This is a genomic window from Pseudomonas sp. 382 (genome assembly GCF_002759075.1).
Classification (GTDB): Bacteria; Pseudomonadota; Gammaproteobacteria; order Pseudomonadales; family Pseudomonadaceae; genus Aquipseudomonas; species Aquipseudomonas vlassakiae.
In genome coordinates, this window is record NZ_PEMX01000013.1 from 54742 (window position 1) to 109678 (window position 54937).

Annotated in this window: 55 protein-coding genes, 1 pseudogene and 1 riboswitch (2 of these 57 running past the window's edge); of the genes and pseudogenes, 30 read left to right on the forward strand and 26 right to left on the reverse strand. The window is 63.6% G+C overall.

Annotation, left to right across the window (positions count from 1 at the left end):
• From CQW31_RS16475 to CQW31_RS16485, 3 genes are all read left to right on the forward strand, one after another.
• Positions 1–664 carry the 3' portion of a TraX family protein gene (locus CQW31_RS16475; protein WP_099814923.1) on the forward strand. 44 nt of this gene lie to the left of the window's left edge, so only the last 664 of its 708 coding nucleotides appear in the window; its start codon lies beyond the left edge, outside the window; it ends in the stop codon at positions 662–664.
• Positions 665–694: 30 nt separating this feature from the next.
• Entirely contained in the window at positions 695–1606 is a 912-nt protein-coding gene (locus CQW31_RS16480) for a LysR family transcriptional regulator (protein WP_099814924.1), read from the forward strand.
• Between the two features lie 99 nt (positions 1607–1705).
• Positions 1706–2686 (forward strand): LLM class flavin-dependent oxidoreductase, encoded by a 981-nt coding sequence (locus CQW31_RS16485; protein ID WP_054884538.1) that lies wholly within the window; start codon positions 1706–1708, stop codon positions 2684–2686.
• Between the two features lie 147 nt (positions 2687–2833).
• Here the strand turns inward: CQW31_RS16485 and CQW31_RS16490 are convergent, their stop codons facing one another.
• The 4 genes from CQW31_RS16490 to CQW31_RS16510 form a co-directional block, all read right to left on the reverse strand.
• Positions 2834–3931 (reverse strand): alkene reductase, encoded by a 1098-nt coding sequence (locus CQW31_RS16490; RefSeq protein ID WP_054884537.1) that lies wholly within the window; start codon positions 3929–3931, stop codon positions 2834–2836.
• A 155-nt stretch (positions 3932–4086) separates the two neighbouring features.
• Positions 4087–5097, reverse strand: coding sequence for an aldo/keto reductase (locus CQW31_RS16495; protein WP_099814925.1), 1011 nt, complete (start codon positions 5095–5097; stop codon positions 4087–4089).
• A gap of 79 nt (positions 5098–5176) precedes the next feature.
• The gene (locus tag CQW31_RS16500; RefSeq protein ID WP_099814926.1) at positions 5177–6697 is read right to left on the reverse strand and encodes an FAD-dependent oxidoreductase; all 1521 of its coding nucleotides are present in this window, start codon (positions 6695–6697) and stop codon (positions 5177–5179) included.
• Positions 6698–7594: 897 nt separating this feature from the next.
• On the reverse strand, positions 7595–8923 hold the full coding sequence (locus CQW31_RS16510; protein ID WP_099814927.1) for an MFS transporter: 1329 nt from the start codon (positions 8921–8923) through the stop codon (positions 7595–7597).
• A 163-nt stretch (positions 8924–9086) separates the two neighbouring features.
• On the opposite strand from CQW31_RS16510, the gene CQW31_RS16515 reads away from it, so the two are divergent.
• Entirely contained in the window at positions 9087–10184 is a 1098-nt protein-coding gene (locus CQW31_RS16515; RefSeq protein ID WP_099814928.1) for a sugar diacid recognition domain-containing protein, read from the forward strand.
• 112 nt (positions 10185–10296) lie between these two features.
• On the forward strand, positions 10297–11436 hold the full coding sequence (locus tag CQW31_RS16520) for a glycerate kinase (protein ID WP_054884533.1): 1140 nt from the start codon (positions 10297–10299) through the stop codon (positions 11434–11436).
• Positions 11437–11580: 144 nt separating this feature from the next.
• On the opposite strand, the gene CQW31_RS16525 is transcribed toward CQW31_RS16520, so the two are convergent.
• The 3 genes from CQW31_RS16525 to CQW31_RS16535 form a co-directional block, all read right to left on the reverse strand.
• Positions 11581–13923 carry a bifunctional diguanylate cyclase/phosphodiesterase gene (locus CQW31_RS16525; RefSeq protein ID WP_099814929.1) on the reverse strand — a complete coding sequence of 781 codons (2343 nt, stop codon included), beginning with the start codon at positions 13921–13923 and terminating at the stop codon, positions 11581–11583.
• Between the two features lie 80 nt (positions 13924–14003).
• Positions 14004–14999 (reverse strand): SCO family protein, encoded by a 996-nt coding sequence (locus CQW31_RS16530; RefSeq protein WP_099814930.1) that lies wholly within the window; start codon positions 14997–14999, stop codon positions 14004–14006.
• A 62-nt stretch (positions 15000–15061) separates the two neighbouring features.
• On the reverse strand, positions 15062–18454 hold the full coding sequence (locus CQW31_RS16535; protein WP_099814931.1) for an Ig-like domain-containing protein: 3393 nt from the start codon (positions 18452–18454) through the stop codon (positions 15062–15064).
• A 250-nt stretch (positions 18455–18704) separates the two neighbouring features.
• Positions 18705–18819: riboswitch (TPP riboswitch) on the forward strand.
• Between the two features lie 30 nt (positions 18820–18849).
• On the opposite strand from CQW31_RS16535, the gene CQW31_RS16540 reads away from it, so the two are divergent.
• From CQW31_RS16540 to CQW31_RS31330, 4 genes are all read left to right on the forward strand, one after another.
• On the forward strand, positions 18850–19497 hold the full coding sequence (locus CQW31_RS16540; RefSeq protein WP_099814966.1) for a TenA family protein: 648 nt from the start codon (positions 18850–18852) through the stop codon (positions 19495–19497).
• Positions 19494–20159, forward strand: a complete 666-nt coding sequence (gene tenA / locus CQW31_RS16545; protein WP_099814932.1) for a thiaminase II — start codon at positions 19494–19496, stop codon at positions 20157–20159. Before CQW31_RS16540 ends, tenA begins: the two co-directional genes overlap by 4 nt.
• 352 nt (positions 20160–20511) lie before the next feature.
• Positions 20512–21492: a DNA-binding protein gene (locus CQW31_RS16550; protein WP_099814933.1), complete on the forward strand. Its 981-nt coding sequence runs from the start codon at positions 20512–20514 to the stop codon at positions 21490–21492.
• A 57-nt stretch (positions 21493–21549) separates the two neighbouring features.
• Entirely contained in the window at positions 21550–21720 is a 171-nt protein-coding gene (locus tag CQW31_RS31330) for a DUF6021 family protein (protein WP_177332359.1), read from the forward strand.
• A 47-nt stretch (positions 21721–21767) separates the two neighbouring features.
• On the opposite strand, the gene CQW31_RS16555 is transcribed toward CQW31_RS31330, so the two are convergent.
• Positions 21768–22019: a hypothetical protein gene (locus CQW31_RS16555; RefSeq protein WP_054884528.1), complete on the reverse strand. Its 252-nt coding sequence runs from the start codon at positions 22017–22019 to the stop codon at positions 21768–21770.
• Positions 22020–22043: 24 nt separating this feature from the next.
• Positions 22044–22544 carry a DUF4142 domain-containing protein gene (locus CQW31_RS16560; protein ID WP_054884527.1) on the reverse strand — a complete coding sequence of 167 codons (501 nt, stop codon included), beginning with the start codon at positions 22542–22544 and terminating at the stop codon, positions 22044–22046.
• A gap of 162 nt (positions 22545–22706) precedes the next feature.
• Here CQW31_RS16560 and CQW31_RS16565 point away from each other — a divergent pair, with 162 nt between their 5' ends.
• Complete coding sequence (locus CQW31_RS16565) at positions 22707–24272, forward strand: sensor domain-containing diguanylate cyclase (RefSeq protein ID WP_099814934.1); 1566 nt, start codon at positions 22707–22709, stop codon at positions 24270–24272.
• A 4-nt stretch (positions 24273–24276) separates the two neighbouring features.
• On the opposite strand, the gene CQW31_RS16570 is transcribed toward CQW31_RS16565, so the two are convergent.
• Positions 24277–24783 carry a GNAT family N-acetyltransferase gene (locus CQW31_RS16570; RefSeq protein WP_099814935.1) on the reverse strand — a complete coding sequence of 169 codons (507 nt, stop codon included), beginning with the start codon at positions 24781–24783 and terminating at the stop codon, positions 24277–24279.
• A 108-nt stretch (positions 24784–24891) separates the two neighbouring features.
• Between CQW31_RS16570 and dksA the strand changes: the two genes are divergently transcribed.
• Positions 24892–25299, forward strand: a complete 408-nt coding sequence (gene dksA / locus CQW31_RS16575) for an RNA polymerase-binding protein DksA (RefSeq protein WP_099814936.1) — start codon at positions 24892–24894, stop codon at positions 25297–25299.
• Here dksA and CQW31_RS16580 read toward each other — a convergent pair.
• Entirely contained in the window at positions 25296–26009 is a 714-nt protein-coding gene (locus tag CQW31_RS16580; protein ID WP_054884524.1) for an MgtC/SapB family protein, read from the reverse strand. The genes dksA and CQW31_RS16580 overlap by 4 nt on opposite strands.
• Before the next feature lie 382 nt (positions 26010–26391).
• Between CQW31_RS16580 and CQW31_RS16585 the strand changes: the two genes are divergently transcribed.
• On the forward strand, positions 26392–26865 hold the full coding sequence (locus CQW31_RS16585; protein ID WP_099814937.1) for a sterol desaturase family protein: 474 nt from the start codon (positions 26392–26394) through the stop codon (positions 26863–26865).
• On the opposite strand, the gene CQW31_RS16590 is transcribed toward CQW31_RS16585, so the two are convergent.
• A complete protein-coding gene (locus CQW31_RS16590) occupies positions 26822–27709 on the reverse strand; it encodes a bile acid:sodium symporter family protein (protein ID WP_099814938.1) in 888 nt (295 codons plus the stop codon). The two genes, CQW31_RS16585 and CQW31_RS16590, sit on opposite strands and share 44 nt — an antisense overlap.
• Before the next feature lie 193 nt (positions 27710–27902).
• Here CQW31_RS16590 and CQW31_RS16595 point away from each other — a divergent pair, with 193 nt between their 5' ends.
• From CQW31_RS16595 to CQW31_RS16640, 11 genes and pseudogenes are all read left to right on the forward strand, one after another.
• Complete coding sequence (locus CQW31_RS16595) at positions 27903–28784, forward strand: Dyp-type peroxidase (protein WP_099814939.1); 882 nt, start codon at positions 27903–27905, stop codon at positions 28782–28784.
• Between the two features lie 89 nt (positions 28785–28873).
• Positions 28874–29782, forward strand: coding sequence for an aldo/keto reductase (locus CQW31_RS16600; RefSeq protein WP_099814940.1), 909 nt, complete (start codon positions 28874–28876; stop codon positions 29780–29782).
• A gap of 4 nt (positions 29783–29786) precedes the next feature.
• Positions 29787–31091: an NTP/NDP exchange transporter gene (locus CQW31_RS16605; RefSeq protein WP_099814941.1), complete on the forward strand. Its 1305-nt coding sequence runs from the start codon at positions 29787–29789 to the stop codon at positions 31089–31091.
• Positions 31092–31248: 157 nt separating this feature from the next.
• A pseudogene (locus CQW31_RS16610) lies at positions 31249–31374 on the forward strand (KGG domain-containing protein); the annotation flags it as partial.
• 59 nt (positions 31375–31433) lie between these two features.
• Entirely contained in the window at positions 31434–31631 is a 198-nt protein-coding gene (locus tag CQW31_RS16615) for a hypothetical protein (protein ID WP_054884517.1), read from the forward strand.
• Between the two features lie 18 nt (positions 31632–31649).
• Positions 31650–32978 (forward strand): iron-containing redox enzyme family protein, encoded by a 1329-nt coding sequence (locus CQW31_RS16620; RefSeq protein WP_099814942.1) that lies wholly within the window; start codon positions 31650–31652, stop codon positions 32976–32978.
• Positions 32978–33931, forward strand: coding sequence for a class I SAM-dependent methyltransferase (locus tag CQW31_RS16625; RefSeq protein ID WP_099814943.1), 954 nt, complete (start codon positions 32978–32980; stop codon positions 33929–33931). The genes CQW31_RS16620 and CQW31_RS16625 overlap by 1 nt, the downstream gene beginning before the upstream one ends.
• A 4-nt stretch (positions 33932–33935) precedes the next feature.
• Complete coding sequence (locus CQW31_RS16630) at positions 33936–35072, forward strand: carboxylate-amine ligase (RefSeq protein ID WP_099814944.1); 1137 nt, start codon at positions 33936–33938, stop codon at positions 35070–35072.
• A 73-nt stretch (positions 35073–35145) separates the two neighbouring features.
• Positions 35146–35736, forward strand: a complete 591-nt coding sequence (locus CQW31_RS16635) for a nucleosidase (RefSeq protein ID WP_054884513.1) — start codon at positions 35146–35148, stop codon at positions 35734–35736.
• An 80-nt stretch (positions 35737–35816) separates the two neighbouring features.
• Entirely contained in the window at positions 35817–35945 is a 129-nt protein-coding gene (locus CQW31_RS31965) for a PSPA7_2676 family Cys-rich small protein (protein ID WP_262108595.1), read from the forward strand.
• A gap of 9 nt (positions 35946–35954) precedes the next feature.
• On the forward strand, positions 35955–36803 hold the full coding sequence (locus CQW31_RS16640) for a Ku protein (protein WP_099814945.1): 849 nt from the start codon (positions 35955–35957) through the stop codon (positions 36801–36803).
• 53 nt (positions 36804–36856) lie between these two features.
• Here CQW31_RS16640 and CQW31_RS16645 read toward each other — a convergent pair whose 3' ends face one another.
• The 5 genes from CQW31_RS16645 to ligD are packed head-to-tail and all read right to left on the reverse strand — an operon-like array spanning position 36857 to position 42384.
• Positions 36857–37504, reverse strand: a complete 648-nt coding sequence (locus tag CQW31_RS16645; RefSeq protein WP_099814946.1) for a glycosyltransferase family 2 protein — start codon at positions 37502–37504, stop codon at positions 36857–36859.
• On the reverse strand, positions 37501–38100 hold the full coding sequence (locus CQW31_RS16650; RefSeq protein ID WP_054884510.1) for a bifunctional 2-polyprenyl-6-hydroxyphenol methylase/3-demethylubiquinol 3-O-methyltransferase UbiG: 600 nt from the start codon (positions 38098–38100) through the stop codon (positions 37501–37503). The genes CQW31_RS16645 and CQW31_RS16650 overlap by 4 nt, the downstream gene beginning before the upstream one ends.
• Positions 38101–38111: 11 nt before the next feature.
• Positions 38112–38867, reverse strand: a complete 756-nt coding sequence (locus CQW31_RS16655) for a PIG-L deacetylase family protein (protein WP_054884509.1) — start codon at positions 38865–38867, stop codon at positions 38112–38114.
• Complete coding sequence (locus tag CQW31_RS16660) at positions 38864–39907, reverse strand: acyl-CoA dehydrogenase family protein (protein ID WP_099814947.1); 1044 nt, start codon at positions 39905–39907, stop codon at positions 38864–38866. The genes CQW31_RS16655 and CQW31_RS16660 overlap by 4 nt, the downstream gene beginning before the upstream one ends.
• Positions 39904–42384: a DNA ligase D gene (gene ligD / locus CQW31_RS16665; protein WP_099814948.1), complete on the reverse strand. Its 2481-nt coding sequence runs from the start codon at positions 42382–42384 to the stop codon at positions 39904–39906. Before ligD ends, CQW31_RS16660 begins: the two co-directional genes overlap by 4 nt.
• Before the next feature lie 128 nt (positions 42385–42512).
• Between ligD and CQW31_RS16670 the strand changes: the two genes are divergently transcribed.
• Together CQW31_RS16670 and CQW31_RS16675 are read left to right on the forward strand one after the other, a co-directional pair.
• Positions 42513–42980, forward strand: a complete 468-nt coding sequence (locus CQW31_RS16670) for a phosphotransferase system, HPr-related protein (RefSeq protein WP_099814949.1) — start codon at positions 42513–42515, stop codon at positions 42978–42980.
• Entirely contained in the window at positions 42977–43207 is a 231-nt protein-coding gene (locus tag CQW31_RS16675) for a metallothionein (RefSeq protein WP_054884505.1), read from the forward strand. Before CQW31_RS16670 ends, CQW31_RS16675 begins: the two co-directional genes overlap by 4 nt.
• An 8-nt stretch (positions 43208–43215) precedes the next feature.
• On the opposite strand, the gene CQW31_RS16680 is transcribed toward CQW31_RS16675, so the two are convergent.
• Genes CQW31_RS16680 through CQW31_RS16700 form a run of 5 tightly spaced genes read right to left on the reverse strand, consistent with a single transcriptional unit; the run spans position 43216 to position 47508 of the window.
• The gene (locus tag CQW31_RS16680; RefSeq protein WP_054884504.1) at positions 43216–43644 is read right to left on the reverse strand and encodes a hypothetical protein; all 429 of its coding nucleotides are present in this window, start codon (positions 43642–43644) and stop codon (positions 43216–43218) included.
• Between the two features lie 18 nt (positions 43645–43662).
• Positions 43663–44610, reverse strand: coding sequence for a lysylphosphatidylglycerol synthase domain-containing protein (locus tag CQW31_RS16685; protein ID WP_099814950.1), 948 nt, complete (start codon positions 44608–44610; stop codon positions 43663–43665).
• Positions 44610–45812 carry a cardiolipin synthase ClsB gene (gene clsB, locus CQW31_RS16690; RefSeq protein WP_054884502.1) on the reverse strand — a complete coding sequence of 401 codons (1203 nt, stop codon included), beginning with the start codon at positions 45810–45812 and terminating at the stop codon, positions 44610–44612. Before clsB ends, CQW31_RS16685 begins: the two co-directional genes overlap by 1 nt.
• A complete protein-coding gene (locus CQW31_RS16695; protein WP_054884501.1) occupies positions 45809–46594 on the reverse strand; it encodes an endonuclease/exonuclease/phosphatase family protein in 786 nt (261 codons plus the stop codon). Before CQW31_RS16695 ends, clsB begins: the two co-directional genes overlap by 4 nt.
• Positions 46591–47508 carry a DUF72 domain-containing protein gene (locus tag CQW31_RS16700; RefSeq protein WP_099814951.1) on the reverse strand — a complete coding sequence of 306 codons (918 nt, stop codon included), beginning with the start codon at positions 47506–47508 and terminating at the stop codon, positions 46591–46593. Before CQW31_RS16700 ends, CQW31_RS16695 begins: the two co-directional genes overlap by 4 nt.
• Positions 47509–47679: 171 nt before the next feature.
• On the opposite strand from CQW31_RS16700, the gene CQW31_RS16705 reads away from it, so the two are divergent.
• The gene (locus CQW31_RS16705; protein ID WP_054884499.1) at positions 47680–48054 is read left to right on the forward strand and encodes a low affinity iron permease family protein; all 375 of its coding nucleotides are present in this window, start codon (positions 47680–47682) and stop codon (positions 48052–48054) included.
• A 22-nt stretch (positions 48055–48076) separates the two neighbouring features.
• Positions 48077–48628, forward strand: a complete 552-nt coding sequence (locus tag CQW31_RS16710; RefSeq protein WP_099814952.1) for an ATP-dependent Clp protease proteolytic subunit — start codon at positions 48077–48079, stop codon at positions 48626–48628.
• Between the two features lie 12 nt (positions 48629–48640).
• On the opposite strand, the gene CQW31_RS16715 is transcribed toward CQW31_RS16710, so the two are convergent.
• Positions 48641–49039 carry an NUDIX hydrolase gene (locus CQW31_RS16715; protein ID WP_099814953.1) on the reverse strand — a complete coding sequence of 133 codons (399 nt, stop codon included), beginning with the start codon at positions 49037–49039 and terminating at the stop codon, positions 48641–48643.
• 82 nt (positions 49040–49121) lie between these two features.
• Positions 49122–52889, reverse strand: a complete 3768-nt coding sequence (locus tag CQW31_RS16720; protein WP_099814954.1) for a CheR family methyltransferase — start codon at positions 52887–52889, stop codon at positions 49122–49124.
• 324 nt (positions 52890–53213) lie between these two features.
• On the opposite strand from CQW31_RS16720, the gene CQW31_RS16725 reads away from it, so the two are divergent.
• Together CQW31_RS16725 and CQW31_RS16730 are read left to right on the forward strand one after the other, a co-directional pair.
• Positions 53214–53426, forward strand: coding sequence for a general stress protein (locus CQW31_RS16725; RefSeq protein ID WP_054884495.1), 213 nt, complete (start codon positions 53214–53216; stop codon positions 53424–53426).
• 147 nt (positions 53427–53573) lie between these two features.
• Entirely contained in the window at positions 53574–53843 is a 270-nt protein-coding gene (locus tag CQW31_RS16730; protein ID WP_054884494.1) for a DUF6555 family protein, read from the forward strand.
• Between the two features lie 4 nt (positions 53844–53847).
• On the opposite strand, the gene CQW31_RS31180 is transcribed toward CQW31_RS16730, so the two are convergent.
• Both CQW31_RS31180 and CQW31_RS16735 read right to left on the reverse strand, forming a co-directional pair.
• On the reverse strand, positions 53848–54018 hold the full coding sequence (locus CQW31_RS31180; RefSeq protein ID WP_156351914.1) for a hypothetical protein: 171 nt from the start codon (positions 54016–54018) through the stop codon (positions 53848–53850).
• Between the two features lie 151 nt (positions 54019–54169).
• Positions 54170–54784, reverse strand: a complete 615-nt coding sequence (locus CQW31_RS16735) for a response regulator transcription factor (RefSeq protein WP_099814955.1) — start codon at positions 54782–54784, stop codon at positions 54170–54172.
• 125 nt (positions 54785–54909) lie between these two features.
• On the opposite strand from CQW31_RS16735, the gene CQW31_RS16740 reads away from it, so the two are divergent.
• On the forward strand, positions 54910–54937 hold the start of the coding sequence (locus CQW31_RS16740; protein ID WP_099814956.1) for a hybrid sensor histidine kinase/response regulator. It continues 1634 nt past the right edge of the window; only the first 28 of its 1662 coding nucleotides appear in the window; it begins with the start codon at positions 54910–54912; its stop codon lies off the right edge, out of view.

Below are 54937 nucleotides of genomic sequence, written 5' to 3' on the forward strand. Positions count from 1 at the left end.
GACCATGGTCGCCGACCATGTGCGGTTCATCTGGCCAGCGGCTGAAGGCTTGTTCATCGTTGGCCGGTTCGCATTTCCCTTGTTCTGCCTGGCCATGGCGGTCAACGTGGCGCGTGCCGGCGACATCAACCTGCGCTACCTCGGCTGGTTGCTGGCGTTCGCCGTATTGTCCGAAGCGCCGTATCGTTGGCTGGATCCTGACTCGCAGACCTTCAGCATCATTCCCACGCTGACCCTGGGGCTGCTGGTTGCATGGGGTGTGCATCATCAGCAGGTTTGGGTCCGGCTGGGCGGGCTTGCTGCCGTTCTGCTCGCCGCGCTCTGCAGCGAGCGTCTGATGTATGGCCTGCCCGGTGTGTTGCTTCCCGCTGGCTGGCTGCTGGCGCGTCGGCAGGGTGGGCTGGCGTGGCTGCTGCCTTGCCTGCTGGCCGTGGCGGGCAACCTGACCAACAGCTGGCTGCGCGGGCACCTCGGGGCCCCGGTGACCTTGATCACCATGGCCGCCGCGGCGCTGGCGATACCCGTCGGCTGCCTGCTGCTGCGGGCCGAGCATTGGCCGGTGCCAGCGGTGCGGCGCTGGGGCTATCTGTTCTACCCTGTGCACCTGTTGCTCATCAAAGCGCTTGTATCAGCCCTTGCAATGGCGCAAATCGCACCCATCTAAGCGGGTCTTTCGTATCCGCAGGAGCCCGCCATGGAACCCAACCGCTTCGGCGATATCGCCGCCTTCGTGAGCGCAGTGAAGGCTGGCAGCTTCACCGCAGCGGCAGCCAGCCTTGGCCTGACCCGCTCGGCGGTGGGCAAGAGCATCGCCCGGCTGGAAGCGCGCATGGCGGTGCGCCTGCTCAACCGCACCACACGCAAGCTGAGCCTGACCGACGAGGGCCAGGTGGCCTTCGAGCGTTGGCGGCAGATTCTCGATGATCTGGACGAGGTCGAGAGCACCATGGCCCTGCGCCGGGGCAGGCCAACGGGTACCTTGCGCCTGACCGCGCCGTTATCGTTCGGCCAGCGTCATGTGCTGCCGATCCTGGATGCCTACCTCAAGCAGTGGCCAGAGCTGCGCGCCGATATTCGATTCACCGACCGTTTTATCGACCTGGTGGAAGAGGGCGTCGACGTTGCCGTGCGTATCGGTGCGCCCAAGGAAGATTCGCAGCTGTTGACCCGCACGGTCGCCTGGCAGCAGTTCGTCACCTGTGCGTCACCCGCGTACCTGCACCAGCACGGTGTGCCGCAGGTGCCGGCAGACCTTTACGGGCATGACAAGATCGCCTTCCTCAGTGGCGAGAAGTCGATGCCGTGGCGCTTTCACACCGACGAAGGGCTGCACCTGTGCGAGGAGCCCGGGCGGTTGAACATCGACAGTTCCGAGGCGATGCTCGATGGTGCCCGGGCCGGTTTCGGCCTGATTCACCTGCCGACCTACATCACTGGCGATGACCTGCGGGCCGGTAGGCTGGTGGAGGTGCTGCACGACTATCGCCCACCGGCTGACCCGATCCGTGTGGTTTATCCGAGCAAGCGGCACCTGTCGCCACGGGTACGCGGGTTCATCGACCTATTGGTGGCGACCTGGGAACGAGGAGTGCCTTGGGAAGACTGATTAGGGACTTCAAGGCCCCTATGTGGGGCCTGAGGCCGGGTTTATCCCTGGCGCCGCAGCGCGGAAACTGGCGTCACTGATAATCCCTCTGGAGACCCCATGACTGCCCTGTCCGTACTGGATCTGGTCATGATCGGCGAAGGCAAGACCTTCGCCGACGCGATCGAAGAATCCCGCCAGCTGGCTCGCCACGTCGAGCAGCATGACTACCGCCGCTACTGGATCGCCGAGCACCACGACATGCCCGGCATCGGTTCGGCTGCCACTTCGCTGGTGATCAACGAAATCGCCAATGCCACCCAGCACATTCGCGTCGGCGCTGGCGGCATCATGCTGCCCAACCATGCGCCGCTGGTGGTCGCCGAGCAGTTCGGCACCCTCGACACGTTGCATCCGGGCCGTATCGACCTGGGCCTGGGGCGTGCGCCCGGTACCTCGGGGCCCACCGTTCGTGCCTTGCGTGGCGCTGCGCCGGAGCGTGATTTCAGCCAGGACATCGCCGAACTGCGCGACTACCTGGCCGACAACGGCAAGCGCCAGGTCCGCGGTGTGCCGGGCGCACACGAAGTGCCGGTGTGGATCCTCGGCTCCAGCCTGTTCGGTGCCGACCTGGCGGCGAAGCTGGGGCTGCCCTATGCCTTTGCCTCGCATTTCGCACCGCGTTACCTGCTGCAGGCGATTGCCCACTACCGGGCCAACTTCCAGCCTTCTGCACAATTGGCCAAGCCGTATGTAATGGTGGGCGTGAACCTGTTCGCCGCCGACAGCGATGCCGAGGCCGATTACCAGGCCAGCTCGCACCGCAAGTGGATGCTGGACCTGCATGTCGGGCGCTTCGGCTTGCTGCCCAAGCCGCAGGAAGGCTATGTGCAGAACTTGCCGGGCCATGAGCGGGCAGTGCTGGAGCAGGTGATGGCCTGCAGCATTGCCGGTGGGCCGGAGCGGGTGCGGGAAGGGCTGCGTTCGCTGATCGAGCAGACCGGAGCGGATGAATTGATGATCGATTGCCGGATCCATGATCCGTTGGCGCGTTTGCGCTCGCATGCCTATGCGGCGCGCGCTTTGGCCGAATTGCGTTAAACCTCATTGGCCTTTTCGCGGGCACGCCCGCTCCCACAGGTTCTGCACAGTGCTTGAAGTCCGTGCAATACCTGTGGGAGCGGGCGTGCCCGCGAAGAGGCCATTACAGGCAATAAAAAAGGGAGCTTTCGGGCTCCCTTTTCAGTATCAGGCCTGCTTGAGGAACGGATAGTCCGTATACCCCTCAGGCCCGTTGGCATAGTCGAACTGCGCCCGATGCTCGTTCAACGGCGCCTGCAGCCGCAGCCGCTCAACCAGGTCCGGGTTGGCAATGTAGCTGCGGCCGAAAGCCACGGCATCGATCAGGCCACGGCCGATCAAGTCTTCGCCTTTCTCGGCGGTATAGGCACCTGCCGCGATGATGACGCCTGGGTACGCGGCACGGATCTGCTCGCGGAACTCATCACGCAGCGGCTTGCCGCCTGCCCAGTCCGGCTCGGAGAGGTGCAGGTAGGCGAGGTTGCGCTTGGCCAGTTCCTTGATCAGGTACAAGCCGGCGGCTTCCTGGTCCTCGCCGTTGTCCACGCCATTGAAACCACCCAGCGGGAAGACACGGATGCCGACGCGCTCGGCGCTCCAGTTGGCGATTGCAGCGTCCACGGCTTCCAGAACGATACGCGCACGGTTTTCCACGCTGCCGCCATAACGGTCTTCGCGCTGGTTCGCGCTCGGGGTGAGGAACTGGTGCAGCAGGTAGCCGTGGGCGGCGTGCAGCTCGATGAAATCGAAGCCGGCCTCACGGGCGTTGACGGCGGCCTGGCCGAAGTCGGCAACGATGGCGGCAATCTCTACTTCGCTCAGGGCACGGGGCGTGGAGGTTTCCACCCGCATCAGGTTGCCTTGCTCATCGCGCAGGGTGGTGCGGGCGTTGGCCGGCAGGGCCGATGGTGCGACCGGTGCTTCACCGTCGGGTTGCAGCGAGGTGTGCGAAACCCGGCCGGTGTGCCAGACCTGCACGGCACTGTGACCGCCATCGGCGTGGATGCCTTGGTTGACGACCTTCCAGGCAGCGATTTGCTCGGCGCTGTGGATGCCTGGCGAACCGGAGTAACCCTTGGCCTGGAAAGAGATCTGCGTGGCTTCGGTGATGATAAGCCCGGCGCTGGCGCGCTGACGGTAATACTCGGCCATCATCGGCGTCGGGACGTCGCCAGGCTCCAGGCTGCGCAGGCGGGTGAGCGGGGCCATGAACACGCGGTTGGGCAGGGTCAGGGGGCCGATCTGCAGGGGTTGCAAGAGTTTCATTGTTGCTCCAGAGGTGGGAAACCAATGGCGCGAACGATACCGGGATGATTGGGGAAAGGGGGGACCGGGACCCCGGCGTAGAGCTCCCCAATGCCATTTTCCTGTGCCGACCTCTTCGCGGGCAAGCCCGCGAAGAGGCCGGGACAGGAGAACACTCAGCGCCGAGCCAACCGCCCACTGACAAAATGCGCCACATCATTGAACCCTGGCGTAGACGCATGCCCCGGCGTCACCAGCGAATCGATGAATGCCTCGTCTTGCGCCGTGATCTTCACCTCCAGCGCCCCGCCATAGGTATCCCACTGAGCCTCAGTGCGCGGTCCGACGATGGCCGAGCTGACCAGCTGGCTGTTGAGCACCCAGGCAATCGCGAACTCGACCAGGCCCACGCCCTTGGCCTGGGCGTAATCCTGCAGCTGCCGGGCAATGGTCAGTGACTCCTGGCGCCATTCCACCTCCATGATGCGCTTGTCCTGGCGCGCAGCACGGCTGCCGGCCTCGGGCTCGGCCCCCGGTGCATACTTGCCGCTGAGCACGCCACGGGCCAGCGGGCTGAAGGGCACCACACCCAGGCCGTGATACGCGGCGGCGGTCATTTGCTCAGGCTCCGCCTGGCGGTTGACGATGTTGTACAGCGGCTGGCTTACCACGGGCTTGGCCACACCCAGGCGCTCGGCGAGGTTGCAGATCTCGGCGATGCGCCAGCCACGGTAGTTGGACACCCCCCAGTAACGGATCTTGCCCTGCTGCAGCAGGTCACCGATGGCCCGCACGGTTTCTTCCAGCGGCACCTTGTGGTCTTCGCGGTGCAGGTAATAGATGTCCAGGTAGTCCAGGTGCATGCGCGTCAGCGTGGCATCGATGCCATTGAAGATGTGCTTGCGCGACAACCCGCTGCGGTTGGGCAGGCCATCGGTGGGCCCCATGCCGACCTTGGAGGCAACGATCCAGTCCTGGCGGTGGCGCGCCACCGCTTCGCCGACGATCTCTTCGGAGCGGCCGGCGTTGTACACGTCGGCGGTGTCGATGAAGTTGATGCCCTGGTCCCAGGCCTTGTCGATGATCCGTAGCGCATCCTCGGTGCCGGTCTGCTCGCCGAACATCATGCTGCCCAGGGTCAGGGCGGAGACTTGCAGGCCGGATTGGCCCAGGGGACGGTAGATCATGCCGAGGATCCTTTGCGGGGAATGATCCGGTTGTTTTACACAGAACCGACGGGGTTTGAAAGCCGCCAGGGCGGTGATTTCAGCCAATCAGCTGGAGGGCCTCAATCAGGCTCAAGGGCCGCTTCATCCGTTGCGACAGCGTCGCCATGGCATCCGAATAGCCCTTGGCTACCACTGCCTGAACCTGGTCTGCGAAACACTGCAGGGCAATGAAATCGCCTTTCTCCGGCTCACCGACGAACTCGATGCGGTCCCAATTCCGGGCATGCCCCAGCACCTCGTAGGTACGCCCGTGCTGGTAGGTCCAGAAGAACGGCACATCGTTGTAGCGGCGTTGCTCACCCAGCATGTTGGCCGCTGCAATCACGCCGTGCTGCTGGGCCAGCCGCCAGTGCTCGATGCGCACCGGCTGCCCTGCATGGGGGAAGGTGGCGATATCGCCCGCGGCCCACAACCCATCGGCGGCATGCAGTTCGGCATCGACCGACACTGACTGGTCCTTGGCCAACTGCACGCCTTGCACGAACGCCGTGGCCGGCTTTACTCCCGTTCCCAGTAGCACCAGCGAGGTGCTCAGCTGCTCGCCATTGGCCAGTTGCACGGCTTCGACCTTGTCTTCGCCCAAGAAGCGCTCGACGTCGGTCGGGCCGTGGAACACCACGCCCTTGCGCTCATGCAGCTCGCGAATGCAGCGCCCGATACGCTCGCCCAGCTGTTTGGCCAACGGTACTTCGTGACGCGTGACCACATGCACCTGCGCGCCATATTTGCGTAGCGCAGCGGCGGCTTCGAGGCCAATGAAGCCGTCACCGACGATCACCACCGGCTGCCCGGGTTCGGCGGCATCGAGCAGGTGCGCGGCATCCTCGCGCGAGCGCAAGGTCATGATGCCGGGCAGGTCGACACCTGGCAGCTGCGGACGCACCGGCTTGCCGCCGGTAGCCAGCAGGGCTGCGTCATAGTCGATGTGCTGGCCGTCAGCGAGGGTGATCTGGCGCTTTTTCGCATCCAGCGCACGGACCTTGCCGAAGCGTCGGTCCAGATGGCCTCTGCGCAGCTGGTCGGGTTCGATCAGGCTTGACACCTCGTCCGGCGCCATCTCGCCGGCAATGACGAATTTACTCAAGGCGGTGCGGTCGTAGGCGGGGTGGCGCTCCTGGTCGAGCCAGATCAGGTGCCCGCCAAAGCCGTGGTCGAGCAGTGTGGCAACGGCCGCCGAGCCGGCGGCACCGGCACCGATCACCACGAAGGTGCGGGCATCGCTGTGACGCGGTGGCTCGCTCTGTGGCAAGGGTTGGTCATCGACCCACACTTCACCGTCTTTGACCCACGCCCGGTAGCGGCGCAGGCCGGTCAAGGCCGGAGGTTCACAGACCGCACCCTCGTCGACGGCAAACGCTGCCTTGTGCCAGGGGCAGATCAGCAGGCCGCCACAGACCACGCCTTCTTCCAGTGGCGCGCCTGCGTGCGGGCAGTTGCCCTGGTAGGCATGGACCTGGTCGCCCTGGCGGACGAGGATCATTTCTTCGTTGCCTGCCTGGACGCGCAATGGGCGCTTGGCATCGAGCTGTTCGAGGCGGGCCACGGCGTGCTGGGTCATGGGGCTTCTCCAAAGGGGGGCTTTTGGAGACATTTGACGCCTGAGGGGCGAAGGGGATGCGTTGAACTGACGATCGGCGTCGTGGTGTTCGCCTTGGGATTTGCAGCGCCTGTGAGATCGAGCGCCGCCCGCGCGGCGCATCGCGGGCAAGCCCGCTCCCACATTTGTTTCGGGCCAGTTACTCCTGTACCGCCAACAGGGACCGCCTTGTTCGTATGGCGATGGATCTCGGTGGAAGCCAGCAGGGGCAAGGCGATGCATCGCGATGGGCACAGCGGCTGCTCCACCTGTCTCTAGCCATACACCAAGGCGATTCTTGTTGGCTTCACAGGAGAGACTGGCCCGAAACAAATGTGGGGCTTGCCCGCGATGCATCGCGATGGGCACAGCGGCTGCTCCACCTGTCTCTAGCCATGCACCAAGGCGATTCTTGTTGGCTTCACAGGAGAGACTGGCCCGAAACAAATGTGGGGCTTGCCCGCGATGCATCGCGATGGGCACAGCGGCTGCTCCACCTGTCTCTAGCCATGCACCAAGGCGATTCTTGTTGGCTTCACAGGAGAGACTGGCCCGAAACAAATGTGGGGCTTGCCCGCGATGCATCGCGATGGGCACAGCGGCTGCTCCACCTGTCTCTAGCCATGCACCAAGGCGATTCTTGTTGGCTTCACAGGAGAGACTGGCCCGAAACAAATGTGGGGCTTGCCCGCGATGCATCGCGATGGGCACAGCGGCTGCTCCACCTGTCTCTAGCCATACACCAAGGCGGTCCCTGTTGGCGGTACAGGAGTAACTGGCCCGAAACAAATGTGGGAGCGGGCTTGCCCGCGATGCGCCGCGCGGGCGGCGCTCGATCTCACAGGCGCTGCAAATCCCAAGGCGAACGCATCAAAAAGCTCAATTGGCCGCTGCAGTCTTCAATGCACCGGCCCGGGTAACCCGCAGGGCCACCAGGCTACCCAGCACGATCAACGCGGCCAGCGAATACAGCGCAGCATCGGTCGAACCAGTCTGGTCCTTGATGAAGCCGACCAGGTACGGGCTGAGGAACCCGGCCATCTGGCCCACCGAGTTGATGATCGCCAGGCCTGCCACTGCGGCACTGGCGCTGAGCAGTGCGGTCGGCATCGGCCAGAACATCGGCAAGCCGGTGAGGGCACCCATGGTGGCGATCGACAGGCCGAGGATGGCAAGGGTCGGGTTACCGGCGAAGTTGACCGCGATCAGCAGGCCGACGGCGCCCATCAGCATCGGTATCACAAGATGCCAGCGCCGCTCGTTGCGCAGGTCAGCCGAGCGCCCGCAAAGGATCATGAACACGCCGGCCAGCAGGTACGGAATGGCGCTCAGCCAGCCGATCAGCAGCGGGTTGTCGAAGCCCATGTTCTTGATGATCGACGGCAGCCAGAAGTTGATCGCGTACACACCGCTCTGGATACAGAAGTAGACGAAGCCGAAGGTCCAGATCAGCGGGTTGGTCAGCACGGCGATCACGCTGTCGCCACGGGTGGCGGGCTTGCTGGCAGCGTCGGCCTCAAGGTCGGCGGCGATCAACTGGCGCTCGGCAGTGCTCAGCCAGGCGGCTTTCTGATAGCCGTCGCTCAGCAGCTTGATGGCCAGCACGCCGAGGAGCACGGTAGGCACCCCCTGGATGAGAAACATCCACTGCCAGCCGGCCAGGCCATGCTGGCCGGCGGCGAAGTGGTCGAGGATCCAGCCCGAGAACGGCCCACCGAGCAGGCCCGACACCGGGATCGCCGACATGAACAGGGCCATGATGCGGCCACGGCGATCAGCCGGGAACCAGCGCGAGAGGTACAGCACCACGCCGGGGAAGAAGCCCGCTTCGGCGGCGCCGGTCAGCAGGCGCAGGGTGTAGAACTCGGTCGGGGTGGTGACGAACAGCAGGCAGGTCGACAGGCTGCCCCAGGCGATCATCATCGCGGCAATCCAGCGCCGCGGGCCGAAGCGGTTGAGCGCCAGGTTGCTCGGCAGGCCGCAGAGCACGTAGCCGATGAAGAAGATGCCGGCGCCCAGGCCGTACACGGTCTCGCTGAACTTCAATGCGTCGAGCATCTGCAGCTTGGCGAAGCCGACGTTGACGCGGTCCAGGTAGTTGAACAGGTAGCAGATGAAAATGAACGGGATCAGCCGCAAAGTGATGCGCCGGTACAGCGCGTTGCGGGTGATGTCTGTGCCTTGGTCAGGGGCAGGGCTGTGTGCCATGATCGTGGTCTCTGTTGTTATGGTTGTCGCCGCGTCGCCTGTGCCGGCGCTCGCCCTGACGAGTCTCGGGGAGTGCGACGCGCCTGTCTTTGTGCGTTTGCACAGCGTATCGTGCATGGCGCTGTGCTGCCGTACAAAAGCTGACACGTTTAAGGATCGCTGAATGTTCGAACTGGACCATGACCTGGCGCAGGATATCGTCGATCGGGCGATGGCCATTCTGCCGTGCAACGTCAACGTCATGGACAGCCAGGGGCTGATCCTCGGCAGTGGCGAGCCGGAACGCATCAACACCCGCCACGAGGGGGCGCAGCTGGTATTGGCCAATGGCCGGGTGGTCGAGCTGGACGTCGACGCGGCCAAGTGCCTGAAGGGCGTGCAGCCGGGGGTCAACCTGCCGTTGATGCTTGACGGGCGCCTGATCGGCGTGCTCGGCCTGACCGGTGAGCCGCAGCAACTGCGCACCTACGGCGAGCTGGTGCGCATGACCGCCGAGATGCTCCTGGCGCAACGCCATCTGCAGGTCGAGCAGCAGTGGCGGCGCCAGCGTTGCGACGACTTGCTGGCGTTGCTGCTCGGGGGCAGTGGCGATTCGCCGCGGCTACTGGATGAGGCGCAGCAGCTGGGCCTGAAACCTCAGTTGCCACGGGTGCCATGCCTGTTCGAGCTGCGCGCCGGCCCACCCGCCGAAACGCTCTCGGCCTGGTTGATGAGCCGTTACCCGGAAAGCTGGTGCGTGAGCCCTTCGCGCGAGTCATTGCTGTGGTGCCGGCCGGCGGGCCTGGTGCTGGATGAAGCACGCCTGATCGACCGCCTGCAGCGCCACGGCTGGGAGGTCGAACGCCTGGCCCTGGGCGGCGCGGCGCACAGCCTGGAGCAGCTGCGCCGCGGTTATCGACGCGTGCGTGACTTGCTGGCCTATGGCCGCGAGGTGCTGCCGCAAGAGCAAGTGCTGAGCCTCAACCGCTACCGCTTGCCGGCGTTGCTCTGGCGCCACCGCAACGAAGACGCGCTGGATGAGCTGCTGCAGCCGCTGCAGCGCCTTCGCGCCCGCGATGCCAGCGGCCAGCTGCTGAACACGCTGCGCGCCTGGTGCGCGCACGATGGCCAAAGCCAGGCTTGTGCCGATGCCCTGGGGATTCACCGCAACAGCCTGCGTTACCGGCTGGAGCGCATCGCCGAACTCGGCGAAGTCGACCCGTTGCGCCTGGAAGGCATGCTGAGCTTGTACCTGGGGCTGCAACTGCTGCCGGTCGACTGAACGCAGGCAAAGGCATTTGCCCAAACAACGCCGCCGGGATTTTGTGCATCCGACCGAGGCCGGCGCGCCAGACAGCTGTCAGCATGCCCGTCATCAGGACAGGAGAATCCCCATGAAAATCGTCATCGCCCCCGACTCGTTCAAGGACAGCCTCGACGCTGCCGGTGTCGCCCGTGCCATCGCCCTGGGCCTGGGCGAGGCGTTGCCCGCCGCCGAACTGGTCGAATGCCCGATGGCCGATGGCGGCGAAGGCACCATGGAGGCGATCGTCGCTGCCAGCCATGGCGAACTGCGCCGCCTGACCGTGCGCGGGCCGCTGGGGCAGCACGTCGACGCCGGCTGGGGCTGGCTGGCAGACAGCCGCACCGCAGTGATCGAGATGGCCCAGGCCAGCGGTATCCAACTGGTGCCCAATGGCCAGCGCGATGCCTGCCGCAGCAGCACCTGGGGCACCGGCGAGCTGATCGCCGCGGCGCTGGCGGCCGGGGCGCAACGTATCGTCCTGGCCATCGGCGGCAGTGCCACCAACGATGGCGGCAGCGGCATGCTGCGCGCCCTGGGCCTGCGCCTGCTGGATGCCGACGGGCAGGCGCTGGAGGAAGGTGGGCTGGCCCTCGCGCGGCTGGCCCGAATCGATGCCAGTGGCCTGGACCCACGCCTGGCCCAGGTGCAGGTTGAAGTGGCAGCCGATGTCGACAACCCGCTGTGTGGCGTCAATGGTGCCTCGGCGATCTTCGGCCCGCAGAAGGGCGCCAGCCCCGAGCAAGTGCAGGCCCTGGACCGGGCCCTTGGCCATTTCGCCGACCATTGTGCGCAGTTGCTGGGCGAAGACGTGCGCGACTTCCCGGGTTGCGGCGCGGCAGGCGGAATGGGCTTTGCCGCCAAGGCATTCATGGGCGCACGCTTTCGTCCCGGCGTGGAAGTGGTCGCCGAACTGGCCGGCCTGGACGCGCTGGTGCAAGGTGCCGACCTGGTGATCACCGGGGAAGGGCGCTTCGACGCCCAGACCCTGCGCGGCAAGACCCCCATGGGTGTGGCGCGGGTGGCCAAGCGTCACGGGGTGCCGGTGGTGGTGCTGGCGGGGACCTTGGGCGAAGGCTATCAACAACTCTATGCCCACGGGATCGACGCCGCGTTCGCCCTGGCCAGTGGGCCCATGACCTTGGAGCAGGCTTGCGCTGACGCCGCACAATTGTTGCAGGCGCGGGCCGGTGACATTGCGCGTGTCTGGCGCTGCGCCACGAACCGCTGAACGCTTCGGTAAAAGCCGTCGGCATGGAGGCATAGGCTGGATGGCGGCCAGGTTTTTGGCAGGGAGGATCCGACCCCTCGCCGACATCCGGGCAGCCAGCCTGATCATGGCAAACAGCCAACGGATGGACGCGCTTGTTAACGCTCATGCCATTGCGCCAGGGGTTGTAAAGCTCAGCGTCTGCAGTTCATTGAAAGGCGGGTAGTCACGCAACTGCGCCAGCGACATCGGCCGGCTGAAGTGATAACCCTGGGCGATATCGCAGCCGGCGAGCTTCAGGCATACCACCTGCTCGCGGGTTTCGACGCCTTCGGCCACCACTTCCAGCCCCAGGCGCTTGGCCAGGATGATAGTCGAGGACACGATCGGGCTGTCGTCGTAGCTGTTGGACAGCGGTGCGATCAGCGAGCGGTCGATCTTGAGTTTGCTCAGCGGTAGCGCCTGCAGGTGCGCGAAGCCGGCGTAGCCGCGGCCGAAGTCGTCCAGGCTGATGCCCAGGCCAGCGGCACGCAGGCGATGCAGGTGGTCGACGGCAGTCCCTTCCGGGTCGAGGATGGTGGTTTCAGTGATCTCCAGTTCCAGGCGCTGCGGGCTGATACCGTGCCGCTGCAGCGTGGCCAGCAGGCGGGTGCTGAAGTCGGCCTGGCGCAACTGCATGGCCGAAACGTTCACGGCCAGGCACGTTTCACGGCCTTGTGTGCCCCAGCAGGCCAGCGCTTCGCAGGCCAGGCGCAGCACTTCCCATCCCAGTTCGATAATGAAACCACTGCGTTCGGCCAGGCTGATGAAGCGGTCTGGGTAAAGCAGCCCGAAATCGGGGTGATCCCACCGCACCAGGGCCTCATAGCCCAGGACCCGGTGGCTATCCAGGCGGATCTGCGGCTGGTAGTGCAACACGAACTGGCGTTCGGTCAAGGCCGTGCCAAAGGCTTGCTCAAGGGTGAACGCCTGGATGTCGGCAAGGTTGAGCGAGGGGTCGAAGAAGCGGTACTGGGCGCGCCCGGCCTGCTTTGCCGAGTACATGGCGGCATCGGCGCTGCGGATCAGGCTGTCGATGTCCTGGCCGTCACGCGGGCAGATGCTGACCCCGACGCTGGGGCTGGTGTTGACCTCCTGACCGTCCAGGGCATAGGTGGCCGAAAGCTTCTGCACCAGCGTACGTACCCAGCTGTTGATCTGCTCCTCGCTACGTTCGCCCGCCAGCAGCACGACGAACTCGTCACCACCAAAGCGCGAGGCCTCGTCGCCGGGTTCGAGCAGGCGCTGGATGCGCCCGGCCACTGCCTGCAGCAGCAGGTCGCCGATCTTGTGCCCGAGCGAGTCGTTGATCGACTTGAAACGGTCCATATCGATGAACAGGATGGCCATCAAGCGGCGCTTGCCACGCTGCCGGGTAAGTGCCTGCCCGGCGATTTCGACGAACTGGCGGCGGTTGTGCAGCCCGCTGAGGTGGTCGGTGGCGGCGGCATGGCTGCTACGCCGGTGTTCGTCTTCCAGGCGGCCGATCAACTGCTGGTTGACTTGCTGCGCGTGCTCCAGGGCGGTGAACGCCTCCTGGCGCTTGCGCAGCAGGCGCAAGGTCCAGGCCAGGCTGGCGAGGATCATCAGGGTCATGCTCAGGTTCAGCCAGAACTGCCGCGAATAGGCCAGCGCGGACGGGGCCAGAATCTCGTCATGACGCTGGCTGACCATCACACTGAAACCACGCTCGGGCACCCGCCGGTAGAGGCTCTGGTAAGGGACCCCGGATGTGTATTGGGTCAACTGCCCAGTGACTTCGCCGGCATCGGGCATGTCCGGTTCGAAGCGGTCGCCTGCCACCACCACGCCGCTGTTGTCGATGCGCAGGCGTTCAGCGCCGTGGTCCTGGATAAGGCGCATCGAGCCACCCTTGCCAAGGTCGATGTGCTGGAACAGGACCGCCAGGTAGCCGATGTCGAGTTGCACCACGAGAATGTTGTCGATCTCCCGCCCCGGCAGGTCGGTCAAGGGCAACAGGAAGGGCAGGCGCCAGTTGGTCAGCGACCCTGGTGAGGCAGCTGGGGCAACACGGGGCAGGAAAGGCTTGAAGCCATAGTGGGCGACATGCACCTTCAACTGCTGCAGCCAGTCTGCTGGCAGCTGTACGGGTTCGTCGCTGTGGCTGGCGGACAGCAACCGACCCTGGCGGTCGTACAGGCTCATGCGCTTGAACACCGGGTCTTCTGCCAGCAGCCTGGCCAGGCTGAGGCTGCCTTCGCGCAGCGTCTTCATGTCCTCCTGGGTTACCCGGCCCACGGCCTGGGCGCGGTCGACGAGCTGGCGCAGGGTCTCGGCAACGATACTGGCCAGGTTAAGATGCTCGGCCGCCTTGGCTGCCAGTGCATCCTGGCGCGAGGCGGCCTTCTGGGTGACGTGCAGCCCCCAGAGGAAGGTCAGGGTGGCGGCACAGAGCATCAGGATCAGCAAGCGCAGCAGGCTTGCCGATGAGTGAGAGCGACGAATCACTGCTGGTTTTCCCGACCCTGGGTGATAGTCGAAAAATACGACAGGTAGATGACAGGCTCATGACGGATGGCTAATTGCCTTCAAGGTTTTCCCCGATCCGCCAGGGGCGCCTGTATGCGCGACGTTTCTTCCTGCAGGTAAGTGATCAGCGCGGTGATCTCGGTATCGCCCAGCCGCATGTTGGGCATGGCCAGGCGGTTGTACTGTTCATAGAGCAGGGTGGCCAGCGGTTCCTTCTCGGCCAGCATCTGGTCCGGTTCCTTCAGCCAGCGTATCAGCCAGCTTGGGTCGCGTTGCTGGGTCACACCGAGCAGGTCAGGGCCGATGCCGGGTTGGCCGGGCTCGGTATTGCCCACGGTGTGGCACGAAGAGCAGCGGGTGCGGAAGATCTGTTCGCCACTGCTGGGCGGGCGGATCTGTGGTGCGCTGGCGTAGTCGTTGGTCGTGGCGCTGGCCTGTTTCCAGTTGTGCAAGCTGTTGCCCAGGCGGTCGGCGAGGATGTAGGGGCTTTCGAAGGGTGAAGCCTTCATCCAGCGGCCAGTTGCCTGGTTGCCGATGATCAGGCTCAGGTTGTGGTCCCTGGAACGCCCGTTCTCAAGGCCTTCGATGTACAGACCCAGGCGCCGGCGCAGCTGTTCGATAGCTTCGGGTTCGCCAGTGAGCAGAGTCCAGCCGGGGCCGATGCCGAATCTCTCGGCATAGCGCTTGAGGGTGGCGGGGGTGTCGTTGTAGGGGTCGATACTGATGGAGTAGAGAAAGATGTCCTTGCCCACCCGGTCACCGAGGATCTTCTGTACCTGGCGCAGGCGTGCGGTTTCCACAGGGCATGAATCGGAACACCCAGTGAAGATGAAGTTGATCGCCACCACCTTGTCCTTGATCAGGTCGTCGAAGAAACGCACCGTCTTGCCGTCCTGGGTGATCAGCGGGGTATTGGGAAAGTAGCTGGAGCCCCACGGTGTCGCAGCCCCGGCCGATGCTGGCGACTGCGCCGATTCAGCTGGCTTGATCGGCCAGTAGTGAGTACCGGCAGCGAACAGGGTGAGGGCAAGCAGAACACGCCATGACAGGGCCATGATGTCATTCCTCCAGTGATGAGGCAGCGGGGGCCGCAAGGCGGCCCCTTTCAATGGAACAGTCACTTGATGCTGATTGGCGCCGTCACGCTTTGCCCCAGTGCCGACTTCACGGTGATCGTCGCCGGTGTCGCCGGGCCGCTGCCGGTAGTGGTCACCGACAACCGCCAGCGGGCTCCGCTGCCTGCCGCCGTCAGCGTCGCCGTGCCCAGGTTCAGCGGGCCACTGGTGGTGGCTGCGGTCACGCTGATGCTGTTGCCGCTGGCCACCGAGGTGGTGCCAGAGATGTCCCAGGTGTAGCGGTTGTTGCTGCGTACCTGCACCACGGCGCTGCTGACCTGGACCTGGTCCGCTGCTACGGCAGGGCTCACCGCGACACTGACCGTGGCCTGGGTCAGCGAATCGGCACCTTTGGCATCACGCGCCGTATAGGCAAAGCTGGCGGTGAATGGCGTGTCGACCGTGGCCGGCGGAGTGTAGGTCACGGTGGTGCCATCGGTGCTGGCCGTACCCTTGCCGGAGTCTGGCTGGTTGAGGTCCCTGATGGTCAGCGGCAGGTTGCCTTCGGGGTCGGTGTCATTGGCCAGCACATTGATAACGATCGGCTTGCCGGCCGTGGTTGCGGCGCTGTCGTTGTTGGCCACTGGTGGCTTGTTGGCGGTGTCGGTGTTGGTATTGCTGACTGTGCGGAAGGTTGGCAGGCCCACCGACGCCATGTACTGCACGCCATCCCAACCAGGCAGCGGGGTCGGCATCACCTGGAACTGGCCCGGGTGCTCGATGTCCCAGCGCAACAGCATCGAGTTGTCTTCGTGCTGGGTGTTGTGGCAGTGCTCCATGTAGGTGCCGGCGAATTCGCGGAAGCGAATGGCCATTTCCACTTCACCCGAGGAGTCGGCGTCCGGGCCGATGCGGTAGACGTCCTTGCGTGCCCATTTTTCCCACTCTGGCGGTGCCTTGCCGTCACGGCTGAGGATCACGCCTTCCTCGAAGTGCACATGCACCGGGTGGCTCCAGCCGTTGCCGCCGTTCTTGATCTTCCACACTTCCAGGGTACCGTCGCCGCTGAAGCCGCCTTGGGTCGCTTCGCTGGCCAGCTGTGGCGCCGCAGAAATGCGCCGAGGGTCCATGCTGTAGCCGAAACCGCCGTCGGTCTTGATGGTCCAGGGGCTAGTATCGGTGCCGTCGGAGCGGCCAAAGATGAACTCGCGGTGGCGGGCCGCCTTGAGCTTGGCCTGATCGGCGGCAGCAGTGCGGTCGATGGTCAGCGGGATCATCTTCAGTCCTTCGGCCTTGCCCGGCTTGGCCGGTTCGTAGGCGCTCGGGTCCATGCTGACGTCCTGGCCGCTGTAGGGCTGTACGACCAGTTGCATGACCTTGCCCACCACCGGGTCACCGTTGTCCCACTGAGGGCCGCTACTGGTCTGCTTGATCACGGCCTTGTACTTCTCGGACAGCACGTCGGCCAGCGGGATGGCCTGCTTCGGACCCTTGCCGGTTTCATGCTCCATGATGTTGACGATGTACAGCTTGTCGCCGGCCTTGATCCCGTTCTTGGCGAAGTTGATGATGATGTCGTAGCGCTCGGCGATGCCTTGCAGCGGCAGGATGGCGTTGTTGTCGTCGGTCTTGCCGTCGCCGTTGAGGTCCATGGTGCCGTCGAACGGCACGGCGTGTTCCATGATGTTGCCGTCGTTGGCGATCATGTGGAACGGCACCCGGGCGTACGACACGTTGGAGCCGGAAGGGCCCTTGAACTCGCCACTGTTGCCGGCGATTTCACGCACCACGGCGAACTTGAAGTAGCGCGACACCGAACCGTTGAGGATACGGAAGCGGTAGCTGCGGGCGCGGACCTTGAGCTTGGGCTGGTACTGCCAGTTGACCAGCACCTGGTCACCGAGGAAGCCATCGGTGTTGAACGGGTTGAACCACAGCTGGCCGTTCTGATCCCAGGCCTTGTCGGCGATCACCAGGTTGACGTCGTAGTCGCGGTTGCCCCAGGGCATCCCCGAACCGCTGGGGAAGCGCAGGTTGACCCCGTCCTGCAGCGCTTCGTTGCCGCGGTCGATGGCGCTGTAGTAGTTCATCATCACAGCGTTGCCTTTGTAGACGTTCTGCGCCGTGAAATCCATCATGTGGTCGTGGAACCAGTGGGTACTCATGGTCTCATGCCAGTCGCCACGAATCTTGATGCTGCCGTTCTCGCAGGTCTTGAGCCCCGGGTTGGCGTCGTTGACGAACAGGGTTTCACCCGGCGAGCAGGGGAACGCGGCGCGCGGGTCTTCGGCACGGGTGTTGATGGTGTCGTAACCGGCCAGCTGGATCGGCCAGCGGTAGTCATAGTACTGGCCAGGGAAGAAGTACGCGTTGGCAAAGCCATCGCTCTCGGCCGGCGAGTGACCGTTGTGCTCGTGGGTGGAAATGGTGTGCAGGCCAAAGCCTGCGTTGGCTGCCGGGTCGATCGGCAGCGCGTTGTAGTGGCGCATCAGCACCGGCTGGCCATAACGAACCATCAGCAGTTTCGGCGGGAAGGTGCCGTCGAAGGTCCACAGCGACTTGTGGTTCTGCAGCGGGAAGTTCGGGTGGAAGCGGGTGTCGATGCCCTTGGTGGTGCCAAGTGTAGTGGGGATGTCCGAGGTCTGGTAATACAGCCCGCCCGGCGCAAATTCCCCCACGGCATAGTTGTGCAATTGCTTGCGGTCACGCAGCCCCTGGTTGATGCGTGCGCCTGCCTGTGCGGTCTTGAACGCAGCCTGGGGGTAGAACTCGTTCCAGCGCTGGTGCGACCAGCCTTTTCCTGGTGGCCGGCCTTCTGCCGGCGAGCCGACCGAATTACGGTTAAGGAACATCTCGATCTGCGCTTTCCACGGGTTGCGGTCCAGGGTGTTGGCGTACTGGGTCGGGTATGGGTACAGGCCCGGTTGCTTGAGGAAGGCTTCCAGGGCATTGCCGTTGGGGCTGCTGCGAGCGACCACGTTCGGGTCTTGCGCAGGTTCCGGGCCGAGTGTGGGAACCGGGAAGGTCAGCGTTGGTGGCGGCAGGTTGGGGTCGAGTTTTTCCGGACCGAATTCTTCGAACAGCAGCAATTGCTGGGTGAAAGGCTGCGCACCGAACAACGGGCTCGGCTTGCCGTTGGTTGGGTAATTGCGCGACGTCTGCAGGGCAGGCGGCAGCACGTTGTCGACGCGATTGCTGGTCCGGTCACCGTAAACCCCGTTTTGCAGTTCCAGCGAACCTTGGTTGGCTTCCGGCAGGTTGGACAGGTTCAGCAGCGCGGGCGCGGGGTCAGCCGGCTGGTCATCGTAGTGCGACGGGTCTGTCGGAGGCGGCTGGCTGACATCGTCCAGCGAAGAGGCCATGGCTGAGATCAGCCCGAAGCTGAGCATCAGCGCGGTCACGGCAGACAGTTTGAAGGCGTGGCTGTTGGGGTGGATCACGGCAGGTGTTTTCATTGCCTGGTGCCTCGCTCACGGCTAAATGGCTATGGGCCATCAATGGCGTATTGCCGGTTTTATGGCCTGAGCAACCGCTGTGCCAACAGATGTTTCGGTAATACTTTGTCAAACAACTCCTTGCGGCGCCTGAGGTGCGCTAAATAATGGGGTGTCAAGGAGCGGGTGTAGGCCCCCGAAATTGGGCATGTTTGGGGCCCAACTGCGGTGACGGAGTGGGTGACAATGGGTGATGGGGCCTGTATACATGTTGCCCACCAAGGGGAGCCCGGCAACGGGCTGAGAAACCGCTGGCAGCTGCAGCGCGGTGACCCTTCGAACCTGATCCGGATAATGCCGGCGAAGGGATGGGACTGCCGACCTGCCTTTTGCCGGCCTCACTGCGAGGCCTCACCATGACCGAACGCTTCAGCGAAACCCTGCAACGCCAGAACCAGCCGACCTGGTCGGCGGCCGTCAGCCATCGCTTCGTCACCGAACTCTGCGCCGGCAGCGTGGCTGATCCGATCATGGTCCGCTACCTGGTCCAGGATCACCGCTTTCTCGACAGCTTCCTGACCTTGCTCGGCGCCGCCATCGCCACCGCCGACACCTATGAAGCCCGCCTGCGTTTCGGCCGCTTCGCGGGGATGATCTCCAGCGACGAGAACACCTATTTCCTGCGAGCGTTCGAAGCCTTGGACGTCAGCCCGGCGCAGCGTACCGAGCCCGCAGACACTGCACCTACCGCTGGTTTCAAGGCCATCATGCGCGAGGCCGCGGCCACCCGTTCCTACGCCGCCGCGCTGGCCGTGCTGAACGTTGCCGAAGGCCTGTATCTGGACTGGGCCCTCAAGGCACCCAAGCCGTTGCCGGCCAACTTCGTCTACGCCGAATGGATCACCCTGCACGACAACCCGGCGTTCTGCGATTTCGTTGCGTTCCTGAAGTCCGAACTGGACCGTGTCGGCCCTCGGGAGGCCGCATTGGCCAGTGATTTCTACGCACGTACCGTTGAACTGGAGCTTGCCTTCTTCGACGCCGTCTACCGCGAGGAGGCATGAGCATGGATATTTTCGAGCGTTTGAAGGCTGCTACGGCCGGGCAGTGGAACAGCTATGTCGACCACGACTTCGTGCGCCAGATGGGCGAGGGCACCTTGTCGGAAGACGCCTTCCGCACCTACCTGATCCAGGACTACCTGTTCCTCATCCAGTTTGCCCGCGCCTGGGCCCTGGCTGCCTACAAGAGCCGTCTGCCGGCGGATATCCGCGCTGCCCAGGCGGGCCTGGCGGCCATTCTCGACGAGACCGAACTGCACGTGCGGCTGTGCGCGCGTTGGGGGTTGTCGCAGGCTGATATCCAGGCTGCGCCTGAGCACCAGGCGACCGTGGCTTACACCCGTTATGTGCTCGACTGCGGCGCGGCCGGTGACCTGCTCGAGCTGCACGCGGCGTTGGCGCCGTGCGTGATTGGTTACGCCGAGATCGGTCGCACGCTGGCGGAGCGCATTGGCGACCTTAGTGAGCACCCGTACCGGGAGTGGATTGGCGAATATGCCGGCGAGGCTTACCAGGGGGTGGCAGTGGCGGCGCGCAAGCATCTGGATGAACTGGCGGCGCGGAGCATGACCGAGCAGCGGTTTGTCGAGCTGGCACAGATCTTTGGCCAGGCTTCGCGGCTCGAAGCTGACTTCTGGCAAATGGGGCTGGATGGCGTGGGCTGAGGCCGGGCTAAGCCTTCAATCGCGCGTTTTGGGCGAGGTTTTGTAAATCGCCGTGCATATGAACCGCACGGCGATCCGGTCACATACCGTATGTCAGGCTCGGCAGGTTCGTTGCTGTAGACCCAGAGGCAGTCTTGCTGGTTGAGAGTGCAATCCCCAGCAGCCGGGCGCCGCCGATCGAATACGTACCCCAGGTAATTCCGCGCCGCAAGAGCGTTCCGCTTGAGCCCGGCAATGCGGTAACTCTCGATTATCGAACCGTAGATTTCACTTGAAATCCTGCCTGGCAAAGAAGAACATTCACGCCTTATTACGTGGTACGTACCATGTTACTTAAGTTCGAGGAGTACACATGGCCCGGGGCGGCATCAACAAGGCGGTAGTGCAGCAGGCGCGGCAAGTGCTGATCGCCCGGGGTGAATACCCCAGCATCGATGCAGTACGTATCGAGCTGGGCAATACCGGGTCGAAGACCACCATTCACCGCTACCTGAAAGAGCTCGAAGGGCCAAAACCTGTGGCGTTGCAGGGGCAGGCAGCCCTGAGCGACTCGTTGACCAGGCTGGTTTCGCAGTTGGCCGCGCAGGTGCAGGAGGAAGGCGACGCCCGTATCGAGCAGGCCGAAGCCGCGTTCAACGAGCAGCGTGATCAGCTTGTGGCGCAGTTGCAGCTGGCGCAGCAGGCACTCGCCGCAGCGCATCAGCAACAGCAGATCCAGGCCGCCGCGCTGGCTGCCGAGTCGGAGCGCCTGGTGACCGCGCAACATTCGCTGCAGGCTGAGCAGTTGCGCAGCGCCAGCCTCGGTCAATCCGTGGGTGAATTGCAATTGCGCCTGGCCGACAAGGAGGAGCAGGTGCGTTCGCTGGAGGACAAGCACCGCCATGCCCGTGAAGCGCTGGAGCATTACCGCAGCGCCAGTCGCGAACAACGCGAACAGGAACAACGCCGCCACGAAGCGCAGACCCAGCAATTGCAGCTGGAGTTGCGCCAGTTGCAACAAGGCATGAACGCCAAACAGGAGGAACTGACCCGCCTGCACCGCGACAACGAACGGATGCTCGGCGAACATCGCCAGGCGGCCAGTGCATGCGAGGCCAAAGACGTCTTGCTCGAGCAGCGCGATGCGCAGATCCAGGGGTTGCGGACCATTCTTGCCCAGGCGCAGGGTGCCAGCGATGAAATGCGGCGGCAATTGCAGGCGCAAACGCAAAGCCTGGAAGACAACCGTGCGCGATGCTCGGAGCAGGGCATGCAGTTGCAGCAGATGCAGGACGAGCTGCGCAAACGCGATGAGGCGCTTGATGCACTCAAGGCGCAGCAAGCCGGCAATTGAATCAAACTTCCTGCTGCGACTGCGTTCTTCCGTAGACATTCCCCGGGAGCGCGCAACATGAAAAAGCCAGAGCAGCATCAGCAGGGCCCGCATTCTTCAGGCCATGCGCAGAAACAGGACGATTTGGGGTTTGACCCGGATTCTCCGGACTTGAGCGATCCGCAAGTGGACCCGCAAGGGCCGGCAAAACCGCCACGGGACGTGGAAAAAAACCACAAGGGCCGGTGATTCGGCCCGCCCCATCGCCGCGCTGCGAGCGATGGGGCGGATGAGCCTCAACCCTCCACTTGCTTGGCCGCTTCGACACCCGCCGCCGACAGCTTGATGGGATAGTGCACGCTGATCTGGTGGTCATCGTCGACCGCCACTGCGCCATCCTGGATCAGGCCGTGCTCCTGCAGGGTCTTGAGCATGCCGGCCACGGCCTTCTCACCGCGATAGTTATCCAGCAACTCCTTGCCCAGCCCTTGCGGGTGGGCGTGCAGCAGGCGGGTGAGAATTTCGCTTCGCAATGCATCGTTAGTCATGTGTGGCCTCGTGTCGTCGGGCGGTCACTTGCCGTGAGTGGCCTGAAGTGCCTTGGCCTGCTCCAGATGGTGTTCAAGCTTTGGCAGGGTTTCGCTGGCGAAGGCTTTCAGCTCGGGCTTGTCGGAAGACGCCGCTTCCTTCTTGAACAGCTCCACGGCTTTTTCGTGGGCATCGACCTGGTTGTTGACATAGGACTTGTCGAACGACTCGTCGCGCCATTCGAGGATCATCTTCTTCACTTTGTCGGTCAGCGCCGCTTCGTCCGGCACGCTGATGTCCAGCTTGCGGGCGATGTCGCCGAGCTTCTGGTTAGCCGCGGTGTGGTCGGTGACCATCTGCTGGGCAAATGTCTTGATTTCGGCGTTCTGGCTCTTTTCCAGGGCCAGCTTCCCGGTGACCACCTCGGCGATGCCGGATTCGGTGGCGGCCTCGACAAAATCGTCGGAAGTGGCGGCCAGTGCCTGCAGCGATGCCATGCCCAGTACCAGCGACAGCCCAGCGCGTTTGATGAACAGATTGCTCATGCCTGACTCCTCATAACCGTTGGCGCGACCTCAGTGTCGCGTACGGTTGAGCAGCGATGACGGGCAAAGGTTTCGTTTTTCTCGGCGCCGGTCGACCATCGAAAGGCACCTGGGCGCTGAACTATAGTCATAACGGGCATACGCTTGAGGACAAGGACTTCCATGGGTGCGGCCAGAAAGCAGGACGAGGACGGGCTGATCACAGCCAGCGGCGAGGGCCGTGCCGTGGCGTTGTTCCGCCTGGTGCTGTCGTTCATGGCGGTGATGATGCTGGCATTCGTGCTGGTCGAGGGCTGGCGTACCTGGCGCGACTATCGTCACGCATTCAGCAATGCCGAGAACATGGTCACCAACCTCGCCAGGGCCACCAGTCAGCATGCCGAGGATGCCATTCGCCAGGTGGATGCGATCACCGCTGTACTGGCCGAGCGCATCGAAGGCGACGGTTTCGCCCACCTGGACCGCCCTCGGCTGCACGCGTTACTGGCTCAGCAAATGGCGATCATGCCGCAGCTGCATGGCTTGTTCGTCTTTGCTCCGGACGGTAGCTGGGTGGTGACCGACCGCGCCGCGATACCGCCCAAGGCGAACAATGGCGACCGCGACTACTTCATCTATCACCGCCTGCATACCGACCGCAGCGTGCAGATCGGCTCGGTTGTGCGCAGCCGTACCACTGGCGACCTGATCATTCCCATCTCGCGCCGGTTGGATAACCCTGACGGCAGCTTCGCCGGGGTATTGCTCGGTACCATCAAGGTGGACTGGTTCGTGCGCTACTACGGAGATTTCAAGATCGATGAACGAGGCGCGCTGGTACTGGCCAAGCGCGATGGCACCATCCTGGTTCGCCGGCCGTTCGTGGAGCAGGTGGTGGGGCGCAGCCTGGCCAACAGTGAAGTGTTCCGCAATTACCTGCCCTATGCCAACGAAGGCCTGGCCGAGGCGGTGGCTGTAATTGACGGCACCCCGCGGCTCTATGCCTACCGGGCATTGTCGAGTTACCCGCTGGTGGTCGAGGCCGGCTTGTCACGGGAGTCGATCATCGCGCCCTGGCGGTACGATGTCATCAAGTCGGTTGCGGTACTGCTGCTATTGCTGGTCGGCCTGGCGGCGTTCGGCTGGGTCGTGCTGCGCCAACTGCGCGAGCGCATTGCCATCGAACGGGCGCTGCACCAGGCGCACCAGACCCTCAAGTCACTGGCACTGACCGACAGCCTGACTGGGCTCGGCAACCGCCGGCGGCTGGATGCGGTGTTCGAGGCCGAGCTCAAGCGGGCTCACCGCCAGGGTTACCCGGTAGCGCTGGTGATGCTCGATCTGGATTACTTCAAATTGTACAACGACCGCTATGGTCACCCCGCTGGCGATCAATGCCTGCGGCGCTTTGCCGAGTTGTTGCAGCAAGCCTTGAAGCGGCCGGCGGACTTGGCGGTGCGCTATGGCGGTGAGGAATTCACCATGTTGCTGCCTGACACCGATGCAGCAGGCGCCGAGCTGGTCGTCGATGAGGTCATGCAGTTGCTGCGCCGCCAGGCAATCCCCCATGCCGGCAGCCCCTTGGGAGTGGTATCGGCCAGTGCCGGGATCGCGGTTGGCCATCCGGCACAAGACGGGTGTACGCCGGAAAGCCTGATGGCGGCGGCCGATGCAGCCTTGTACCAGGCCAAGCGGCAGGGGCGCGATGGTTATACGGTGGCAGCTGCTTTGGCAGAAAGCGGCGGATGACCGCTCAGGCCAGTGCCAGGCGCATTGCACATCGCCCTGACAAGCCATGCGCACGCTCGGTTGCCAGAATGCCCTGCAGCCTTGGTTCCAGGTGCTTTTCGTCGAGCACCTCGAACCCGTATCGCGCATAGAAAGGGCCATTCCAGGCGACTTGCGCAAACGTGGACAAGGTCAGCTCGCGGGCTCCCCGTTGCCGCGCCACGGCACAGGCCTGGTCGAGCAACTGCCTGCCAATACCTTGCCCTTGCGCCTGTAAGCGTACCGAAAGTTCATGTATGTGCAGCGCGTTGCCCTCCAGGCTCAGGCATGCAAAACCCAGGGCGGTGCCCTGATCATCCTCGGCCAACCAACTGCCCTGGTGGTCAATGAAGGCCTTGTGCGTTTCTTCGTCCAGCCCCTCGGCACAGGCCAGCCAGGCCAGCTCGGGCAGCCGCAAGAACGCTTGTGCGGCTGATTGTTCGATGGCGATCAACTGGCGGATGTCTGAGTGCAGGGCAGGGCGTATGTGCATGAAATGTTCTCTATGGGCTGACACTAGTCTGCGATGAGTGACCATGGCTTGCAATGGCGGTGTTATAACGTAACATTGACGCTTTCCCAGCGACCCGAGACTGCCGTGATGACCGAAGAGGAACTGTTGCGCCAGGCGCCCGCAGCCTACATGAACGAAGTCCAACAGCAATTTTTCCGCAACATGCTGCTTGGCCAGCGCGCCGACCTGCAAGCGCGTATCGACGTGGAATTCCAAGCCTTGCGTGAGCAGGAAGTGCTCAGTGACCCGGCCGATATCGGCAGTGCCGAGGAGGAACGGCAATGGCGGCTGCGCTCGCTGGAGCGGGAAAAGAAGCTGCTGGATAAAATCGACCAGGCCCTGGAGCGGCTGGCGCGAGGTGAATATGGCTGGTGCGAGGAAACCGGTGAGCCGATCGGCCTGCGTCGCTTGCTGCTGCGCCCCACGGCAACGCTGTGCATCGAAGCCAAGGAGCGCCAGGAACAGAAGGAGCGTCACCTGCGCGATGAGCGTTAGTCTGTCGCCAGTGCCTGTGGCTGCAATTGCCAGCGCACCGAGCTGACGCCCTTTTCCAGGCTCACCCGACCCACCAGCCGCTCCAGTTGTGCCGGGGCCTGCGGGTTGCCGAGCAGTTCGGCTCGCACTTCAAGGCGGGCTGGGTTGGCCAAGTCTTCACTGTGCAGCGATTGCAGGCGCAACTGTGGGTCGCCCAGGCTGTGCAGCATCAGGCTACGCACCTGGATCTCGTCTTCGGCGCGGCAGACGATGCGCACCTCGAAACGTTGATCGACCTCGTTGGCCGGCAGCACCTCCTGGCGGTCCAGCCGCTGGGCGATATCGCGCAGCAGGATGTTGGCACACAGCACCATCAGGCTGCCAAGCGTTGCTTCAAGCAACAGCCCGAGGCTGCACAACACACCGATCGCGGCGGTGCACCAGAGCGTGGCGGCGGTGTTCAGGCCACGCACATTGAAGCCGTCGCGCATGATGACGCCGCCACCGAGAAACCCGATGCCCGACACCACGTAGGCGGCCACCCGCGAGGCATCGTTGGGGGCCATGCCTGGCACCGCCTGGGTCATCAGCACGAACAGGCAGGCACCGGTGCTGACCAGCGCGTTGGTACGCAGCCCGGTCAGGCGTTGGCGCAGTTGCCGTTCGGCACCGATCAGGGCACCGAGCAGCAGGGCAATGCTGACACGCAGCAGAAAGACTTTCCAATCCATAGCAAACCTCTTCCACGGGCACACGCCCGCACGGTTGAATAACCAGAAAATGCGCAGGACCACGAAAGGGAAGAGGGGAAAGCCGTCAAAGGCTGGAGATTTCCACCGCCTGGCCAATGGCGAGACAGTGGCAGGAAGCTGCCGGACTAGCTCGCCGTGTGGGCCTGTCGCAAGCGACTGGGGCTACTGTCCAAAGCAGGACTCCTGTTCAGGGATGCGAAATTGCGTCGCGGACCTTACGCCGCCGCCAGCACTGGGTCAAGGGTAAAAACATGACAAGAAATCCATTCGGAAATGCCCTACAGCCGGTCACGCCTGCGTGGAAATAAACCTGGGTAATCGGTACCCTAGCGCCATTTTCCGCCATACCCCGGACCGTTACATGCTGTTCAATCTCACCGTGCTGCTCGGCACCCTGGTGGCCATGGAAGGTGTCGGCACGCTGGCTCACAAGTACATCATGCATGGCTGGGGCTGGTGGCTGCACCGTTCGCACCATGAGCCGCAGCTGGGCATGCTGGAAACCAACGACCTGTACCTGGTGGCGCTGGGCCTGATCGCCACGGCGCTGATCGCCCTGGGCAAGGCCGGCCACGCGCCATTGCAGTGGGTGGGCGCTGGCGTGGCCGGGTATGGGGTGCTGTACGTACTGGCCCATGATGGCTTCTTTCACCGCCACTGGCCGCGCAAGCCACGGCCAGTCAACCGCTACCTCAAGCGGCTGCACCGCGCCCATCAGTTGCACCATGCCGTCAAGGGGCGCACGGGCAGCGTTTCGTTCGGTTTTTTCTATGCACCGCCATTGAAGGTGCTCAAGCGCCAGTTGCAGGCGCGGCTGCCACGCGACCGCGGCTGACCCACCAGCCAAACCCCGCTGCGGTAAAGAACATGATCAGGCTGTAGAGCGCGGCTGGCACGGCCATGGTGGCGTTGTTCAGCAACGATGGGCTCAGTGCCAGGGCGATGGCCAGGGTGCCGTTGTGGATGCCGATTTCCATGCCGATGGCAATGGCCTGGCGCTTGGGGATGCTCACCAGCCGTGGTACCCAGTAGCCGAGCGTCAGGCTGATCAAGTTGAACAGCAGGGCCGCCAGGCCCACCACCGGAGCGTAGGCGACGACGGTCTGCCAATCCTTGGCCAATGCCAGCACGATGGTGAATGCCAGGAACAGCGCGGCCACCAGTTTCATCGGTTTTTCCATGGCTGCAGCAAAGCGCGGCGCCCAATGGCGGATCAGCATGCCCAGGGCCACCGGCAGCAGGACAATGGCAAACACCTGCATGACCTTGGCAAATTGCAGCGGGATGGCTTGGTCCGATGCCATGAACCACCCCAGCGACAGGTTCACCAGCAGCGGCATGGTCAGGATCGCGATCAGCGAATTGACCGCTGTCAGGGTGATATTCAGCGCTACGTCGCCGTGGGCCAGGTGGCTGAACAGGTTGGCAGTGGTGCCACCCGGGGAGGCTGCCAGCAGCATCAGGCCGACCGCCAGCGCCGGCTCCAGGGCAAAGCCATTGGCGATCAGGAAGCACACCAGCGGCAACAGCAGGATCTGGCAACACAGGCCAACCACCACCGGTTTAGGGTATTTCACCACGCGGGCGAAATCGGCCAGCGTCAGCGATAAGCCCAGGCCGAGCATGATGATGCCCAGCGCCAGAGGAAGGAATGCAGTCAGCAAGGGAGAGGCGGTCATCGGCGGGCACTCGGGCAAAGGATGCAGGCAGTCTAGGCCGGCCTTGCGGACTGGCTAATCGCAATGCGCCAGTACTTGGTAACCGTTTGTTACCGGATTGCCAGTGAACCTTGCCGCACAGCGTCTGCATGCCGCGTTGCGATGGGCGTTCCAGCGCAGTAGCATTCCGCTTTTTGCCGAGGATTAGCCTGTCATGCCGTTCCAGCAAGGTCTGCTTGCCACCCCTGTGCCGGCCCACGCCCGCCACCTGTTCTTTGCCCTGCAGTCGCCCGAGGCGTTGCCGGCCGTACTGGATGCATTGCTGCCGCAGGTGGATGGCCAGAACCTGATCCTCGGTATCGGTGCGCCGTTGGTGAAAGCCTTGGGGCGTGACGTACCTGGCCTGCGCGCCTTCCCGCAGCTGGATGCCGCAGTGGAAAATCCCAGCACCCAGCACGCCTTGTGGCTATGGCTGCGGGGCAACGAGCGGGGTGATTTGCTGCTCCAGGCCCAGGCGCTGGAACAGGCGCTGGCCCCGGCACTGCGCCTGGCCGACAGCGTCGACGGTTTTTTGCACCGCGGTGGCCACGACCTTACCGGCTACCAGGACGGCACCGAGAACCCGGTGGACCTGGATGCCGTGGACGCCGCCATTCTGGCCGGCGAGCAGCCGGGGCTGGCCGGCTCCAGCTTCGCCGCCTTCCAGCTGTGGAAGCATGACCTGGACTATTTCAAGTCACTGCCCCAGGCCGACCAGGACAACATCATCGGCCGCCGCCTGAGCGACAACGAAGAACTCGACGATGCGCCGGAGTCGGCCCACGTCAAGCGCACTGCCCAGGAAAGCTTCGCGCCCGAGGCCTTCATGGTGCGCCGCTCGGTCGCCTGGGCCGACAGCCGCGGCGCAGGCCTGGCGTTCGTCGCCCTGGGCCGTAGCTTCGACGCCTTCGAAGTGCAACTGCGGCGCATGAGCGGCCTGGAAGACGGCATCATCGACGGCCTGTACCGCTTCAGCCGGCCGCTGACCGGCGGCTACTACTGGTGCCCACCCATGGCTGCGGCGGGTCTGGATCTGACCGCGCTGCTGCAGGCCTGATTACAAAACATCCAGATACAGAATCAACTGCCGGCGCAGGATAGAGCGGCTAGCCTTGGAAGTTTCCGACTTATGACGGGAGCTTTGCCATGTACAAGCGTCGCGATGTCCTACGCGCCAGTGCGGCTTTGGCGCTGGTTGCCGCCAGCCCATGGCTGCAGGCCGCCGGCCCTGGCGGATTGCTGACGCGCAAGGTCCCGAGCACAGGCGAGGCCTTGCCGGTGATTGGTGCCGGTACCTCTGGCAGCTTTGAAGTCGAGGCCGGCTCTGCCGCGTACCAGCAGCTCAAGGTGGTGCTCAAGGCGTTCTTCGATGGTGGCGGCAAGGTCATCGACACCTCGCCCAATTATGGCGGCGCCGACCGCATGCTCGGCCAGTTGCTGGAGGAGGGTGGCTGGCACAAGCAGTGCTTCATCGCCACCAAGATCGCCGCCGACAGCCAGGCCGAAGCCCAGGCGCAATGGGCCGGCACGCTCAAGAGCCTGCGTACCGACAAGGTCGACCTGTTGCAGATTCACAACCTGCGCGACTGGCAAACGCAATTGCCCTACGCACGCGAGCTCAAGCAGCAGGGCAAGACCCGTTACGTCGGTATCACTCATTACCTGAACAGTGGCCACGAAGACGTGGCGCGCATCGTCCGCAGCGAGCCGCTGGACTTCATCCAGATCAACTATTCGGTGAATGCCCCGCACGCCGCACGCGAATTGTTGCCGCTGTGTCAGGACAAGGGCGTCGCCGTGCTGGTCAACCGGGCCTTCGACGACGGCCGGCTGTTTGCCAGGGTCAAGGACCAGGCCCTGCCGGCATGGGCGGCCGAGGCCGGAATCGGCAGCTGGGCGCAGCTGTTTCTCAAGTTCGCCATCAGCCATCCGGCCGTGACGACGGTCATCCCCGCGACCGGGCGTCCTGAGCGCCAGCTTGACCAGCTCAAGGCAGGGCATGAGCCTTTGCTCAGCCAGGCGCAACAGCAAGCGCTGATCAAGCAGTTCGCCTGAAGCCATGGGCAACTGGCGCAAGCGCCTGGACGAGGGGCTGAGTATCGAGCCAGGCGAGGGCCCGGCAGTCATCGCTGGGTTGTCTTTGTTCTACCTGCTGTTCACCGGCTATTTCATGCTGCGCCCGGTGCGCGAAACCATGGGTGTGGCGGGCGGTGTCGACAACCTGCAATGGCTGTTCACCGGTACGTTTGTTGCCACCCTGGCCTGCCTGCCGTTGTTCGGCTGGCTGGCCTCGAAGGTACGTCGCCGGCACATCCTGCCCTGGACCTATGGTTTCTTCGCCAGCAACCTGTTGCTGTTCGCTGTGCTGTTTGCAGTGGATCCAGGGGACGTGTGGAGTGCCCGGGCGTTCTACATATGGCTGTCCGTGTTCAACCTGCTGAGCATTTCGCTGGCCTGGAGCGTGCTCACCGACCTGTTTTCCACCGAGCAAGGCAAGCGCTTGTTCGGCCTGCTGGCCGCCGGGGCCAGCCTGGGAGGCCTGAGCGGGCCGATCCTGGGCACCCTGCTGGTGGCGCCGCTGGGGCACGCCGGGTTAGTGCTTCTGGCCGGAGTGTTGCTGTTGGGTAGCGTATTCGCCTGCCTCGTATTGCAGCGCTGGCGCGATCGCAACCCGTTTCCCGTAGCGAATGAACAGCCCTCGTCGCGCCCGTTGGGTGGCAATCCCTTCGCTGGCGCGCTGGCCGTGCTGCGTTCGCCGTATTTGTTGACAATTGCCTTGTTCGTGACGCTGCTCGCCAGCGTCAGCACGTTCTTGTACTTCGAACAGGCTCGCATCGTCAGCGAAACCTTCACCGATCGTACCCGCCAGACCCAGGTGTTCGGCCTGATCGACTCCGTGGTGCAAGCGCTGGCGGTCCTCACTCAGGTGTTTCTCACCGGCCGCCTGGCCAGGCGCTTGGGGGTAGGGGTGTTGCTGGTGGCGGTACCCCTGGTGATGGCTGCCGGCTTCGTGTGGCTGGCCCTGGCGCCCGTATTCGCCGTCTTCGTGGTGGTCATGGTGGTGCGCCGGGCAGGTGAATACGCGCTGGTGCGGCCGGGCCGCGAGATGTTGTTCACGGTGTTGCCGGCCGAAGACAAATACAAGGCGAAGAATTTTCTCGACACCGTGGTCTACCGCGGTGGCGATGCCTTGAGTGGCTGGTTCAAACGTGGCCTGGACCTGCTGGCTGATCATCCGCAGCTGGCGATGCTGATCGGCGCTGTGCTGGCGGTAGGCTGGGCTTTCACCGGCGCCTGGCTGGGAAGGCGGCAGCGCCAGGCAGAATCGGCTGGCGCGCCAAATAATCTATCGCCGCTTATTTAACGCCGCCGGTCCGAACCCTTCGCAATAAAACGAATCCCCCGTTATGGCCGAACTCCCACCTTATGTACGGCGCAGCGCCGTGCACCTTCGAAGCCACAAGAGGTGAGAGACCATGGCCAGCAAAGAGAACAGCCGCACCGGCAGCCAGGGTGGCAACAAGAACCCAGGCAACTTCGCCAACGACCGCGAAAAAGCATCCGAAGCAGGGCGCAAAGGCGGGCAGAGCTCTGGCGGCGGGCGCAGCAGCAGTAGCGAGTCGAGCCGCAAGGGCGGCCGTTCGTAACGCAGGGTACGCGGTGCCAGGGCAACCTGGCATCGCGATTGACCGCAATGGGAGGTCCCATGCACCTGAAGCCCCTTATTGTCTTGCTTGGCAGTCTGACGCTGCTCGGCGGCTGTTTCGACCGCGACAACAACCATCCTGGCAAGGACAACGACTCGAGCAAGGCGTCTGTGCAGATGCAGCAGCATGACGAAAAACCCGCGCCGCAACCTGCTCCGGATCCAGAGCCGATGCCGCGAGATGACAAAAGCCAATGATTGCATGAGGAGCATGGCATGACGGTAATGACCCGCAACCTTGCCGCCGCCGCCGCAGCCCCGACGACGGACTGCCTGCTTAAGCGTTACCAGACCATGCTGGAAGGGTTTGATGCGTGCGCCGCCCCTTGGCTCGAAAAGCAGCTCGCACGCGCCGAGCAACTGCCAGACGACCTGCCGGACTCGCCGGGCCAGTTGGCTGAGTGGAGTGCGCAGCATGCCGCCCAAGTGGCCAGCGATTACGCGGCCTATCTTGCCGAACGGCAGCGTGGCGCGCCGCGGCGCTATTTCAGCAATCGTTCACAGGCGATGTGGTTCCTGCAGCAGGTCGCGCCGACCAAGGCCGTGGACGGCGCCTGGTTGCAGGGCACCTTGCAGCACTGGGCAGACCCGCGCTACCACGGTTTGATCCGCACCTATCTGGAAGAGCTGGGCAACGGCGACCCGCGCTGCAATCACGTGCTGATCTATCAGCGTCTGTTGAGCCGCCTCGGGTCGCATCCGCTGTTGCTGCCTGATGACCGTTATCTGCAAGGCGCATTGCAGCTTGCCTTGGGCCAATACAGTGAACGCTTCCTGCCCGAGGTGATCGGCTACAACCTCGGTTATGAACAGCCGCCACTGCACCTGCTGATCACCACCTATGAACTGGCCGAACTGGGCATCGATGGCCACTATTTCCAGCTACATGTGACCATCGACAACGCTGCCAGCGGTCATGCGCAGAAGTCGATAGAAGCTGTACAGCAACTGTGCCCCGCGGGTGAAGAAGCAGACTTCTATGCGCGTGTACGTCGAGGCTATCGCCTCAATGACCTGGGCATGGACACTCCCAGCCTGATTGCCAGTTTCGACCTGCACGCGCAACTGATCGCTGCGCTGGAGCAAAAGAGCCTGTACGGGCGCTTCATGCATGCCGACCGCTGCCGCTTGCAAAAGCGCACGATCAACCAGTGGCTGGCCGAGCCGGGCGCGATGCCTGCCTTTGTTGACGCCATGTGCGAGCAAGGATGGATCAGGCGCGGCGAAGACCCCAGCCAAAGCCGTTGGTGGAAGGTGATCGAAGGGCCGGCGGCACCGATGTACGGCGTGTTCACGGTTTACGAAAAGCAGCTCTGGCATGACTGGATAGCGGCTGACTGGCAAGCGCCGCTGCGCCGTGTGCAACCGGGAAGTTGGGAGCCGCACCTGGACATGGACGCAGCGCCAGGCCCGTTACCCGCCAATCAGGACATCCCTGCCCTGATCGAACGCATGCTTGGCAATCGCCATGCGTCCCCGGACGGGCTGCTGGCCACCCGGGCCTATCTGCAAGCCACCGGTCTCGCTCAGGAGGAGCCCCACTGATGATGCTGGAACCTCAACAAGCTCGCGCCGATGAGGCGCTGCTGCAACTGGGCAAACGCTTGCGTGCCGACGGTTACCGCTTTACCTGTGTGACGCCTGCCACCCATGGGCGCAACAACGCGCGCGCAGGTGCCGAGCGCGCGACGACCTTGCGTGATGTGTTTGGCTGGAGCCGCCCCTTTGCGCCGTCTCTGCTGTCAGCTGATGAATTGCAGCAACTGCAGCAAGCGCAGCTACTCACCGAGGCAGAGGGTTTGCTGCGCAGCAAGGTCCGCTTCGCCAGCCTGGACGAGTTGTTGCTGGTGCATTCCGCGTACCCGACAGAGGCCAGTGATGCGGTGTTCCTTGGCCCCGACAGCTACCGCTTCGCCCACGTCATTCATGACCATCTGCAACGCCGCCATACGCGCGTACAGCACGCCGTGGACATCGGCTGTGGCAGCGGTGTAGGCGCCTTGCTCATTGCCCGGGCGGCGCAGCATGCCCAGGTCAGCGCGGTCGACATCAACCCCCTGGCCCTGCGCTACACCGCGATCAACGCTGCCTTGGCCGGGGTGAGCAACCTGTCGGTGGAACCGAGTGACGTGCTCGATGGTATTACCGGCACCTTCGACCTGATCGTGGCAAACCCTCCCTACATGCTCGATGCCGGGCAACGGACTTATCGCCACGGTGGTGGCTCGCTGGGCGCAGAACTGTCGCTGCGCATCGTCGAGCAGGCGTGTGAACGCCTCAGCGCCCACGGCTCGTTGTTGCTGTACACCGGGGTTGCCATCATCGACGGTCGAGATGCACTGCTGGAGGCCGTGCGCTTGCGCCTGGCCGGCCCGCAATGGTCGTGGAGCTATCGGGAAATCGACCCCGACGTGTTCGGCGAACAACTGGATGAAGCTGGGTATGAGCGGGTCGAGCGCATCGCCGCAGTCGCCCTGACCGTTACTCGCAATGGGTAACGCCATGTCGCCGCCTTGTACGTTCGGCATAGAAGAAGAATACCTGCTGGTGGATCTTTCCAGCGGCCGGGTGCCGGTGACGCCGCCATTGACCGTCACCCGGCGTTGCCGTGAGGTGTTGGGCAAGCACTTCACCGAAGAGATGTTTCGTAGCCAGGTGGAGGTGGTTTCACCGGTGCTCGCCTCAACAGGGGAGGCCCGCGAGTTCTTTACCCTGAGCCGTCATAGTCTGCAGCAAGCCCTGGCCGCGGAGGGCATTGGCCTGTATGGCGCTGCCAGTCATCCCAATGCGCCGTGGCTGAAGCACAAGCCCAGGGCCTCGGCGCACTACCGGCAGGTGTTTGACGATTACCGGCACGTCGCACGCAGGTCGCTGGTCAATGGCCTGCATGTCCACGTAGGCGTGCCCGGGGGCTGCGACCGGATGCAATTGATCAACCGGGTGGTGGGCTGGTTGCCACTGTTCCTCGCATTGAGCGCATCGTCACCGCTGTGGCAGGGGCAGGAAACCGGCTACATGAGTTATCGGCGGGTGATTTGCGGCGAGTGGCCGCACATGGGGCTGCCCGAGCCGCTGGCCGACTGGGCGGCCTACGAGCGCTATCGGGCGTTGTTGCAACGCACGGGGTCGATGGCTGACGACGGTGACTTCTGGTGGGCTATCAGGCCCTCGCGACGCTTTCCGACCGTGGAGCTGCGCATTTGCGATGCCTGCCCCAACATCGAAGATGCGTTGTGCATCGCCGCGTTGTTCCGCCACCTTGTGGAACATGCCCTGGCGTATCGTCACCCGTGTGGCCCGCTGGTCCGGGAGCTTCGTTGGGTTACTCAGGAAAACTACTGGCGAGCCCTGCGTCACGGCAGGCATGCCGAATTCATTGGTATCGACGCGCAACAGCCGGTCACGGCCGAAGGCTGGCTGGCTCAGCTCGAGAGCCAGTTTCCGGTCGACACCGTGGACGCCGAACGGGGTTTCATGCACGCCCGGCAGATCCTGCGCGATGGCAACAGTGCCGACAGGCAGTTGGCCTGCCTGCGCCAAGCCCGTGACAACGGCTTGAACCCTGCCCAGGCGCAGCGCCAGGTGATCGACCTGGTGCTGCAGCAAGGGTCATGCACAGCGGCCAGCAGCGCTGCCTGAGTTCATCGGCTTGCAATCCTTCGGGTTTGGCTGACAATGGCTGCGCATTTCGCCAGCCACCCGGACCCACTCCATGACCACACCCCTCATGCTGCATGACATCCCACTGGACGACATCCTGTTTGTCTTCGCCCTGGAAGACGAGGCGGGCAGTGCTTTCGCCGGCTGCAATGTGCTGTTCACCGGTATCGGCAAGGTTAACGCAGCGATCGCGCTGACCCAGGCACTGCAGCGCCAGCGCCCGCGTCTGATCGTCAACCTTGGGTCGGCGGGCAGCCAACGTTACGGCAAGGGCCAAGTGGTGTGTTGCAACCGCTTCGTACAGCGCGACATGGACGCGACACCCCTCGGCTTCGCCCGCTATGAAACGCCGCTTTCGCAGCTGCCTATCGTGCTCGAGCATGGTCTGGTACAGCCTGGTGTGCCATTGGGCGTGTGCGGCAGCGGTGACAGCTTTGAGACCGGCCATGGCGAAGCGCCCTACGACGTGGTCGACATGGAGGCCTATGTGCTGGCCCGGATCGCCCGCGACGAGGGTATCGGGCTGCTCTGCCTGAAATACATATCCGATGACGCGGGCAGCGATGCTGCCGGCGATTGGGCGGTGCAGGTTCATCTGGCGGCCGAAGCCTTGAAACGTGTGCTGTTCAGCCAGTCGCACTGAGGCGCAACTGGAATAAACCTTCCGCACCTCCGGCAGTCAGTTGATGAAAGGGCCCGGCATTTTGGGCAGGGAGGTGACGGATGAGCATTATCTGCTTGCTGCGTGGTTGCCATTGGCGCGCCATGCCTGAGGTCAAAATTTCCGGGTTGCAGTGCCATTGCTGCGAGCGCTGCGGCACGCTGCGCTACTGCCAGCCCGGCCAACCGTAGGAGGCGCTCATGGCCAGGGCTATCTGGAAAGGCGCAATCAGCTTCGGCTTGGTGCATATTCCCGTTTCGCTCAACACCGCCGTGCGCACCGAGCGAGTCGATTTCGACTGGCTCGACAAGCGCAGCATGGAGCCGGTGGGCTATAAGCGGGTGAACAAGGTGACCGGCAAGGACATCGACAAGGAAAACATCGTCAAAGGCGTGGAATACGAAAAAGGCCGTTATGTGGTCATCAGCGAAGACGAGATTCGCAAGGCGCGCCCCGAAGCCACCCAGACCATCGACATCTTCTCGTTCGTCGAAGCCAGCGAGATTCCGCTCCAGCACTTCGATACCCCTTACTACCTCAGCCCGGACAAACGCGGCGGCAAGGTATATGCGCTGTTGCGCGAGACATTGGAAAATACCGGCAAGGTCGCCTTGGCCACGGTCGTGCTGCACACGCGTCAGCATCTGGCACTGCTGCGCCCGCTTGACCAGGCGCTGGTGATGATCACCCTGCGCTGGCCCGAGGAAGTGCGGGGGCTGGAAACGCTGGAGCTGGACAAGAGCGTGACCGACAGCAAGCTGGACAAGCGTGAGCTGGACATGGCCAAGCGGCTGGTGGAGGACATGAGCGGCCCCTGGACGCCCGACGAGTATCACGACGCTTTTCGCCAGACCATCATGGATCTGGTTGAAGAGAAGGCCAGCAAGGGCAAGATCGCCGTAGTCGAGAAGGGCGAAGGTGGGGCCGCCGAGAAGGGTGCCGACATCATCGACCTCACCGAGCTGCTCAAACGCAGCCTGGGTGGCAAGGCAACGAAGAAGGCAACCCCTGAGAAGAAACCCGCCAAGCGCCCGCGCAAAGCCTCCTGAATGCTGTCCCGGCCTGTTGACGGGCTCTCCCGTGAACAGGTCGGGACAGGCAGCTACAGACTCGCCAGATAGTCCCCGAAACCTTCCCGTGCCCGGCTGTCGATGCGGCTACTGGTGGCCACGCTGTGCCTGGCAGTCCAGACGATCTGTGCGCCCTCAGCCTCAAGATCGCGCACCAGCTGCACATCTTCATGTGCCGCCAGCGGCTGAAAGCCGCCAACCCGCTCATAGGCGCGCGCGCACACACCCAGATTGGCGCCATGGATGTGCCGATGCCCCTCTCGTGCCTCATAGCGGCTGAGGTACAGCTTACGCAGTGCCGCCCGTTGCCAAGGCTGCCAGCGGGCGATATGCACCGTGCCGCACACCACTTCAGCCGCACACGCCAACTGCGACAGCAGCCAGTGCGCCGGCACCTGGCTATCGGCGTCGGTACAGGCCAGCCAGCTGGCACCGCGTTCGAGCATCCAAAGGGCCCCCAAGCGGCGTGCCATGCCGACACTTCCCGCCTCGACCGCCAGCGCATCCACACCATAGCGGGCGGTCACCCGGGCACTAGCATCGACACAGCGGTCCAGCACCACGAGTACACGTACCGTGTGGCCAGCCTGTTCGGCCAATGCAACGGCGGCCGCCATCGCGGTCAGGCAACGCCCCAGGCGCCGCGCTTCGTTATGCGCGGGGATCACCACGCCGATCATGGGCAGGTCTCATCCAGGTCGACCACGCTGGGCTGGCATGACCAGTACTCAAGCATGAAGTCGGCCTCTTCATGGCGATAAACCGAAAACAGTGGCAAGTGCTTGGCCAGCAACTGGTGCACTTCCCGGCCATCCTGCGGGCAACCGGCGATTGGATGCTTCCAGTGACAGGCCAGCAGTCCGCCGTCATAGCTCAGGCTGGCGACCGATTGCTCGATCACCTGCAGCCAATCGGTGGGGTCCAGGTAGTACCCGACCTCGCTCAGCACGATCAGGTCGAAGCGCCCTCCAGGCCAGTCACCCGGTAGCCTGGCTTGTTCTACCGAGGCATTGCGCACCTCGGCCAGGCGTTGGCGGGCCAACTGCACAGCGGTGGGGTCGAGGTCCTGGCACAGCAGCTCCGCACAGCGCTCAGCCAGCAGCGCACTCAGTTCGCCATTGGCGCAGGCAGGCTCGAACACCCGTTGATAGCATTGGCGCGGCAGGCTGGCCATCACCAGCTCGCGTTTGCGTTTTTCATACCACCGGGTGCGAAATGCCCAGGGATCTTCGGTAGCGGCATACAAATCGGCGAAATACTGCGCATCGAGGCTCATGACTACTCCGTTTACAGGAACACCAGTTCGAAAGGTTGCAGCAGGCACTCCTGCAGGTGCGCAGGCAGCACCGCAGGCTGCGCGCCGTCTGGTACCAGCTGGCTGACATGGGCGGCGAGCGCCTTGCGTTTGCGTGCCAGGCTGGCTTCGCCGAGTTGCACCCGGTGGGCGCGCGGCCAGGGCAGGCGCGGGTCATCCGGTTGCGCCCAATGCCAGGCCCAGACCGGCACTTCGATCAGCTGCGCGTTGCGCGCCAGAGCGGCCTGGGCTGCTGCTCGGCCAACCGCTTCGTGGTCGCAGTGGCCATCGCCTCGCCAGGTCGCCATCAACAGGTCGTCGGGGCGCAGGCACTGGGACAGGTGGTTGGTGAGAAACGCTTCTTCACGGGGCAGGCCGCCATCTTTGAGGTTGAGCCTGCGCCATTCCAGGCGGTTGGGGTCCAGGTCAAGCTGAACCAAGGCCTGCCGGCTCTCCAGTGGGCGTTGACGGCGCAGCCGATGCTCGCTCCACTGCGCCGAGCCCGGGTGGCTGCCTTCGCCATCGGTTGCGGAAATGATCAGCAGATCAGCCTCACGGCCGCGAAAGTGGGTAAGCAGGCCGCCCGCCATCAGGATCTCATCATCCGGGTGCGGTGCGACCAGTACCAGCCGGCGCCCAGGTGGGCAGAGCTGCTGCGGGGACATCCAGGTGGCACGGGCCAGGTGGGCCGCGTGTTGCCAGGCAGACCACGGCGTACCGCTGCTGGCCTGGATCAGGTCTTCACTCATAGTTGCCAAGCTCCTGCCGGCACCTGTGCTACCTGTTGGCCCAGCGCGGCGAGGTCCCGTTCGGCATGGCTCTGACGCAGGTAGACCGGCAGGTCGGCACTGAGGCGGGCGAAATGACTGTTGCGGCAAAATGGGCTCGCGCCCAGCGCCCGGCCGACGTGGTTGATGACGTGTTCGACCGCCTGCTCCACTTGGGCGCGGGTGCGGCGCACTTCGAAACTGGCATCCGCGTCGGGGTGCTGATCGATCCATTGCGCACATTCGCGCAACGCGGCGCGGGCGCCATACAAGGCAGCATCGACCGCGCCGAGGTGGGCCTGGGCATGGACGTCGGGGTGCGGGTTGCGACAGTAGGCGCGCAGATAATCCGCAAGAGCTTCCGCTGCACCGTACCAACAGGCGGCAATACCGGCGCCGCCATGCCAGAACCCCGGGCGCGACAGGTATTGCCCGGGGCGGCCGATGGCAGTGCCAGGGGAGTTGTCGAAGGTCACTTCGATGCTGGCGGTAGTGCCCATGCCCACTGCCTGCCAGCTTTCGATGTTCAGCCCCTGGCTGGGTTGCGACAGTTCGATGGCCACCAGTTGCGGCTGGTCACCCTCGGCCCAGGCGGTAATCAACGCCCGGTCGATCTGCAACGCACCTGAACACCAGGCCTTGCGGCCGGCCAACCGCACGTTGTCACCCTCACGCGCCACAATCTGCGCGCGCGCTTCGGGCGGCTCTGCAGCCCAGACGCCCCATATGCCGTCGCCGACAAGGTGGGCGGCCCCGCATTCGGCCAATATCGCCATCGCGTCGGTATGCCCTTCATACAACTTGGCCAAGGCCAGGTCGCACCCTGCCACCCGGGCCAGGGTCTGCCAGCGCTGCAAGGTGCTGCCCTGACCAGGCAATGGCAGCAGGTCCAGCTGATCGGCGCGTAACGCCTGAATCAGTTGCGGCAGCTGCGTGTCGAGGTTCAAGGGTTGTGGTCGCTCGCAGAAGTCGCGAAGCAAACGATCGAGGTTGTTCAGGTCGAAATCCTGGATGATGCTCATGCCAGCCCCATTTTCTTGCGCATGCCTGCGGTGATGGTTTGGCGGGTCTTGCCCATCTGCGCCCATGGGTCGTCCACCTCGGCCAGGCGTTCGCGCAGGTTGCCGATGTGCCATTGGTTGGCGCCCTTGAGCAGGCCCAGTTCCTCACGCCAGATCGGTACCGAAACCGGCAGCCCCTCCCGCGCCCGCAACGAGTAGGCGCAGACGGTAGTGGCACCCTTGCCGTTGCGCAGGTAGTCGATGAAGATCTTGCCGACCCGATTCTTGGGCCCTGATACGGCACTCAAGCGGTCGGGGAACAACTTGGCCAGGTAATTGACGATGGCGTGGCTGAAATCCTTGACTTCATCCCAGCCGGCACGCCGTGTCAGCGGCACCACCAGGTGCATGCCTTTGCCGCCGCTGGTTTTCAGAAAGACCTTGAGCCCGAGCTCGTCGAGCAGGGTGAGCGTCAGTTGCGTGGCCTCGAGCATGGCTTTCCACGGCAGCGCAGGGTCGGGGTCGAGGTCGAGCACGAAGCGGTCAGGCTTGTCGAAGTCCTTGTCGGTACCGTTCCAGGTATGCATCTCCAGCATGTTCATCTGTACGGCGCCGAGCAATGTGTCGGGGCGATTGATGACCATTGCCGCCTGGCCAGCCTCGGCCTTGTCATAACTGACCACGTTCGGGATGTGCAACTGGCCGGCGTTTTTCTGGAAGAACAGCTCGCCGCCCAGGCCATCGGGGGCGCGCACCAGTGCGACCGGGCGGCCCTTGAGCTGCGGCAGTATCCACTGGCTGACTGCCGCATAGTACTCGGCGACCTGGCGTTTGGTGGCACCCACAGTGGGGTCGATGACGCGATCAGGGTGGGTCAGGCGCAGTTCACCGAGGTCGTCCGGCAGCTCGGCTTGCTTGCGTTTGGGTACGCTCTTGCCAGGCATGGCGCGCTCCAGGTCGATGTCGGTGGCTGGCTTGTCGTCGCGTAGCCCGTGGAATACCGAATGGCGCACCACGCCGTCGCGGGTCATCTGGGCATAGGCAACTTCAGCCAGCAACTGTGGCTTCAGCCAATGTACGCTGCGCGCCTCGGCCCCGGTAGGCGGCTTGGGCAGGGCAGGCTTGTCGATCTCCAGGGGTTTGAGGCGGGCAAGGATGCTGTCCAGGGTGGTGGCGCTGAAGCCCGTACCGACCTTGCCGGCGTAGCGCAACTCGCCGCTGTCGTCGTCATGCAACGCCAGCAACAACGCGCCGAAGCCGGTGCGGCTGCCCTTGGGGTCGGTGTAGCCGACAATCACGAATTCCTGGCGTTGCTTGCACTTGAGCTTGACCCAGTCGGCACTGCGCCGGCCGACATAGGGGCTGTCGGCGCGCTTGCCGATGAGGCCCTCGAGTTCCAGCCGACAAGCGCTGTCGAGCAACGAGTCGACAGGCTGGTCGAAATCCTGCGAGTACCTGAGCAGCTCCGATTCACTGTGCTCGAGCAAGCGGCGCAAGGCCTCACGCCGTTCCTGCAAGGGCACCTTGCGCAGGTCCTGATATCCTAGATACGGCAGGTCGAAAACGTAGTAGCAGATCTTTTCATCACGCTCGGTATCGAAGGCGTTCTGCAGGGCCTGGAAGTCGGCCTTGCCGTTTTCGTCGTTGACCACCATCTCGCCATCGAGCCAGGCGCGATCCACCCCCAATGCCCGCAGCGCCGCGACTTGCCCAGGCATCTTGGCCGTCCAGTCGTGGCCATTGCGGGTGAACAGGCGGACATCGTCACCGTCAATCCGGGCAAGTACGCGATAACCATCGAATTTCACTTCATAGTGCCAGTCACCCGCTGGCGGCGAGTCGACCAGGGTTGCCAGCTGGGGTTGCAGTCGATCGGGCAGCGCCGCCTTGACCGCGCTGCCGGCGCGCTTTTTGGCCGGCTTTGCAGGCGCAGCACGCGGATGCAGGGTGCGATCGCTGATGACGCTGTCCGGTTGCGCCTCGACGATGCGGTAGTCGTCTTCGCTGCGGGCTTCGCCGTCGTGGGACTTGACCAGCATCCATTGCTCTTTCTTGCCCGCCAGGTGGGTGCGAAAGAGGTTCCATACGCCCGCCAGCTTCTCACCCTGCAAGCGAAAGCGCAGCTTGCCCTTGGCATAGGCCTGCCGAGGATCGCCTTCGGGCTCCCATACCCCGCGGTCCCAGACGATGACATCGCCGGCACCGTAGTGCCCCTCCGGGATATGCCCCTCGAAGTCGGCATAGTCCAGCGGGTGATCCTCGACGTGAACCGCCAGGCGCCGCACCTTTGGATCGAGCGAAGGGCCTTTGGGTATCGCCCAGCTCTTCAGGGTGCCGTCCAGTTCCAAGCGGAAGTCGTAGTGCAGGTGGCTGGCATCATGCTTCTGTATGCAGAACTGCAGTGCGTGAGCGCGTTTGCCTCGGCCTCCCTTGCCGCTGGGCTCGGGCGTGGCGTTGAAATCGCGCTTGCGCTCGTATTCTTCGAGAGGTTTGGCCATGGCGGGCTCCGAATCATCCGCTGTCTGTAGGTTGGGAGATGACCAGTCGCCCGGTAGTTCAAAAAAACTCTGAATCATCCGCAGCTTGGCGCAGTCGACCGCAGGTAAGCCACAGAAGGAGAGCCGATATGTCCGGACCAGATGACCCCAAGCCATACACCCCGACTGAGATCGATGACACGCAAGACCGCATGGGCAGTGTCCATGAGCTGGACTTCAGTGACCGCAACGATGACCGCGTGGGCCGGATAGGTGACGAGCGGCCTGCACAGGAGGTCGACCAGGAGTTTCCCCCCCGGCGCGTTGCCGAAAGTGGCATGAGCGGAGGGGAAGCGTTGAGCGACAGCTTGCACGAAGACAATGTCACCTATGACGACCTGAGCCCTGACACGCTGCTGGACGAAACCGGTGCCCGCGACCCCCATGAACCGGGTGATGGCAGCGGGCCTGCGGACCAGACCCTGCGTCATGTGGATGCCGAGGAGATCGGCGGTGGCATTGGCCTCGATGAAGCGGAGCTGGCGCGCTCCGCGCCGTTGGACGGCGAGCCGTGGACAGACGACGTCATAGACGATGAACAGGGGAAAACACCATGAACGAGCAACGTTGTGCCTGCAACCATTGCAGTTGCACTGTCGACGCCAACGCCGTGCAGCAGGGCGGCAAAGCCTACTGCTGCGAAGCCTGTGCCAGCGGCCACCGCAATGGCGAGCCCTGCCGGATGGCCGATTGCAAATGCGGCGATATGGAGCAGCCGAAGGAGACCAACGTCGACAATGCCCTGGATGAGACCTTTCCGGCCAGCGACCCGATCTCACCCTGACAGGCGGGTCAATGGGTTTGCCAGATGCCTTCGTTACGCTCGCAATCGGCCCGGGCCTGGCCAAGGCTCGGGGTGTCGTAATAGTAGGTAATCACCCTGGCATCCTTGGGCAGGGCCGGCCTCGATGAAGGCTGGTCCTGCCCGGCCGCTTTGGGATTGGCCAGGGTTTCCTGGGTCAACGGCGCAATGCAGCTGCCCACGCTACCATCGGCACAACGCGCCACCTTGTGTTTTTCCGTGCTGAGCATGTCCTTGCTCTCGTTGCTGCACGACCAGTTGATGGCTTCGGCGGGCATGTTGCTGAAGCTGTAGCAGGTACGCTGCTCGACGGGCTTCACCGCCTCGCTGGAAGAGCGGGTCAGCACATCGCAAGCCTCTGCGAAGGCTTCGCCGTTGGCCAGGCTGACGAGCATCAGCATCATTGCAGGAACGCGCATGATTACCTCCCAGGCCCTCTAGGCCGGTTTGTCGCGCTGGCGCATGGCCTTGGCGCGCTTTTCCAGGATCAGGTAAATGAGTACGGCTGCCACCAGCGGGATCAGGTAATACAACGTCCGATAGCCCAGCAGCGCCGCCACCAGCGTGCCTTGGCCAAGTTGCCCGTGCAGCAGCGCAAGGAACACCGTCTCGAGCACCCCAAGGCCGGCGGGTATGTGGGCGACCACCCCGGCCACGCAGCTGATAAGCAGGATGCCGAGGATCGATGGGTAGAACGCCTCGCCAGGCAGCAGCCAGAAAATCAGCAAGGCCATCATCGCCCAGTTGCTGGCGCCCAGCGCAACCTGGCACAGGGCCAGACGCAGCGAGGGCAGGGTGACTTCATGCTCACGCCAGCGCCAGGTGCGCTTTTTCGCCAGGCCGCAGGCCAGCAGGTAGCCGATCGCGATCGCCAACAACAGCACGCCGATCAACCGCAGGCCGCCGGCCCCGACCGCCCAGTCAGCCGGCAGCTTGACCAGGCCCAGGGCGAACACGCTACCGGCCAGCAGCATATAGCCCATCCAGTTGGTCAGCAGGCCCAGGGTGAGGATGCGGGTGATGGTTGGCGTATCCAGGCCCAGGCGGCTGTACAGGCGGTACCGCAAGGCCACACCGCCTACCCAGGTGGTGAAGTTGAGGTTGAAGGCATAGCACACGAAGGCTATCGGCAGCACTTGGCGGGCGGGCAACGAGTGGCCGGTGTAGGACCGGGCCAGCAGGTCGTAGCTGGCGAAGATCAGGTAACTGCACAGCGCCAGGGCCAGGCCGATGGCCAGCGTGCTCGGCTTGTAGGCCAGCAGTGAATGGCGCACCTCGTTCCAGTCAAGGTTGCGCGCAAGCACGTACAGCAGCACCGGTATCAGGATCAGGAATGCCACGGTGAACAACCGCTTGCCCCAGATTTGCCAGTTTTCTTGCGCCATCAGGTGTTCCCCTCATGCAGATCGCCTTCGGCCTCGACTTCCGGCTGCAGCGAACGCAGGCGCTGGCGGTGGGCGGGGAACCAGCCAGCGATCCGCGGAAAATGCCGGATAACGTGGAAACACACGAAGATCAACGGTGCCCGCCACCAGTAGCCACGGATCATGCGCTCCAGCGTCACCGGCTTGCATTGCTCGTCTGCCAGTGCCTGCAGGTGTTCGTACAATTGCTGGTTGAATGCCGGGTCGCGGATGAACAGGTTGGCCTCGAGGTTGAAGGAAAGGCTCAGGGGGTCGAGGTTGCTGGAGCCGACCGTGGCCCACTCGTGGTCGACCAGCGCCACTTTGCCGTGCAGTGGTCGCTGGCAGTATTCGCGAATGCGTACGCCGTCGCGCAGCAAGTAGTTGTAGAGCAGGCGCGACAAGGCGCGTACCCAGCGCATGTCGGGCTGGCCCTGAAGGATCAAGGTGACGTCGACCCCACGGCGGGCAGCGTTGCGCAGTTCTCGCATCAGGCGGTAACCCGGGAAGAAATAGGCATTGGCCACCACCACCCGCTGGCGCGCCGAGCGCAGGGCCTGCAGGTAGTGGGCTTCGATGTCGGTGCGGCGCAGGCGGTTGTCGCGTTCCACCAGCACCGCCTTGCTCGAGCCGGTCGGTGCCGTCTGCGGCCGTACCTCGCTGGGCGGCTCCAGCACCGGAGCCATCAGCCTGCGGCTGGCGGCATGCACCTGCGCCACCACCGGCCCGGTCACCTCCACGGCATAGTCCTGCTTGGCCATGGGACCAAAATCGCCCAAGTGGTCAGCGCTGTAGTTGATCCCGCCGATAAAGGCCCGCGCACCATCGATCACCACGATCTTGCGGTGCAGGCGCCGGAACAGGTTGGTGCGCATGCCGGCGACCCTGGGTTGCGGGTCGAAGGCGTGGAAGCTGACACCGGCATCGGTCAGTGCTGCCACGAAGCTGTCAGGCAGGTCGGCGGTACCGTAGCCGTCCACCGCGACCTCTACCCTTACGCCGCGCCGGGCGGCATCGATCAGCACGCCCTGCAATTGCTGGCCGACCTTGTCGTCGAAGATGATGAAGGTTTCCAGCAAGATTTCTTCCTGTGCCTGGGCCATTGCCTCGAATACACGGGGGTAATACTGCTCGCCGTTGATCAGCAGTTCGATACGGTTGCCATCGAGCCAAGGTCGGTTCACAGGTTGATCTCCGCAGCCAGTGGAGCATGGTCGGACAGATGCGACCAGGGATACATGGACAGCACTTGAGCCTTGGTCGGCATGGCATTGCGCAGGTAGATGCGGTCCAGGCGCAGTAACGGCAGGCGCGCCGGGAAGCTGCGGGCAGGGCTGCCGAAGTGTTCGCCAAACGCCTCCACCAGGCGCCGGGAGAGCACTGCGTCGGCCTTGAGCCGCCAGTCATTGAAGTCGCCGGCGATGATCACCGGCGCTTGTGCCGGCAGCCGGTCGAGCAACTGCAGCAACAGCTGCACCTGGCTTTGCCGGTGCGCTTCGCGCAGCCCCAGGTGCACGCATATGGCGTGCACCTGCTCGTGCCCCGGCACCTCCAGGCGGCAATGCAGCAAGCCGCGCTGTTCGTTGCCCTGGATCGACACGTCGAGGTTTTCATGGTGAGTGATCGGGAATTTCGACAGCAGGGCATTGCCATGGTCACCATCCGGGTATACCGCGTTGCGGCCGTAGGCGAATTGCGGCCACATGCTGTCGGCGAGAAATTCATACTGCGGCGTCTCTGGCCACGCAGGGTGGCGCAAGGCGTGCTGCTGATGGCTGCCATGGACTTCCTGGAGAAACACCAGGTCGGCATGGGTGGCGCGCACGGCTTCGCGCAACTCGGGGAGGATGAAGCGGCGGTTGAACAAGGTGAAGCCCTTGTGCACGTTGATGGTCAGCACGTTCAGCCGGTGCACGGCGGTGACCTTGTCGATGATGCAGCGCGGCGAGGGCAGGGTCTTGTTCACAGCGCCACCTCCGGCTCGACGCCTGGCTCGGTGAGCAGGTGGTAATCGAGCTTGAGCTTTTCCAGCAGGCGCCGCGCATCGTAGGGTGCGTGGACTTTCTGATCGTTGTCGAAGTAGCAGTAGACATCGCGCGACGCCCGTTTTGGCGGCGCCTTGGCCACGACCAGTTGCGCATCTTCCACCTGGCCACCTGCGGCCCAGGCCTGGATGCGCTGCTTCCAGCGCTTCAGGGCACGCGCCGTGTAACCACTGCTGTAGAGTTCGACGTCACCGTGCAGGCGCATGTAGACAAAATCGGCGGTCACATCCTCGACATAGGGCCACTTGCCTGCGCTGTCCGCCACGACCAGGGCGACGCGGTGCTTGCGCAGCAGTTTGATGAAGCGCTCGCAGAGAAAGCTCTCATGGCGGATCTCCACGGCGTGGCGCAACCGTGCATTGCCCTTGATCGCCGTGCCACCGTTATCCTTCAGGCGCTCGGCACAGCCTTGCGCGCAGGCGCGAGCAGCCTTGCGATCCTTGGGCAGCAATTCCAAGAAATGGCTGAACCGTGCTTCGTCGAACTTCATGTTGGGCGGGAATTGCCACAGGAACGGCCCCAGTTTGTTCCCCAGCAGCAGCGGGCCGGACGCGTAGAAATTGGCGATAGCCTCTTCGACCTCCTTTAGCCGTCGCACATGGGTGATATAGCGCGGGCCCTTGACCGAAAAAACGAAGTCCTCCGGCGTTTCGTCACGCCAGTTCACATAGCGCTCAGGGGTTTGCAGGCTGTAGAACGAGCCATTGATCTCGATGCTGTTCACGGCTCGCGACGCAAACGCCAGCTCGCTGTCCTGGCGCAGGCCCTTGGGGTAGAAGTCCTTGCGCCAGGGGCCGTAGCGCCATCCGGAAATACCAATGCGGATATCGCTCACGCTGTTGTCCTCATAGCCTGCTCCATTGCACGTCACTTGAATGTGCGACCTGGGCAGCGCGGCAAGGGTTCAGCGCAGATGATCGAAGGCAAGCCGGGCGCCCTGAGTTGAACTTTGCCGGCCTGGGCGATTCCACCGCATAGCAGATATGCAGCACAGGAGTCCGTCGGTATGAAATTCGACCGTTTCTGTCAGGGGCTGGCCAACTGGACCGGTCGGCCGCTGACGTTTGGCATCGCGTTCCTGATGATTCTGGTGTGGGGCATCACCGGGCCACTGTTCCACTTCAACGATACCTGGCAACTGGTGATCAATACCTCGACCACCATCATCACCTTCCTGATGGTGTTTCTGATCCAGAACACCCAGAACCGCGACAATGACGAACTCCATATCAAGATCGACGAATTGCTGCGCACCACCCAGAAGGCGCACATGGCATTGCTCGACCTGGAACACATGGACCCGGCCGAACTGCATGCCTTGCGCAAGCAATACCAACAGATGGCGGAGCGCGACGACGAAGGGCAGAGCCCCAAGGAATGACCCGCCAGAAGCGGAGGCAAGCATGGCCAGACATATCATTCACTTTACCGGACCGATCAACTCATCCACCTGCGGCAACCTGATCAACACCTGCTCGCGCGCCATGCAGCAGGGCGCCGACGTGTTGCAGCTGAACATTGCCACCATGGGCGGCGAGTGCAGCTACGGCTTTACCCTGTACAACTACCTGCGCGCCTTGCCGATCAGCGTGCACACCCACAACCTCGGCACCGTCGAGTCCATGGGCAATATCCTGTTTCTGGCGGGCGAACACCGCACGGCGTGCAGCTACAGCAAGTTCCTGTTCCACCCGTTTCACTGGACGCTGCATGGCTCAGTGGATCATTCACGCATGGCCGAGTACGCCATGAGCCTGGATTACGACCTGCGCCTGTATGCGCAGATCGTCGCCGAGCGCACGGAGGGCAGCAGCGAAGTGCTGGATGTACCCCGTTACCTCATGGCCTACCCGCGTATCCTGGGCCCCAGGGAGGCGCTGGAGAGTGGCATGATCCACGCCATCGACGAAATGCCGATTGCCAGCGAGGTCTGCCAGTGGAGTGTGCATGCCTGAAGCCGGGCATGTTCAGCGTACCGACGCGGCGACCGTGCGGTCGCACGCCAGCAGAGAGCGGATCACTGTTTTGATCTCGGCGTTGATGGCCGACATCTGGTCCAGGTGCTGAAAGCAACAGTCGGCGATCTCGTGGTCGGCGGTCGGCTTCGGCGCGTGGGCGAAGTCGGCCTCGAACACATAGTGCATGCGCTCACCGGTTTCAAAGCGCATGAGCAAGGTCAAGGTTTCGGCCTGCAAGCCCGTCTCTTCCCGTAACTCCCGCTCGGCCGCCTGCACCGGTGTCTCTCCCGGCTCGATCTTGCCGCCGGGCAAGGTCCACGGTGCCTTGGGTTTTCTCACCCACAGCCATTTGTGTGATTGCTTGCCATGCCGGCAAATGATGGTGGCGCGGTGTTTGACTGGCTTCATGCAGCCTCCTGCGGCAAATCCCTGGTTCATATGGGTTTGTCCGCAGGCGTGCAATGAACGTTCTGTTTAACTGGCTAACGGTTCAGCAGGGCACCGAGCCGCTGAGCGCCTCGATGGTCTCGACCAGCTCGTCATAGCCTACCGGCTTGTTCAGGTGACGATCGAAGCCGGACTGGCGCGATTTGTACTGGTCGGCACTGGCACCGTAGCCGGTGAGGGCGATCGCTGGCGTATGACGCAGGTGGGCGAGGCCGCGCAAGGCCTTGATCAGTGCGTGACCGTCCATGCCTGGCATGCCGATGTCCGAGATGATGACGTCATAGTCGCCACTGGCTGCGGCCTCCAGCGCCTTCAGCGGATCGCTGTACGCCGCGACCTCGGCGCTTTCCATCTCCAGCAACGCCTGCATCACTTCCAGCACTTCGGGTGAGTCGTCGACCAGCAAGATCGTCGTGCCTTGCAGCCGTCCTTCGCTGACAGGTTCTGCAGCGTCTGGACGCAATTGCACACCGGGGTCGCACAACGGCAGGCGTACGGTAAAGGTGCAGCCCTTGCCGAGCCCCGCCGAGCTGGCTTCGACACTGCCGCCATGGGCTTCGGTCAGCTGGCGCACGAGTGAGAGGCCGATGCCGAGGCCTTCACGGCCATGGCTGGCCACCTGCGGCGCCGCCTGGCTGAACAGGTCGAAGATATGCTCCAGGTTATCGTGGCTCACGCCCACGCCCTGGTCGATCACCTGCAGGCGTGCCTGTGTCTGGTCGTGGCTCAGCACCAGGCGAATTTCATTGCCCGCCGGGCTGAACTTGAGCGCGTTGTTCAGCAGGTTCCAGATGATCTGTTCCAGGCGCGTCAAGTCGCCCTCGATCATCAGCGGCTGGGCGTCGGCTGGCATTTCCAAGCGTACCTGGCAAGGGTGCTGTTCGCTCAGCACCACCGCATGGATGCCCTGAACAATGGCGCCGAGGTCCACGGGTTCAGTCTTGAGCTTGAGTTTGCCGGTGCGAATACGCGCCACATCGAGCAGGTCATCGATGATCCGGGCCTGGCTGGACACCGCTTCGCAGATGGTGCCCACGGCCTTGCTGGCGGCGCCGATGCTCTTGATCGACGGCAGCCGGCGAAGGATTTCGGCATTGAGCTGGATCAGGTTGAGCGGGTGTTTGAGTTCATGGGACATCACCGCGAAAAACTCGTCCTTCATGTGGCTGGAAGTCTGCGATTCGGGCAGTTGCTTGCTCAGGCGCTCTTCACCCAGGCGCACGCGCTCTTCGGCGGCGCGGCTCTTGCTGATGTCGATGAAGGTAAGCACGGTGCCGTCGATCTCCTGCTCGCTGGAGCGATACGGCAGCAAGCGTGCCAGGTACCAGTGGTTGTCCTGGGCGCCGATCTCGCGCTCGATGATGGTTTCACCCTTGGCCACGGCGCGGGCGTCATCGGCCAGTGCCGGGTAATCGAGGCGGTGGGTGATGTCCAGCAGCGAGCGGCCGGTGTCCATCGGCAGCATGCTGAACAAGTCGGTGGCGCGCGGGGTGAACCAGCGAATGCGCAGGTTGCGGTCGACGAACACCGTGGCGATGTCGGTCGAGGCGATCAGGTTGCTCAGGTAGTCGTTGACCTTGTCGGTTTCCTCGACCTTGTTCTTGAGCTCGTAGTTGACGGTGAGCAATTCCTCGTTGATCGATTGCAGCTCTTCCTTGCTGGTTTCCAGCTCTTCGCTGGCCGAACGCAGTTCTTCGTTGATGGCCTGCATTTCTTCGTTGGAGGCGGTCAGGGCTTCGCTGGAAACCTCCGACTGTTCGATGGTTTCCTGCAGTTGCTGGCGGGTACGCTGCAGTTCGCGCTCCAGGTTGTTCAGCACCATGCTGTCGGTCTGCCGGATGACCCCTGGCAGCGGCAAGGACGGGTCGGGCGCACGCTCTTCGAACACCACCAGCAGGCACTCGCCGGTGCTGAGTTCGTCCTTGAAGGGCTGCACGGTGATCTCGGCTTGCTGCTGCCTCTGTTCACCTTCGCCAAGGTCGACCGGCCGCGAGGTGACGGCCTCGGTGCCCTGGCGGGCCTGGAACAGGGTAGTGCGCAAGGCCAGGCGCAGGCTCGGCAGCACCAGGTTGAGCAGGTTACGGCTCGGCTCGCCTCCTGCCAGCTGCAGGTAGCGCCCGACGCCGTCGCTCATGTGCAGGATATTGCCGTCGCCGTCGATGATCAGGCTTGGCGGCGTGCGCCGGGCCAGGGCACGCTGGTGCATCTCGGCATAGGACGGCTTGCGTCCGGGCTTGGCCTTGGCCTGAAGGTCCTGGGCGATGCTGGTCATGTTCGCCCCGGGCAGCTGCCGGCCTGAGCGACGGCCGGCCGGGCTGACGTCACGGGCGCGGAAGATGCGGTTGCGCTTGTCTACCGGGGCGAACAGTTCACCGGCTACATCGGCCGATTCTGAGGTGCCGAGGAACAGGTAGCCACCGCTGCGCAGGGCATAGTGGAACATCTGCAGGATATCGTGCTGGACTTCGCGGTCGAGGTAGATCAGCAGGTTGCGGCAGACGATCAGGTCGATCTGCGAGAACGGCGGGTCGGACAGCAGGTTGTGGCGGGCGAACAGCACCTTCTCCCGCACCTCCTTGCGCACCCGGTAATGCTGGTCTTCCTTGACGAAGAACTGGCGTAGCCGGGTGGGTGGCACGTCGGTAACGATCGCCTCGGGATAGGAACCCGCGCGGGCAATACTGATGGCGCGTTCGTCGAGATCGCTGGCGAACACCTGGAGCTTGCGTGCGCGCTGTTCCAGGGCCAGTTGCTCACACACCAGCATGGCCAGGCTGTAAGCCTCTTCGCCGGTGGAGCAGCCCGCTGACCAGATGCGGATCTCGCGGTTGTCCTCGCCTTCGCTGGCCAGTTGCGGCAGCACGTGACGTTCCAGCGATTCAAAAGCCTCGCGGTCGCGGAAGAAATTGGTCACACCGATGAGCATGTCGCCGAGCAAGGCAGTCGCTTCGCTGCCGTGTTGCTCCAGATAGTTCAGGTAACTGCCCAGGTCGGTCTGCCCGGTGACATGCAGGCGGCGCTCGATCCGTCGTAGCACGGTGGCGCGCTTGTAATGCTGGAAGTCATGGCCGGTGGCGGTGCGCAGTTGCAGCAGGATTTCTTCGAGCAATGGCTCGGCGGCCTGGGCATCGCCGGCCCGGGTGCCCAACGGCGGCGGCAGGGTATCGTCTTCGATCTCAGGTAATTTCACCTGCCGCGCCGTACGCCACAGTTCCGTCAGCTTCTGCGGCATCTCGGCAGCCGGCAGCACCAGGTCGACCATACCGGTCTCGATGGCGGCGCGCGGCATGCTGTCGTACTGGGCGTCGTCCGGGGTCTGCGCCAGGGTCACGCCGCCTTGTTCCTTGATCCGCGACAGACCCACCGCGCCGTCGGCACCGGTGCCCGACAACACCACGCAGAAGGCGTGGTCCTTGTGCACGTCGGCCAGATCGCGGAAGAACAGGTCGATGGCCACATGGTCGCCGCGTCGGCGGTTGGCCGGGGTGACGCGCAGGTAGCCGTCGTTGGTGGAAAGACGATTGGCCGGCGAAATCACATAGACATGGTTGCGTTCGATCGGCACTGGCTCGGTGACTTGGCGCACCGGCATCGGCGTGGCTTCCTGGATGATCCTGTCGGCCACGCTCTGGTGGTCGGGCGACAGGTGCAACACCACCACAAAGGCTGCACCGCAATCACCGGGCATCTGCTGGAAGAAGGTGCGGATGGCCTCCAGCCCTCCAGCCGACGCACCAATACCGACCACCGGGAAATCCAGGTGGCTTGGGCTCAGCGCGGGGTTTTGCGGCGATGCGGGTTGCTCAGTCATGAAGATGCCTTGTGCAGACCTTGAGGATGGCCCTTTGAAGCATCGCCGGGCAGATGAGCGAGCATTATAGGCAGCTCGTCGGTTCTGCTGCGAGGCTTGCCAGTGGTAGGCCGTTTGCAGTTGTGACCATGCAGTTGTGACCCTTGAGCAGGAGAAAAATTGCCCGTCCAAAACCCGCCACACGATCATTTGCCGCGGGGGCCTTTGGCGCCACCGGTCAGCCACTTGCAATCCGATTGAGCAGTGCCTGGCATCGCCTGTTCGGAACCTAGGCAGGGCACCGTTTCATTCGCCCAACCCATCCGCATGGCAAGGAGACAGGACATGGCTGGTGATCAACAACGGACCGGACAACGTGGCGGCACAAAGGAGACCAACCCAGGCAACTTCGCCAATGACCGCGAACGTGCCTCCCGGGCTGGCCACAAAGGTGGCCAGGCGTCGGGCGGCAACTTCGCCAACGACCGGCAGCGGGCATCGGAAGCCGGCCGCAAGGGCGGGCAGAACAGCCACGGAGGGGGCCGCCAGCAGCAATGACAAGGGGCTCGCCGAGGCCCGCCGGCATCAGGGTGCCTGGCAAGGACCCTGATGCATCCCTTTGAATTGTTCGACAATCTTTTTGAATCTTTCGCGGACGGCATCACTCAATGAATAGTCATCCATGGAGAAGAGGAGGGCCGCGTGATGCCTAGTCCCCAGCTATACATTATCGATTACCTGCTGCACGGCCAGCCGCGCAGTTTCATTATCCGGCTCGAGAAAATCGATAACGCCGAGGCTTGGCACTGGGCCAGTTGTGATGCAGGGATCGGCATCATCCCGAAGTTCGGCCGGGAGAGGATCAAGAAAGTGAGCCGGCCAATGGCCGAGCGTTACGGCATAACCGCAGTGACCTGGCGGCCGTCAGGCAGCAAGCCCAGCCAGACGGTCAGCGACTCAAGTATGACCAGCTGATCCTTCATGCACCGGATTCGGGGTCGCTCGCAGGCACTCCGGGCCGGTTCTGCTCGTCCTCAGTCAGATCAGGATCGGCGTCCGGGTCAGCTGCCCGGTCGTTGCGTTCTTCTGGGTCCAGTTCGGGCCAATCGTCCTGAGCGCTACCTCCGCCCATTTGCAGTATCTGGTTCATGATGGCGCCCTCGCTTGGCGAAAAAGGCCCACCCGAGGGTGGGCCAAGCACAGGAGTGATGAGCGATGATGATTGACCACCGTTCATGGATTGAGAGTGCCGGGCGCCCCCGCATGATCACTTGCATTGCCATCGGCACCGACCGACGGTATCAGGTACCGCTGTACTTGACGGCCGCGGCCGTGCGCGAGGTGACATTCAGCGCCTTGAGCAACGATGACACGTGAATACGGACGGTGAACGGCGATATGTCCAGGGCGCGGGCAATTTCCTTGTTGGTCTTGCCTTGGGCGATAAGGCGCAGCACCTCGTGCTGGCGGTGAGTGAGGTGTTCCAGCTCGTTGCCGCTGCCCAGGTTCGGCAACAGGCCTGAAGGGCTGTACTTGACCAGCACCTCGCCGTCCCGGATCGCCAGGATCGCTGCGCCGAGTTCATCAGGGGCGATGCTTTTACCAATGAAGCCATCCACGCCGCTGGCCATGACGTGTTCGATCAGCGCCGGCTCGTCGACCATCGACACGATGATCAGGGTAGTGCGGCGTAACAGCTGGCGCAGTTCGGTCAGGCGGTCGATGCAATCGAGCCCGGGGAAGCGCAGGTCGAGAATCAGCGTGTCTGGCACCTCGCCCTGGCGGGCAAGCGCCAGCACCTGCTGCAGGTCCCCGGCCTCTTCCAGTTGTGCTTGCGGCAATACCCGCTGCACGGTACGGACCATGGCCTCCCTGAACAGCGGATGGTCGTCCGCCACGATGATGCGGCACGTCACGATCTGGCACTCCCTGTGAACGGCGTTGTTGCCACCATGCTAACTTAGCAGCCTGCTGCCGCAAACGCCCGTAAGCGCTGCGCCAGGCAGGCGCCTATGCGGCCCCGTGCACAAGGACGTTTACCATGGACTACAACAAGAACAACGAGCTCG

Bases quoted from the DNA above. Each gene is read 5' to 3' on its own strand.
- CQW31_RS16480 (WP_099814924.1), top strand. From the start codon at position 695: ATGGAACCCAACCGCTTCGGCGATATCGCCGCCTTCGTGAGCGCAGTG.
- CQW31_RS16485 (WP_054884538.1), top strand. From the start codon at position 1,706: ATGACTGCCCTGTCCGTACTGGATCTGGTCATGATCGGCGAAGGCAAG.
- CQW31_RS16490 (WP_054884537.1), bottom strand. From the start codon at position 3,931: ATGAAACTCTTGCAACCCCTGCAGATCGGCCCCCTGACCCTGCCCAAC.
- CQW31_RS16495 (WP_099814925.1), bottom strand. From the start codon at position 5,097: ATGATCTACCGTCCCCTGGGCCAATCCGGCCTGCAAGTCTCCGCCCTG.
- CQW31_RS16500 (WP_099814926.1), bottom strand. From the start codon at position 6,697: ATGACCCAGCACGCCGTGGCCCGCCTCGAACAGCTCGATGCCAAGCGC.
- CQW31_RS16510 (WP_099814927.1), bottom strand. From the start codon at position 8,923: ATGGCACACAGCCCTGCCCCTGACCAAGGCACAGACATCACCCGCAAC.
- CQW31_RS16515 (WP_099814928.1), top strand. From the start codon at position 9,087: ATGTTCGAACTGGACCATGACCTGGCGCAGGATATCGTCGATCGGGCG.
- CQW31_RS16520 (WP_054884533.1), top strand. From the start codon at position 10,297: ATGAAAATCGTCATCGCCCCCGACTCGTTCAAGGACAGCCTCGACGCT.
- CQW31_RS16530 (WP_099814930.1), bottom strand. From the start codon at position 14,999: ATGGCCCTGTCATGGCGTGTTCTGCTTGCCCTCACCCTGTTCGCTGCC.
- CQW31_RS16535 (WP_099814931.1), bottom strand. From the start codon at position 18,454: ATGAAAACACCTGCCGTGATCCACCCCAACAGCCACGCCTTCAAACTG.
- CQW31_RS16540 (WP_099814966.1), top strand. From the start codon at position 18,850: ATGACCGAACGCTTCAGCGAAACCCTGCAACGCCAGAACCAGCCGACC.
- tenA (WP_099814932.1), top strand. From the start codon at position 19,494: ATGAGCATGGATATTTTCGAGCGTTTGAAGGCTGCTACGGCCGGGCAG.
- CQW31_RS16550 (WP_099814933.1), top strand. From the start codon at position 20,512: ATGGCCCGGGGCGGCATCAACAAGGCGGTAGTGCAGCAGGCGCGGCAA.
- CQW31_RS31330 (WP_177332359.1), top strand. From the start codon at position 21,550: ATGAAAAAGCCAGAGCAGCATCAGCAGGGCCCGCATTCTTCAGGCCAT.
- CQW31_RS16555 (WP_054884528.1), bottom strand. From the start codon at position 22,019: ATGACTAACGATGCATTGCGAAGCGAAATTCTCACCCGCCTGCTGCAC.
- CQW31_RS16560 (WP_054884527.1), bottom strand. From the start codon at position 22,544: ATGAGCAATCTGTTCATCAAACGCGCTGGGCTGTCGCTGGTACTGGGC.
- CQW31_RS16565 (WP_099814934.1), top strand. From the start codon at position 22,707: ATGGGTGCGGCCAGAAAGCAGGACGAGGACGGGCTGATCACAGCCAGC.
- CQW31_RS16570 (WP_099814935.1), bottom strand. From the start codon at position 24,783: ATGCACATACGCCCTGCCCTGCACTCAGACATCCGCCAGTTGATCGCC.
- dksA (WP_099814936.1), top strand. From the start codon at position 24,892: ATGACCGAAGAGGAACTGTTGCGCCAGGCGCCCGCAGCCTACATGAAC.
- CQW31_RS16580 (WP_054884524.1), bottom strand. From the start codon at position 26,009: ATGGATTGGAAAGTCTTTCTGCTGCGTGTCAGCATTGCCCTGCTGCTC.
- CQW31_RS16585 (WP_099814937.1), top strand. From the start codon at position 26,392: ATGCTGTTCAATCTCACCGTGCTGCTCGGCACCCTGGTGGCCATGGAA.
- CQW31_RS16590 (WP_099814938.1), bottom strand. From the start codon at position 27,709: ATGACCGCCTCTCCCTTGCTGACTGCATTCCTTCCTCTGGCGCTGGGC.
- CQW31_RS16595 (WP_099814939.1), top strand. From the start codon at position 27,903: ATGCCGTTCCAGCAAGGTCTGCTTGCCACCCCTGTGCCGGCCCACGCC.
- CQW31_RS16600 (WP_099814940.1), top strand. From the start codon at position 28,874: ATGTACAAGCGTCGCGATGTCCTACGCGCCAGTGCGGCTTTGGCGCTG.
- CQW31_RS16605 (WP_099814941.1), top strand. From the start codon at position 29,787: ATGGGCAACTGGCGCAAGCGCCTGGACGAGGGGCTGAGTATCGAGCCA.
- CQW31_RS16615 (WP_054884517.1), top strand. From the start codon at position 31,434: ATGCACCTGAAGCCCCTTATTGTCTTGCTTGGCAGTCTGACGCTGCTC.
- CQW31_RS16620 (WP_099814942.1), top strand. From the start codon at position 31,650: ATGACGGTAATGACCCGCAACCTTGCCGCCGCCGCCGCAGCCCCGACG.
- CQW31_RS16625 (WP_099814943.1), top strand. From the start codon at position 32,978: ATGATGCTGGAACCTCAACAAGCTCGCGCCGATGAGGCGCTGCTGCAA.
- CQW31_RS16630 (WP_099814944.1), top strand. From the start codon at position 33,936: ATGTCGCCGCCTTGTACGTTCGGCATAGAAGAAGAATACCTGCTGGTG.
- CQW31_RS16635 (WP_054884513.1), top strand. From the start codon at position 35,146: ATGACCACACCCCTCATGCTGCATGACATCCCACTGGACGACATCCTG.
- CQW31_RS31965 (WP_262108595.1), top strand. From the start codon at position 35,817: ATGAGCATTATCTGCTTGCTGCGTGGTTGCCATTGGCGCGCCATGCCT.
- CQW31_RS16640 (WP_099814945.1), top strand. From the start codon at position 35,955: ATGGCCAGGGCTATCTGGAAAGGCGCAATCAGCTTCGGCTTGGTGCAT.
- CQW31_RS16645 (WP_099814946.1), bottom strand. From the start codon at position 37,504: ATGATCGGCGTGGTGATCCCCGCGCATAACGAAGCGCGGCGCCTGGGG.
- CQW31_RS16650 (WP_054884510.1), bottom strand. From the start codon at position 38,100: ATGAGCCTCGATGCGCAGTATTTCGCCGATTTGTATGCCGCTACCGAA.
- CQW31_RS16655 (WP_054884509.1), bottom strand. From the start codon at position 38,867: ATGAGTGAAGACCTGATCCAGGCCAGCAGCGGTACGCCGTGGTCTGCC.
- CQW31_RS16660 (WP_099814947.1), bottom strand. From the start codon at position 39,907: ATGAGCATCATCCAGGATTTCGACCTGAACAACCTCGATCGTTTGCTT.
- ligD (WP_099814948.1), bottom strand. From the start codon at position 42,384: ATGGCCAAACCTCTCGAAGAATACGAGCGCAAGCGCGATTTCAACGCC.
- CQW31_RS16670 (WP_099814949.1), top strand. From the start codon at position 42,513: ATGTCCGGACCAGATGACCCCAAGCCATACACCCCGACTGAGATCGAT.
- CQW31_RS16675 (WP_054884505.1), top strand. From the start codon at position 42,977: ATGAACGAGCAACGTTGTGCCTGCAACCATTGCAGTTGCACTGTCGAC.
- CQW31_RS16680 (WP_054884504.1), bottom strand. From the start codon at position 43,644: ATGCGCGTTCCTGCAATGATGCTGATGCTCGTCAGCCTGGCCAACGGC.
- CQW31_RS16685 (WP_099814950.1), bottom strand. From the start codon at position 44,610: ATGGCGCAAGAAAACTGGCAAATCTGGGGCAAGCGGTTGTTCACCGTG.
- CQW31_RS16705 (WP_054884499.1), top strand. From the start codon at position 47,680: ATGAAATTCGACCGTTTCTGTCAGGGGCTGGCCAACTGGACCGGTCGG.
- CQW31_RS16710 (WP_099814952.1), top strand. From the start codon at position 48,077: ATGGCCAGACATATCATTCACTTTACCGGACCGATCAACTCATCCACC.
- CQW31_RS16715 (WP_099814953.1), bottom strand. From the start codon at position 49,039: ATGAAGCCAGTCAAACACCGCGCCACCATCATTTGCCGGCATGGCAAG.
- CQW31_RS16720 (WP_099814954.1), bottom strand. From the start codon at position 52,889: ATGACTGAGCAACCCGCATCGCCGCAAAACCCCGCGCTGAGCCCAAGC.
- CQW31_RS16725 (WP_054884495.1), top strand. From the start codon at position 53,214: ATGGCTGGTGATCAACAACGGACCGGACAACGTGGCGGCACAAAGGAG.
- CQW31_RS16730 (WP_054884494.1), top strand. From the start codon at position 53,574: ATGCCTAGTCCCCAGCTATACATTATCGATTACCTGCTGCACGGCCAG.
- CQW31_RS31180 (WP_156351914.1), bottom strand. From the start codon at position 54,018: ATGAACCAGATACTGCAAATGGGCGGAGGTAGCGCTCAGGACGATTGG.